The 57,671-nt window shown below is 69.8% G+C and carries 43 protein-coding genes (1 of these 43 running past the window's edge); 30 read left to right on the forward strand and 13 right to left on the reverse strand.

What is annotated here, in order from left to right:
• Nucleotides 1-114: 114 nt before the first annotated feature.
• The 5 genes from CQ034_RS17285 to CQ034_RS17305 form a co-directional block, all read right to left on the reverse strand.
• The gene (locus CQ034_RS17285) at nt 115-735 is read right to left on the reverse strand and encodes an ECF transporter S component (protein ID WP_105712041.1); all 621 of its coding nucleotides are present in this window, start codon (nt 733-735) and stop codon (nt 115-117) included.
• A complete protein-coding gene (locus CQ034_RS17290; protein WP_105712042.1) occupies nt 732-1,607 on the reverse strand; it encodes a siderophore-interacting protein in 876 nt (291 codons plus the stop codon). The genes CQ034_RS17285 and CQ034_RS17290 overlap by 4 nt, the downstream gene beginning before the upstream one ends.
• A gap of 10 nt (nt 1,608-1,617) precedes the next feature.
• Nucleotides 1,618-2,403 (reverse strand): energy-coupling factor transporter transmembrane component T, encoded by a 786-nt coding sequence (locus CQ034_RS17295; RefSeq protein ID WP_105712085.1) that lies wholly within the window; start codon nt 2,401-2,403, stop codon nt 1,618-1,620.
• 77 nt (nt 2,404-2,480) lie between these two features.
• Nucleotides 2,481-4,211, reverse strand: a complete 1,731-nt coding sequence (locus CQ034_RS17300; protein ID WP_105712043.1) for an ABC transporter ATP-binding protein — start codon at nt 4,209-4,211, stop codon at nt 2,481-2,483.
• 110 nt (nt 4,212-4,321) lie between these two features.
• Nucleotides 4,322-4,867, reverse strand: a complete 546-nt coding sequence (locus tag CQ034_RS17305; RefSeq protein ID WP_105712044.1) for an ECF transporter S component — start codon at nt 4,865-4,867, stop codon at nt 4,322-4,324.
• A gap of 188 nt (nt 4,868-5,055) precedes the next feature.
• On the opposite strand from CQ034_RS17305, the gene CQ034_RS17310 reads away from it, so the two are divergent.
• The 9 genes from CQ034_RS17310 to CQ034_RS17350 all read left to right on the forward strand — a co-directional run bounded on the left by CQ034_RS17310 (nt 5,056) and on the right by CQ034_RS17350 (nt 16,303).
• On the forward strand, nt 5,056-8,238 hold the full coding sequence (locus CQ034_RS17310; RefSeq protein ID WP_181156364.1) for a S8 family peptidase: 3,183 nt from the start codon (nt 5,056-5,058) through the stop codon (nt 8,236-8,238).
• A 178-nt stretch (nt 8,239-8,416) separates the two neighbouring features.
• Nucleotides 8,417-10,669, forward strand: coding sequence for a carbon starvation CstA family protein (locus tag CQ034_RS17315; RefSeq protein ID WP_105712046.1), 2,253 nt, complete (start codon nt 8,417-8,419; stop codon nt 10,667-10,669).
• A gap of 1 nt (nt 10,670) precedes the next feature.
• Nucleotides 10,671-10,916: a YbdD/YjiX family protein gene (locus tag CQ034_RS17320; protein ID WP_091032394.1), complete on the forward strand. Its 246-nt coding sequence runs from the start codon at nt 10,671-10,673 to the stop codon at nt 10,914-10,916.
• A gap of 103 nt (nt 10,917-11,019) precedes the next feature.
• On the forward strand, nt 11,020-11,307 hold the full coding sequence (locus CQ034_RS17325; protein ID WP_105712047.1) for a helix-turn-helix domain-containing protein: 288 nt from the start codon (nt 11,020-11,022) through the stop codon (nt 11,305-11,307).
• Nucleotides 11,304-12,539 carry a type II toxin-antitoxin system HipA family toxin gene (locus CQ034_RS17330; protein WP_105712048.1) on the forward strand — a complete coding sequence of 412 codons (1,236 nt, stop codon included), beginning with the start codon at nt 11,304-11,306 and terminating at the stop codon, nt 12,537-12,539. Before CQ034_RS17325 ends, CQ034_RS17330 begins: the two co-directional genes overlap by 4 nt.
• 8 nt (nt 12,540-12,547) lie before the next feature.
• Entirely contained in the window at nt 12,548-13,729 is a 1,182-nt protein-coding gene (locus CQ034_RS17335; RefSeq protein ID WP_105712049.1) for a sensor histidine kinase, read from the forward strand.
• Between the two features lie 5 nt (nt 13,730-13,734).
• On the forward strand, nt 13,735-14,478 hold the full coding sequence (locus CQ034_RS17340; RefSeq protein ID WP_105712086.1) for a LytTR family DNA-binding domain-containing protein: 744 nt from the start codon (nt 13,735-13,737) through the stop codon (nt 14,476-14,478).
• On the forward strand, nt 14,475-14,849 hold the full coding sequence (locus CQ034_RS17345) for a hypothetical protein (RefSeq protein WP_029261300.1): 375 nt from the start codon (nt 14,475-14,477) through the stop codon (nt 14,847-14,849). The genes CQ034_RS17340 and CQ034_RS17345 overlap by 4 nt, the downstream gene beginning before the upstream one ends.
• Nucleotides 14,846-16,303, forward strand: coding sequence for a cation acetate symporter (locus CQ034_RS17350; protein ID WP_105712050.1), 1,458 nt, complete (start codon nt 14,846-14,848; stop codon nt 16,301-16,303). The genes CQ034_RS17345 and CQ034_RS17350 overlap by 4 nt, the downstream gene beginning before the upstream one ends.
• A gap of 12 nt (nt 16,304-16,315) precedes the next feature.
• Here the strand turns inward: CQ034_RS17350 and CQ034_RS17355 are convergent, their stop codons facing one another.
• The 3 genes from CQ034_RS17355 to CQ034_RS17365 are packed head-to-tail and all read right to left on the reverse strand — an operon-like array spanning nt 16,316 to nt 18,718.
• Nucleotides 16,316-17,437 carry a DUF6226 family protein gene (locus CQ034_RS17355; RefSeq protein WP_105712051.1) on the reverse strand — a complete coding sequence of 374 codons (1,122 nt, stop codon included), beginning with the start codon at nt 17,435-17,437 and terminating at the stop codon, nt 16,316-16,318.
• 4 nt (nt 17,438-17,441) lie between these two features.
• Nucleotides 17,442-18,377, reverse strand: a complete 936-nt coding sequence (locus CQ034_RS17360) for a pirin family protein (RefSeq protein ID WP_105712052.1) — start codon at nt 18,375-18,377, stop codon at nt 17,442-17,444.
• Nucleotides 18,374-18,718 carry a GNAT family N-acetyltransferase gene (locus CQ034_RS17365; RefSeq protein WP_105712053.1) on the reverse strand — a complete coding sequence of 115 codons (345 nt, stop codon included), beginning with the start codon at nt 18,716-18,718 and terminating at the stop codon, nt 18,374-18,376. The genes CQ034_RS17360 and CQ034_RS17365 overlap by 4 nt, the downstream gene beginning before the upstream one ends.
• Before the next feature lie 107 nt (nt 18,719-18,825).
• Here CQ034_RS17365 and recQ point away from each other — a divergent pair, with 107 nt between their 5' ends.
• The 3 genes from recQ to CQ034_RS17380 all read left to right on the forward strand — a co-directional run bounded on the left by recQ (nt 18,826) and on the right by CQ034_RS17380 (nt 24,280).
• On the forward strand, nt 18,826-20,874 hold the full coding sequence (gene recQ / locus CQ034_RS17370) for a DNA helicase RecQ (protein ID WP_105712054.1): 2,049 nt from the start codon (nt 18,826-18,828) through the stop codon (nt 20,872-20,874).
• A 99-nt stretch (nt 20,875-20,973) separates the two neighbouring features.
• The gene (locus tag CQ034_RS17375) at nt 20,974-22,068 is read left to right on the forward strand and encodes an ATP-binding protein (protein ID WP_029261306.1); all 1,095 of its coding nucleotides are present in this window, start codon (nt 20,974-20,976) and stop codon (nt 22,066-22,068) included.
• A 145-nt stretch (nt 22,069-22,213) separates the two neighbouring features.
• The gene (locus CQ034_RS17380) at nt 22,214-24,280 is read left to right on the forward strand and encodes an acyl-CoA dehydrogenase (protein ID WP_105712055.1); all 2,067 of its coding nucleotides are present in this window, start codon (nt 22,214-22,216) and stop codon (nt 24,278-24,280) included.
• Between the two features lie 22 nt (nt 24,281-24,302).
• Here the strand turns inward: CQ034_RS17380 and CQ034_RS17385 are convergent, their stop codons facing one another.
• Nucleotides 24,303-24,752 (reverse strand): hypothetical protein, encoded by a 450-nt coding sequence (locus CQ034_RS17385; protein WP_105712087.1) that lies wholly within the window; start codon nt 24,750-24,752, stop codon nt 24,303-24,305.
• A gap of 94 nt (nt 24,753-24,846) precedes the next feature.
• Between CQ034_RS17385 and CQ034_RS17390 the strand changes: the two genes are divergently transcribed.
• The 18 genes from CQ034_RS17390 to CQ034_RS17475 all read left to right on the forward strand — a co-directional run bounded on the left by CQ034_RS17390 (nt 24,847) and on the right by CQ034_RS17475 (nt 54,712).
• Complete coding sequence (locus CQ034_RS17390; RefSeq protein ID WP_105712056.1) at nt 24,847-25,890, forward strand: NAD(P)-dependent alcohol dehydrogenase; 1,044 nt, start codon at nt 24,847-24,849, stop codon at nt 25,888-25,890.
• Between the two features lie 116 nt (nt 25,891-26,006).
• The gene (locus tag CQ034_RS17395) at nt 26,007-28,460 is read left to right on the forward strand and encodes a hypothetical protein (protein ID WP_146114873.1); all 2,454 of its coding nucleotides are present in this window, start codon (nt 26,007-26,009) and stop codon (nt 28,458-28,460) included.
• 44 nt (nt 28,461-28,504) lie between these two features.
• The gene (locus CQ034_RS17400) at nt 28,505-29,074 is read left to right on the forward strand and encodes a DNA-3-methyladenine glycosylase I (protein WP_105712058.1); all 570 of its coding nucleotides are present in this window, start codon (nt 28,505-28,507) and stop codon (nt 29,072-29,074) included.
• 129 nt (nt 29,075-29,203) lie between these two features.
• Complete coding sequence (locus CQ034_RS17405; RefSeq protein WP_105712059.1) at nt 29,204-35,293, forward strand: Ig-like domain-containing protein; 6,090 nt, start codon at nt 29,204-29,206, stop codon at nt 35,291-35,293.
• Nucleotides 35,294-35,343: 50 nt separating this feature from the next.
• A complete protein-coding gene (locus CQ034_RS17410) occupies nt 35,344-36,315 on the forward strand; it encodes a MoxR family ATPase (protein ID WP_029261313.1) in 972 nt (323 codons plus the stop codon).
• The gene (locus CQ034_RS17415; protein ID WP_029261314.1) at nt 36,315-37,577 is read left to right on the forward strand and encodes a DUF58 domain-containing protein; all 1,263 of its coding nucleotides are present in this window, start codon (nt 36,315-36,317) and stop codon (nt 37,575-37,577) included. Before CQ034_RS17410 ends, CQ034_RS17415 begins: the two co-directional genes overlap by 1 nt.
• Nucleotides 37,574-39,970 carry a transglutaminase-like domain-containing protein gene (locus CQ034_RS17420; RefSeq protein ID WP_105712060.1) on the forward strand — a complete coding sequence of 799 codons (2,397 nt, stop codon included), beginning with the start codon at nt 37,574-37,576 and terminating at the stop codon, nt 39,968-39,970. Before CQ034_RS17415 ends, CQ034_RS17420 begins: the two co-directional genes overlap by 4 nt.
• The gene (locus tag CQ034_RS17425; protein ID WP_105712061.1) at nt 39,967-41,316 is read left to right on the forward strand and encodes an RDD family protein; all 1,350 of its coding nucleotides are present in this window, start codon (nt 39,967-39,969) and stop codon (nt 41,314-41,316) included. The genes CQ034_RS17420 and CQ034_RS17425 overlap by 4 nt, the downstream gene beginning before the upstream one ends.
• On the forward strand, nt 41,313-42,125 hold the full coding sequence (locus CQ034_RS17430) for a PP2C family serine/threonine-protein phosphatase (RefSeq protein ID WP_029261272.1): 813 nt from the start codon (nt 41,313-41,315) through the stop codon (nt 42,123-42,125). Before CQ034_RS17425 ends, CQ034_RS17430 begins: the two co-directional genes overlap by 4 nt.
• Nucleotides 42,125-43,483, forward strand: coding sequence for an FHA domain-containing protein (locus tag CQ034_RS17435; protein ID WP_105712062.1), 1,359 nt, complete (start codon nt 42,125-42,127; stop codon nt 43,481-43,483). The genes CQ034_RS17430 and CQ034_RS17435 overlap by 1 nt, the downstream gene beginning before the upstream one ends.
• Nucleotides 43,480-45,171, forward strand: coding sequence for a serine/threonine-protein kinase (locus tag CQ034_RS17440; RefSeq protein WP_105712063.1), 1,692 nt, complete (start codon nt 43,480-43,482; stop codon nt 45,169-45,171). The genes CQ034_RS17435 and CQ034_RS17440 overlap by 4 nt, the downstream gene beginning before the upstream one ends.
• Nucleotides 45,168-45,893 (forward strand): hypothetical protein, encoded by a 726-nt coding sequence (locus CQ034_RS17445; protein ID WP_029263897.1) that lies wholly within the window; start codon nt 45,168-45,170, stop codon nt 45,891-45,893. Before CQ034_RS17440 ends, CQ034_RS17445 begins: the two co-directional genes overlap by 4 nt.
• Nucleotides 45,890-50,365, forward strand: coding sequence for an FtsK/SpoIIIE domain-containing protein (locus CQ034_RS17450; protein WP_105712064.1), 4,476 nt, complete (start codon nt 45,890-45,892; stop codon nt 50,363-50,365). Before CQ034_RS17445 ends, CQ034_RS17450 begins: the two co-directional genes overlap by 4 nt.
• 115 nt (nt 50,366-50,480) lie before the next feature.
• The gene (locus CQ034_RS17455; RefSeq protein WP_017204355.1) at nt 50,481-50,777 is read left to right on the forward strand and encodes a WXG100 family type VII secretion target; all 297 of its coding nucleotides are present in this window, start codon (nt 50,481-50,483) and stop codon (nt 50,775-50,777) included.
• A gap of 84 nt (nt 50,778-50,861) precedes the next feature.
• A complete protein-coding gene (locus CQ034_RS17460; RefSeq protein ID WP_105712065.1) occupies nt 50,862-51,791 on the forward strand; it encodes a hypothetical protein in 930 nt (309 codons plus the stop codon).
• Nucleotides 51,788-53,536: a hypothetical protein gene (locus CQ034_RS17465; protein WP_105712066.1), complete on the forward strand. Its 1,749-nt coding sequence runs from the start codon at nt 51,788-51,790 to the stop codon at nt 53,534-53,536. The genes CQ034_RS17460 and CQ034_RS17465 overlap by 4 nt, the downstream gene beginning before the upstream one ends.
• Nucleotides 53,536-54,018 (forward strand): hypothetical protein, encoded by a 483-nt coding sequence (locus CQ034_RS17470; protein ID WP_105712067.1) that lies wholly within the window; start codon nt 53,536-53,538, stop codon nt 54,016-54,018. Before CQ034_RS17465 ends, CQ034_RS17470 begins: the two co-directional genes overlap by 1 nt.
• Nucleotides 54,011-54,712 (forward strand): hypothetical protein, encoded by a 702-nt coding sequence (locus tag CQ034_RS17475; RefSeq protein WP_105712068.1) that lies wholly within the window; start codon nt 54,011-54,013, stop codon nt 54,710-54,712. Before CQ034_RS17470 ends, CQ034_RS17475 begins: the two co-directional genes overlap by 8 nt.
• A 21-nt stretch (nt 54,713-54,733) precedes the next feature.
• Here CQ034_RS17475 and CQ034_RS17480 read toward each other — a convergent pair whose 3' ends face one another.
• The 4 genes in view from CQ034_RS17480 to CQ034_RS17495 are tightly spaced (at most 54 nt apart) and all read right to left on the reverse strand, a layout consistent with a single transcriptional unit that may run on beyond the window.
• Nucleotides 54,734-55,210 (reverse strand): recombinase family protein, encoded by a 477-nt coding sequence (locus CQ034_RS17480; RefSeq protein ID WP_105712069.1) that lies wholly within the window; start codon nt 55,208-55,210, stop codon nt 54,734-54,736.
• Between the two features lie 54 nt (nt 55,211-55,264).
• Nucleotides 55,265-55,546 (reverse strand): hypothetical protein, encoded by a 282-nt coding sequence (locus CQ034_RS17485; RefSeq protein WP_029262893.1) that lies wholly within the window; start codon nt 55,544-55,546, stop codon nt 55,265-55,267.
• Nucleotides 55,546-56,130: a hypothetical protein gene (locus tag CQ034_RS17490; RefSeq protein ID WP_146114874.1), complete on the reverse strand. Its 585-nt coding sequence runs from the start codon at nt 56,128-56,130 to the stop codon at nt 55,546-55,548. Before CQ034_RS17490 ends, CQ034_RS17485 begins: the two co-directional genes overlap by 1 nt.
• 23 nt (nt 56,131-56,153) lie before the next feature.
• On the reverse strand, nt 56,154-57,671 hold the 3' portion of the coding sequence (locus CQ034_RS17495; protein WP_105712071.1) for a DUF6571 family protein. 771 nt of this gene lie beyond the right edge of the window; 1,518 of the gene's 2,289 nt are visible here — the last part of the coding sequence; its start codon lies off the right edge, out of view — the gene reads right to left on this strand; it ends in the stop codon at nt 56,154-56,156.

A 57,671-nucleotide genomic window follows, 5' to 3' on the forward strand; every position in this document is an offset into this window, starting at 1 on the left:
CGACCCCACCCGCACCCCACGACTCGGCGGCCGCGCCCGCTTCGACATCGCCGCCTGATGGTCCGCCTGCGCGGAGAAGCCCCGGCAGGAGTCGCGGTCGGCGTCACCTCAGGATCATTGCGAACGACGCCCGCCGACGCCGGCCTTCCGGAGCTGATCGGCGATGATGATTCCCAGGGCGGTGGTACCGACGCAGCTCGCAAGGGTGATCGAGAAGAACAGGGCCTGCACCGCGAGCGGGAAGCTGCCCAGATCGAACGATGCCCACGCCAGCAGCGGATACACGAAACTGACCACGACCGCGCCGACATAGTGCATCCACGTGCCCCAGTATCGCCAGATCACGAAGAGGAACGGCAGCTCGGTGAACGCCGCCCACCACAGATTCGTCGCCACGCTGCCGAACCCGTAGCCGGAGAACGGCACGATCACGAGGCCGGCGAGCAGACCCACCAGGAGTCCGACCAGCGGGCGTCGCAGCAGACGCAGCGCGATGACCGACGGCAGCATCCAGAGCCCGGCCAGCGCCACGCTCGCGAACGGCGCCACGGGGAAGAGCAGCGTCGACAACCAGTTCGCCGGTGCCAGCAGCAGGCCGCCCGCCACACCGAGCGCCGCGCAGGTCAGCAGGATCGCGGTGGGAAAGCGGAACCGCCCACCCGGCTTTCGCGCGGTACCGCCCGATCCTCGCCGGGGAACCACCGCGTCCGCGCCCGCCGCATCCACCCCGCTCATGCCAGCGGCTCCGCTGCCGCCTCGCGAGCGGCCTTCGAAGCGGGCGAGGCCGCACCGAGCTTCCAGTACCCGCAGAAGCTGACCGCGTTCTTGTCGACACCGCGCTCGCCCACCAGGTGCTTGCGAGCACCCGAGGCGAGAGCCTGCTCACCGGCCGCATACGCGTGGAACGGGGCATCCGGCAGCGCGGTGCGACCCAGCGTCTCCAGAGCGAGTGTGCCGGGGGCGACATCGTGAGGCCGCACGATCCAGATGACCTCGAGACCGGAGGGATGCGCGAACTCCAGAGCATCCTGCTCGCTCGGCACCTCGATGATCGCGGTGCCGGTGGCGTCCGCCGGCAGCGATGCACTGATCGAGGCGATCGCCGGCAGCGCCGTCTCGTCGCCGACCAGCACCACGCGGTCCGTGCCGCGCTGCGGGTTGAAGGTGAGCCCCTCGTCGATGATCAGCACGTGCTCGTCCGGCAGGCAGGTCTCGGCCCAGCGCGATGCCGGGCCTGCGGTGCCGTCGGCCGCCGAGCCGTGCAGCACGAAGTCCACGTCGATCTCGGCGCCCGCCTCCGCCGTCGCCGCACGATAGGCGCGCACGCTGTAGTTGCGCATCACGGGGCGTTCGCCGTCGGGGATGCGCAGGAACTTCAGATACCCGAACATCTTGTTCGCCTTGGCGGGCACCCGCTCGAGGCCGGCGTCGCCGCCGATCGGCAGGAACAGGCGGAACCACTGGTCGAAGCCCATCGGGCGGAACTTCTCGATCTCGCCGCCACCGAGAGTCACGCGGATCCAGTGCGCCGAGAGGCGCTCCGAGCGCAGGACCGTCAGATGGATGAGCTCGGTCGTCTCGGGCTTGACCATCTTGCTGTATGCCATGGGGCGCCTTTCAGGGAAGCTGCCAGGGGAAGAAGGCGACGAAGATGGCGGCGGACGCCAGCAGTGTCACGGGAGTGAAGACCGTGTCCCGCGTGCGGAACGGCACGAGATGCCGCTCGGTGCGGGTGGGATGAGCGCCGAACGCCCGGGAATCCATCGCCAGGGCGACGCGCTCGGCATGGCGGATGGCCCCGGCGAGCAGCGGCACGATGTAGCCCCAACCGCGCGCGATACGGGCGAACGGTCCGCGCCCGCCGTGGTACCCGCGCACCCGATGCGCCGCGCGGATCACGGCCAGCTCATGTCCGAATCGCGGCACGAACCGGAACGCCGCGAGCGCCGTGTAGCCGACGCGGTAGGGCACCCGGAGCTGCTGCACGCTCGCCCGTACGAGGTCGGGGCCGCTGGTGGTGAGTCCGCCGACGAGGGCGAGCGCCATGATCGAGCCGAGCCGCAGCGCGGTCGCCGCGCCGATCACCAGAGCGCCGCTGTACAGCGTCCAGTCGCCGATCCGCACCACCGGCGTGCTGCCGTCGACGAGCCCGGCATCCACCCACAACGAGAATCCGACCGCGATCAGCAGCATCCCCGCGGGAAGCCCGAGGAGGAGCAGAGCGAGCACACGTCGGGTGAGGCGCGCACCGACCAGCAGCAGCCCGTACGCGAGCACGAGGAATGCGGCGGGAGTCGCGAGATCGCGGACGAACACGAGCAGCACCATGGCCGGAGCGAAGCCCGCGACCTTGGCGAGCGGATTCAGGGCGTACAGGAACTGCCGGGGCGAGGTCGCCGTCATCCGGGCATACGGATCGAAACCGCGACCACCGGCGGCGGTGGCTGCGCTACGGGTGCTACTGCCCGTGACCTCGGCGCTCATCGCATCGCCTCGAGACCCGCGGATGCCAGCACGCGCTGCAACGCGGGCATGCGGAGCCCGGCATCGGCGAACAGCTGCTGGTCGCGGAACAGCGATGCGGTCGGTCCCGCTGCCCGCACCCGCCCGCCGGCGAGGAGCACGACGTGCGTGCTGTGCTCTGCGACGAGCTGCAGGTCGTGCGTGACGATCACGATCGTCGTGCCCTCGGCGCGAAGGTTCTGCAGCAGGTCGAGAAGCTCGGCCGCCCGTGCGCGGTCCTGCCCGAAGGTCGGCTCGTCCAGCGCGAGGACGCGCGGCCGCGTGATCAGAGCCGTCCCCACCGAGAGCCGTCGCTTCTCGCCTCCTGACAGGAGGAACGGGTGCACGTCCGCCTTGTGCTCGAGGCCGAACCGCGCGAGCATCTCCTCGACGCGGGCGGCGATCTCCGCGTCCGGCACGTGCCGCAGCCGCAACCCATGCGCCAGCTCGTCGAAGACCGTGTGCGCGATGAACTGGTGCTCGGGGTTCTGGAACACGAATCCGATGCGCGCGGCGAGGTCGCGGGGCGAGGCGACGCCCGGGTCGATGCCGTCGACCGACACCTGACCCCGCGGGGGTGGCACGACGCCCGCGAGCGCCTGGATCAGCGTCGTCTTACCGGCGCCGTTCGTGCCGACGATGGCGGTGAGGCTCCCCGGCGCGAGATCGAGGTCGATCCCGTGCAGGATCTCGGTCCGTCGACGCCGTACGGTCAGCCCACGGGCGCGGATGATCGGTTCGCCAGGATGCTTCGTCTCGTCGCTGCGTTCCTCGCTCGACGACGGAGGCTGTGGTCCGGTCGACGACCGGTCGTGCTCTCCGGTCGTCGAGCGCGCGGAGCGCGAAGAAACGCCCTCTCGCTCGAGCCCCTCGGCCAGCTGCTCCGGCGTGAGCGGCAGCGGATCGAGGGAATGCCCGTGTTCCCGCAGTCGCAGGGCGGCGAGTGTCGCCGCCGGCAGCCAGACACCCATCGCGACGAGCTCGGCGGCATGCTCACGGATGACCTCGGCGGCCGGCCCATTGAACACGACCCTGCCCTCGCGGTCGAGCACGAGGGTGCGCGTCACGAAGTCCATCGCGGCATCGAGGTTGTGCTCGACGAGGAGGATCGCGCGGTCTCCGGCGGCGACCACATCCGCCAGCGCCGCATAGACGTCGTCGATGCCCTGCGGATCGAGGTTGGCGGTCGGCTCGTCGAGCACGATCAGCGGCGAATCCATCGCGAGGGCGCAGGCGATCGCGAGCCGCTGCCGTCCGCCGCCGGACAGGTGGTCCGGATTCTCGTCCCGCCGATCCCAGAGCCCGACCCGGCGCAGCGCCGCTTCGACGCGACCCCGCACGACGTCGAGTGCGAGCAGGAGATTCTCCGGGCCGAACGCCACCTCGTCGTAGACGGTGCCGGTGACGATCTGCGAATCCGGGTCCTGGAAGACCATCGCGACGTGCGTGCTCAGGGCAGCGGGCTGCGCGGCGGCGGTGTCGATTCCGCCGGCCTCGACGGTGCCGACCATGGTCGCCGGAAGCGCGTGCGGGATCAGGCCGTTGAGGGCGAGCGTGAGGGTCGACTTGCCGGATCCGGAGGGTCCGAGCAGGAGGACGACCTCGCCGGGGCCGATGTCGAACGTCACGTCGCGCGGCGAGGGGTGCGCGGCATCGGCGTGGGTGAGCGAGAGCTCACGCACGCTCAGCAGGGGCGCAGATGGGCGCACGGCGGAGTCCCGGGTCGACGGATCGTACCCGTCTAACTTAGCTGAGCCTTACCTGATCCGCCATCGACCGGCACGGGCGACAGACACTGGGGCGACCGGTGCCGACGAGATCAGCGCCGAGCGACTCCGGCCCGGCGCAGCGCCGAGCCGATCGCGAGCCCCACCGCGGTCCACGCGATCGGGCCGAGCACCGAGATCGCCAGGTACAGGATCTGCGCCCACGGCGCCATGACCGACAGGTGCGCGGCGAAGAACACGACGACCGCGACGATGACCCCGATCACGGCGGCCGAGATGAAGAAGCGCCACGGCCCCCAGGCGCGGTAGCGGGTGAGGGCGGCGACGCCCTCCTGGATGAGGCCGAACAGCAGGGCGGTGCCGATGAACCGCAGCGCCCACGCCGGGTTGAAGGCACTCGCGATCAGCGCCGCGAACACGTGCGTGATCAGGGCGACGAGCGGCAGTCGCAGCACCTCCTGGGCGATGATCCCCGGCAGCACGTGCGAGCCGAGCACGAGTCCGTAGAGGAAGAGGAGGGGGCTCGCCAGCAGCACGGGAGTCACCCATCCGGCGATGCCCGCGAGGATGCCCGTGGCCACTCCGATCGCTGCGCAGACGAGCAGTACTCGAGTCGACAGGAGGGGGGTGCGGGCCACCTCTCCAGCTTACTGTCGACCTATCGGGAGGGAGGCCGTGGATAACCCTGGCCGATCGGCGAAGGCCGGTTGGCCGATCGGCCAGTTCTCTCTCCGGCGGCGAAGAGCGGGACTATGTTGGCCGCGGTGCAGCAACGCGGTTGCACCGTGATCATCGGGAGCACCACATGGGTCGAACACCCCTCCGGATGGCAGCAGCCACCACCCTGGCGACTCTGTTCATCGCATCGACGGCAACTACCGGCTACGCGGCGACCGGGGAGGTGACGCATCCCGTCCCGGTCGCAGGCACGCCCGGCCACTACATCGTGGTCATGAAGTCCGATCCGCTCGCGAGTTATGAGGGCGACGTCAAAGGCCTGAAGGCGACGAAGCCCGCCGAGGGCGAGCAGCTCGAGACGCAATCGCAGGACTCGCAGCGGTACGTCAAGCACCTGCAGACGCAGCAGACCGACCTGGTCGGCGACATCGGAGTCACGCCCGACAACACCTATCAGGTCGCGCTCAACGGTTTCAGTGCCGACCTCTCCGGTGAGCAGGTCGATGCGCTGCGTGCGTCGAAGGATGTCCTCGGCGTGTACCCGGACGAGGTCCGGCACCCCGACGCGCAGACGTCCACAGACTTCCTCGGCCTCGGCGACGACCGCAAGGGGCGAGGCGGAGTGTGGCAGCAGACCGGCGGCGTCGAGAAGGCCGGCGAGGGCGTCGTGGTCGGCGTGATCGACACCGGCATCGCGCCGGAGCATCCGTCCTTCGAGGGCAAGAAGATCAAGAAGCAGAAGAAGCAGCAGAGCCGACACAAGGGCAACCAGCCCTACACCGACGGCACCAACGTGTACTTCGACAAGTCCGACGGCGGGCAGTTCCAGGCCGCGATGGTCGAGGGCCAGGACTGGGACACGAGCGACTACTCCTCGAAGCTCATCGGCGGACAGTACTTCTACGCCGGGGCCGAGGCCGCCGGATTCGACTTCCAGTACGACTACCTCTCGCCGCGTGACGGCGACGGCCACGGCTCGCACACCGCGAGCACCGCGGCGGGTAACTTCAAGGTCGACGCCGCCATCGAGGGCGTCGACTTCGGGACGGTCTCGGGCGTCGCACCCGGTGCGAAGGTCGCGGCCTACAAGGCCTGCTACGTCGGGCCGGACACGACCGTCACCACCGACGACATCTGCGCTCTGAGCGACCTCGTCGCGGCGATCGATCAGGCGGTCGCCGACGGCGTCGACGTGATCAACTACTCCATCGGCGGAGGGGCGGCGAGCACCGTGCTGTCGCCGGAGGACCTCGCGTTCTTCAACGCCGCGGCCGCGGGTGTCTTCGTCGCGACGAGTGCCGGCAACGACGGCCCCGACCCGGTCACGGCCGACCACGCCTCGCCCTGGTACACGACCGTCGCCGCATCGACCATCCCGACCTGGGAGGGCACCGTGCAGTTCGACGGGTTCGAGCAGGCCGGAGCCTCGGTGAGCGTGCCGTTCGGTGAGAGCGTCACCGGCCCGTCGATCGCCGCGGTGGATGCCGCCGCGGCAGGAGCGGTCGACCCGCAGCTCTGCCTGCCGGGCACCCTCGACCCCGCGAAGGTCACAGGGCGCATCGTGGTCTGCGACCGCGGCGGCAACGCACGCGCCGAGAAGTCGCAGGTCGTGAAGGATGCCGGGGGCATCGGCATGGTCCTCGTGAACGTGCCGGGTGGCGCGGACTCGCTCGACAACGACTTCCACGCCGTGCCGACGGTGCACCTGAACGCCGTGCACCGCGCCGCCGTGCTCGCCTACGTGCAGGGCGGCGTCGACCGTCCGATCACCCTCGTCGGCGAGAACACCACGGGCGTGACCACCCCGACGCCGCAGATCGCGGGCTTCTCGAGCCGCGGGCCGATGCTGGCCGACGGCAGTGATGTGCTGAAGCCGGATGTCGCGGCCCCCGGCGTCGCGATCCTCGCGGCGACGAACAACGGACCCGACGAGGAGCCGACCTTCGGCATCCTCTCCGGCACGTCGATGGCCTCGCCGCACGTGGCCGGCCTCGGAGCGCTGTACCTCGGTGAGCACCCGAAGGCGACGCCGGCCGAGATCCGCTCGGCGATGATGACCACCGCCTACGACACCGTGCTCCCCGACGGATCGAAGAACACCGACCCGTTCGAGCAGGGTGCCGGTCAGGTCGACCCGAAGCGGTATCTGAACCCCGGGCTGCTGTACCTCAACGGGGTCAAGGACTGGGCGGCGTTCCTCGACGGGAAGGGCCTGTCGGACTTCCCGGGGATCGAGCCCATCGACGGCAGCGACCTCAACCAGGCGTCGATCTCGATCGGCTCGCTGGCCAGCGCGCAGACCGTCACCCGCACCGTCACCTCGACCGAGAAGGGCACCTTCACCGCGAAGGCCTCCGTTCCGGGCGTGAACGTCAAGGTCACCCCGCAGCAGTTGAAGTTCGACAAGCCGGGTCAGACCAAGACCTTCACCGTCACGTTCGACAACAAGAGCGCGCCGGTCGAGGAGTGGGCGACCGGTTCGCTCACCTGGAAGAGTGCGAAGAACTCGGTGCGTTCGCCGATCGCGGTGTTCCCGGTCACGGCGGATGCTCCGGCCGAGGTCACCGGCACCGGCGTCGACGGCAGCACGTCCGTGGAGATCACCCCCGGTCTCGACGGCGACCTGGCTCTGAACCTCTCGGGCCTCACCGCCTACGAGCTCCTGACCGACCCGGACAACCCGGTCGAGGGGCACTCGGGCGATGAGAACTCGGGTGATGCGAACAAGGACGTCGCCTGGATCGTGGACGTCCCGGAGGGCACGACGCTCTCCCGGTTCGACCTCGACTCGTCGGACGACGACGGCAGCGACCTCGACCTCACCGTGTACCGCGTGGTGAGCCCGGACGACCTGCGGTATTACGAGAACTGGCAGTCGGCGACCGGCTCGGCGGACGAGCAGGTCACGGTGCCGGCACCGACCGCCGGCACCTATCTGGTGGTGGCGAACGTGTATGCGACGACGGGGCCGATGACGTGGGACATGTCCTACGCCAACGTGCAGCCCGCCGGCGACGGTGCGTTCACCGCGACGCCGAATCCGATCGCCGCGGTCCGCGGTGAGAAGACGAGCTACGACCTCAGCTGGACCGGCCTGGCCGCCGGCACCCGCTATCTCGGACTCGTCCAGTACGGCGACTCGGCCGTCCGCACCGTCGTCACGGTGACGACGCCGGACGCCGCGAAGCAGGCGCCGCCGACGGATGCTCCGGAGACTCCGGCACCCGAGACGAAGGCCCCGGAGACTCCCGCACCGACTCCGGCACCGACCCCGGCCCCGGAGACCCCGGCACCGGAGACGGATGCCCCGGAGACGCCGAAGCCGGAGTAGCCCCCACAGCACAGCGCCCCGCGGTCTCCCTTCCGCGGGGCGCTGTGTGCGCGCACGGGCATCCGTTCATCGCGTGATCGGCGCCGCTCGTCGCAGCATCCGCTTCCACCCCGGCCTCCGGTCTCCGCGTCTTCCTAACGTGGGGGAACGCAATGTCGCGTATCCCGAGGAGACTCCCATGACCGCACCGGGCACCGAACCCGTCATCGTCACCGACCCGAAACTCCCCTCCGTCGCCCTCACCGAGGAGCATCACGAGAAGGCGAACCGCTGGACTCTGCCGAAGATCATCCTCTGGGCGGCGATCGCCCTGCTGGGTGCCGTCGCGTGGACCATGCTCGCGATCGTCCGCGGCGAGACCGTCAACGCGATCTGGTTCGTGTTCGCCGCGGTCTGCACGTATCTGATCGGCTACCGCTTCTACTCGAAGGTGATCGAGAAGTACATCACCCGCCCCGACGACCGCCGGGCCACCCCCGCCGAGGTCCACCAGGACGGCAAGGACTACGTCCCCACCGATCGTCGCGTGCTCTACGGCCACCACTTCGCCGCCATCGCCGGCGCCGGACCGCTCGTCGGCCCCGTGCTCGCCGCGCAGATGGGCTACCTGCCCGGCACGATCTGGATCATCGTCGGCGTCGTGCTCGCCGGTGCCGTGCAGGACTACACGGTCCTCTTCTTCTCGATGCGCCGCGGCGGGCGCACGATCGGCCAGATGGCGCGTCAGGAACTCGGCAAGATCGGTGGCACCGCCGCGATCATCGCCTCGCTGCTGATCATGCTGATCATCGTCGCGATCCTCGCGCTCGTCGTCGTCAACGCGCTCGGCGAGAGCCCGTGGGGTGTCTTCTCGGTCGCCATGACAATCCCGATCGCGCTCTTCATGGGCGTCTACCTGCGCTACCTGCGCCCCGGCAAGGTCACCGAGGTCTCGATCATCGGCTTCGCGCTGCTGATGGCCGCGATCATCGGCGGCGGCTGGGTCGCGGGCACCGAGTGGGGTCAGGCGATCTTCCACCTCGACCGCACCACCATCGCGTGGGGCATCATCATCTACGGCTTCATCGCCGCCGTGCTCCCGGTCTGGCTGCTGCTCGCTCCGCGCGACTACCTGTCGACCTTCATGAAGATCGGCGTGATCGTCATGCTCGCCGGCGCCATCGTGCTGGTGCGTCCGGAGATCACGGTTCCCGCGGTCAGCATCTTCGGCGAGAACGGCATGGGTCCGGTGTTCGCCGGTCCCCTCTTCCCCTTCCTGTTCGTCACGATCGCCTGCGGTGCGCTCTCGGGCTTCCATGCGCTGATCGCATCCGGAACCACACCGAAGCTCATCGAGAAGGAGCGCCAGACGCGCTTCATCGGCTACGGCGGCATGCTCATGGAGTCGTTCGTCGCGATCATGGCCCTCGTCGCCGCGATCTCGATCGACCAGGGCATCTACTTCGCGATGAACGCGCCGGCCTCGGCGACGGGCGGCACGGTCGAAGGGGCCGTCGCCTTCGTGAACTCTCTGGGCCTGACGGGGGTGAACCTCACGCCCGAGATGCTCACCGGCACGGCAGCGGCGGTCGGCGAGGAGTCGATCGTCTCGCGCACCGGTGGGGCTCCGACGCTCGCCCTCGGCCTCGCGCACATCATGCAGCAGGCCCTCGGCGGTCAGGCGCTCATGGCGTTCTGGTACCACTTCGCGATCATGTTCGAGGCGCTGTTCATCCTCACCGCGGTGGATGCCGGCACCCGCGTCGCCCGCTTCATGCTGCAGGACTCGATCGGCGCCTGGTTCCCCAAGTTCCGCGACGTCTCGTGGCGCCCCGGCGTCTGGATCTGCACCGCGATTATGGTGGCCGGCTGGGGAGCGATCCTCATCCTCGGTGTGACCGACCCGCTCGGCGGCATCAACACCTTCTTCCCGCTGTTCGGCATCGCGAACCAGCTGCTCGCCGCGATCGCGCTCGCCGTGGTGCTGGCCATCGTCGCCAAGCGCGGCCGCAGCTACTTCAAGTGGCTGTGGATCATCGCGCTGCCCTTGGCGTTCACCGCGGTCGTCACCATCACGGCGTCGCTGTACAAGATCGCGTCCCCGGTACCGGCGATCGGCTACTGGGCGAACCACTTCAAGTACGTGGCCGCTCGCGACTCCGGCGACACCTCCCTCGGTGAGCCGGCGGTTCTCGACGCGGTCATCCGCAACACGGCCGTGCAGGGCACCCTGTCGATCATCTTCGTGACACTCGCGATCGTCGTGATGGTCACCGCCGTGATCGCCACGGTGAAGGCCATCCGCAACGGCGGCGGCGAGAACACCGAGGACGAGCCGGTCGCCTCGCGCCGCTTCGCTCCGGCCGGGTTCCTGCCCAGCACCGCGGAGCGCGAGCTCGAGAAGCAGTGGGAGCCGATCCTCGCCGACGAGCGCAAGGCGTCGTCCCACTGAGATGGCCGACACCATGAGTCGGACGGATGCCGCGACCACCCTCCTGCGCGCTCTACTGGGCGCCGTGGGCCGGGTGGGCCGCGGCATCCGCTGGTACATGACGAACCTGATGGGCGACAGCGCCTATGCGACCTATGTCGCCCATCAGCGCCGCGTGCACCCCGACGAGGAGCCGATGACCGAGCGGCAGTTCTGGCGCGAGCGGATGGACGACCAGGACCGCAACCCCGGTGCCCGCTGCTGCTGAGCGCGGAGCGGCCGATCCGAGGCGAGTTATGACCAGCATGCTCGCCATAACCGCAAGTTATGACTAGGATGTTCGTCATAACAGACTGGCGGAGGTGGCGCGCATGGCCGGATATCGGATCGCTCGGGACATGGAGACGTTCGGCGAGCACATCCGCGGATGGCGCATGGTGCTGGGGCTGACCGCCCAGCAAGTCGCCGAGCGAGCGAACATCTCGCGCGACACGTTGCGCAAGATCGAGAACGGCAATGCGACAGTCACGTTCGAGAATGTCGCCCAGGTGCTGCGGGCACTCGGCATTCTCGAGGCGGTCGTGAACGCCGTCGATCCGTTGAGCACCGACATCGGCAGGCTCCGCGCCTCGAGCCTCGAGAAGACGCGCGCTCGATGAGCGACTACGAGGTCTATGGTGACGACCGTGGCGACCTGCAGCTGGTGGGGCAGGCGCATTTCACCAGCGGCAGGTCGCTTGCCACCACCTTCCTCTATGACGCGGCGTACCTCGCCCGCGGCGGCGCGAACATCGATCCGTCGCTGCAGCTCGTTCCCGGACCGCAGTACCAGTCCGGGATGCTGCGGGCGTTCTCCGACAGCTCGCCGGACCGTTGGGGCCGCAACCTCATCGACAAGGCCGAGCGGATAGCCGCCCGCGAGGCCGGTCGCGCTCCGAGGAGCCTCGACGACGTCAGCTACCTCTTGGGTGTCAGCGACGACACTCGCCAGGGCGCGCTGCGCTTCCGTGCCGTGGGCACCGAGGACTTCCTCGGTGCCGAAGCTCATGTCCCTGCGATCGTCGAACTTCCGAACCTCCTGCGCCGCAGCGATGAACTCGCCGGCGACGAAGACTACACCGAGGCGGTCAAGCAGCTGCTCGACACCGGAACCACAGGCCTGGGTGGCGCGCGGCCGAAGGCATCCGTGCGTCTCGAGGACGGATCCCTCGGGTTCGCGAAGTTCCCGCATTCCAGCGACGAGTGGGATGTCATGGCGTGGGAGGCGACCACTCTCGGTCTGTTGTCGGACTGCGGAATCGCCGTGCCAGAATTCCGTCTCACACGCCTGGGAGAGCGCTGCGTCCTCATCCTGCGCCGCTTCGACCGGGACGCGAAGCAGCAGCGGATCGGGTACATCAGCGCCATGACCGCGATCGGAGCCGCCGACGGCGAGCACCACGACTACGTCGAGATCGCCGACGCCATCCGCGACATCGCGCGCTCCCCTCGCGCCGCGCTCTCTGATCTCTTCGACCGAGCGATCGTCAATGTCGCTCTCGGCAACACGGATGATCACCTGCGCAATCACGGTTTCCTCAGCGATGGCAACGCCTGGACGCTCAGCCCCGCCTTCGACGTCAATCCGAATCCCGATCTCGCCCGGAGCCGATCGACCTCCATCGCCGGAGCCGACACACACGACACGGAGATCGAGGGTCTGCTCGCGCTCGCGGACGACTGCGACCTGACGCAGAGCCGGGCTCGAGAGCACATGGCGAATATCTCCGAGGCGCTCTCATCGTGGCAGGATCGCGCGCGCCGAAATCGCCTCCCCGAGAAGGAGATCTCACGCATGAGTGAATCGATCGCACCGAGGCTGGACCTCGTGGCCACGGCCGGTCGAAAGTAGTTGATCCCATGACCGACGTCGTTCTCGCCGCAGTGCTCGGCGTGCTCGGCGGCGTCGTCCTGACGCTGCTGCTGCTGCTCGCCCGTCGGCTCGCCCGCGGGGCGACCGACCTCGGCAGCGACGCGGAGCAGGCGGCGCTCACCGCTCTGCATCAGGCGAGCCTCGCCGCTCCGCACCTGCGCGCGGGTCTGGCGGCCCCCGACGTCGTCAAGGCCGCGCGCCACCTGCGTGTGCTGCTCGGCAGTGCCGCGGTGGCGATCGTCAGCGCCGACGACACCGTCTCGTTCGACGGCTCGTCCGACGGGCTGGAGTCGGCGGCGGTCCGTATCGCCGCGCAGGTCCGGGCCTCCGGGCGTCGACAGGTGTTCCCCGCGTCGGGCCGCGACGACGACCTCGAGGCCGTCGGGGCACCGATCCGCGTCGACGGCCGTGTGGTCGGCGTCGTCGTCGCCTTCGCGGCACCCGTCGGGGCGGCGCTCGTGCGGGCCGCCGAAGAGGTCGCGGACTGGTGCGCCGCGCAGGTCGAGCTCGGGGTGCTCGACTCGTCGCGGACCCAGCTCGCCGAGGCGGAGCTGCGATCGCTGCGAGCGCAGATCTCCCCGCACTTCATCTACAACGCCCTCACGGCGATCGCCTCGTTCATCCTCACCGACCCCGAGCGTGCCCGCGAGCTGGTGCTCGAGTTCGCAGATTTCACGCGCTACTCGTTCCGGCGACAGGGGGAGTTCACCACGCTCGCCGAGGAACTGGGCAGCATCCACTCCTACCTCGAACTGGAGCGCGCCCGCTTCGGCGACCGGCTGCGCGTGACGCTGCAGATCGCGCCGGAGACCCTCGCGACGGTCATCCCCTTCCTCTCTGTGCAGCCGCTCGTCGAGAACGCGGTGCGGCACGGGCTCGAGCCGGGTGAGGGCGGCGGCGAGATCCGCATCGCCTCACGCGACGACGGCACGCACACCGAGATCACCGTCGAGGACGACGGTGTGGGAATGGACCCCGAGGCCCTGCGCGCCACGCTCACCGCGAGCGACGACGGCGTGCACGTCGGCCTCCGCAACGTTGACACCCGGCTGCGCCAGCTCTACGGTGCGGACGGCGGTCTGGTGGTCGAGACGAACACCGGCGCGGGTACCCTGGTGCGCATGCGGGTCCCGAAATCTCAGCCGCAGCACGATCCGGACACCGAGTGACGACGATGCCGACGAACAGCGCACCCCCGGTCGACGTCCTCGTCGCCGACGACGAGAGCCCCGCGCTGGACGAGCTCGTGCATCTGTTGCGCACCGATCCGCGCATCGGCGAGATCCTCACGGCGTCGTCGGGTGCCGAGGCGCTGCGGCTGATGTCGGAGCGCGCGGTGCGGATCGCGTTCCTCGACATCCACATGCCGGGGCTCAGCGGCACCGAGCTCGCGCGGGCACTGCTGACTCTCGCCGTGCCGCCGGCGGTCGTGTTCGTCACGGCCGACGACGCCAAGGCGGTGGAGGCGTTCGAGCTGCGAGCCGCCGACTACCTGCTCAAGCCGGTGCGGGCCGCGCGGCTGCGTCAGGCGGTCGACCGCGTGGTCGAGGTCGGCGGCGACACCGCGGCATCCGGCGACGACGAGGTGCTGCCGGTCACGGTCGGCTCCGCGGTGCGGTTCGTGCGCCGCAGCGACGTGACCTGGGTGCAGGCGCAGGGCGACTACTCCCGGCTGCACACCGGCGACGGCGCGGGGCATCTGGTGCGCATCCCGATCTCCGAGCTCGAGACGCGGTGGACGGATGTCGGATTCCTGCGCATCCACCGCTCGTCGCTCGTGCGCATCTCCGCCGTGACCGAGGCTCGGCTCTCCGGCGCGGATGCCGCCGTCTCGATCGGTGGACTCTCGCTTCCGGTGAGTCGGAGGATGGTGCCGGCCGTGCGCGAGGCGTTGGTGCGCGGCGAGGGCGCGGGATGACCGAGAAACCGAAGCGGGTCCGCGTCACCGCCGATCTCCCCGACCGGCGCCCGGTGCCCCTGACCCGCGGCATCGCACTGCCCGGTGCCCCCGTGGACGAGGCGGATGCCGTCTACGCGCGGGCCCTGATGCGCAGCCAGCTCCGCCTCGCACTGGGGACCGTCGCCGGATTCGTGGTCGTCGTCGTCGCGCTCACCCTGGCGATCGCGCTCATCCCCGAGATCGGACGCATCCTGGTGTGGGGCCTGCCGCTGTCCTGGCTGCTGCAGGCGTACGCGTTCTACCCGATCATCGTCGTCTTCGCGGTGCTGTACGTGCGCACCGCCGGCCGCAACGAGCGCCGGTACCGGGCGCTGCGGGATCGCGAATGAACGCGGTGCTCGACCTCATCGGGGTCGCGCTCGTCATCGTCACCACGCTGCTGATCGGCGTCTACGGGCTGCGCATCTCGCGCACGACGGGAGACTTCTTCGTCGCCTCGCGCACCGTGCGACCGGTGTGGAACGCGTCGGCGATCAGCGGCGAGTATCTGTCCGCCGGCACGTTCCTCGGGCTGTCGGGCCTGGTGCTGCTCGACGGTGCCCGCGGCTTCTGGTTCCCGATCGGCTATGCCGCCGGCTACCTGCTGGTGCTCGCATTCGTCGCCGCCCCGCTCCGGCGCAGCGGCGCGTACACGATCCCCGACTTCATCGAGGCGCGGCTGGAATCGACTTCTGCACGGCGGGTGACCAGCATCGCGGTGCTCGTCATCGGCTGGCTGTACATCGTGCCGCAGCTGCACGGCGCCGGGCTCACCCTGCTCGTCGTCGCCGGTCTGCCGGAGTGGGTGGGGGCGGTGACCGTCGCGGTGCTCGTGGCGGCCGCAGTCGCGGCGGGCGGCATGCGGGCGATCACCTACGTGCAGGCGTTCCAGTACTGGCTCAAGCTCACCGCTCTCCTCGTGCCCGTGGTGTTCATCGCCTTCGCCCTGAGCGGGGGGCCGCACGACTTCGACCCGGCGCTCGTGTTCCCCGTCGAGGCCGGACCCTCCGGCTTCGATGTGTACGAGACGGCCTCCCTCCTGCTGGCACTGCTGCTGGGCACGATGGGCCTGCCGCACGTGCTGGTGCGGTTCTACACGAGCCCGACCGGGGTGTCCGCTCGTCGCACGACGGTGATCGTGATCGGCATGGTGAGCGCGTTCTATGCGGTGTCGAGCACGATGGGCCTGCTGGCCCGCATCGCCGCTCCCGACCTCGCCGTGCCGGGGGTGGCGGACACGGTGGTGCTGTTGCTGCCCTCGCGGGTCTTCCCCGGAATGCTCGGGGAGCTGCTGACCGCGCTGATCGTCGCCGGAGCGTTCGCCGCGTTCCTGGCGACCTCGGCCGGGCTCGTCGTGTCGCTCGCGGGCGTCATCAGCCAGGACGTGTTCTCCGGCTCGGTGCGGTCTTTCCGGCTGTCGGCCGTGCTCTGCGCCCTGGTGCCGCTCGTGGTCGCGCTGCTCACGGCGCCGGCAGGCCTCGGATCGAGCGTCGGCGTGGTGTTCGTGGTGGCGGCGTCGACGCTGTCGCCGGTGGTGCTGCTCGGCGTGTGGTGGCGCGGGCTCACCGCTCGAGGGGCCGTGGCCGGGATGGTGTCCGGCGGGCTGGCCGCGGGGCTTGCGCTGCTCGTGCACGCGGCGGTCGGGGGAGTAGGGGTCGCCGCGCCCTACCTCGCGCAGCCCGCCGCGTGGACCATCCCACTCGCCACGGCCGTGACTGTCGTGGTCTCGCTCCTCGACCCGCGGGGGCCGTCGCCGCGCACGGACCGCTTCCTCGCGCGGGTGCACACCCCGGAACGCGGCTGAGTCAGGGCTGAGTCAGGACCGGGGAGTGCGCAGCGTCCAGGCCGGCCACCAGCCGTCGGGGAGACGCGCGAGGAGGTCTTCGGCATCGTCCAGCTCCTCGGCCGGGAACGACGGGTCGGGTTCGCCGCCGCCCGACCGTCCGCCCCCGTCAGGGGTGCGCAGCTCGGTATGCAGCCAGCGTCGCTGCCCGACGGGGAAGACCTCCCGCAGTCCTCCGGCGGCGATCGCGAGCAGGGTCTCCTCGAGCTGGTCGGCGACACTCTCGGCGGTCTCGTCGCAGGCATCGCAGGTGCAACTGGGCGCGTATTCCCGGGTCAGGGCTCCGGACTGGATGAAGACGGATTCGGCCGTCCCGGTGAGGGTGATCTGCGCCCCTGTCGTGGGCCGCAGGCGCCAGATGTGTACCCCCGACTCGTCGGACCGTCGGTCGACATCGACGTCGTACCAGGTCCCGAGGTGGTCGACCAGGGCATCGACGACGCCCATCACCGGGGCGAACCGTTCCGGATGGGTCACCCGTGAGTAGGCGTCTTCCGGAGGCGAGCCACCAGCCCAGCGGGATCCGTAGGCGATGACACGGCCGGACTCGTCGACGAACTCCGGGATCGCGAGCGCCGGGCGCGTGAACGGCACCGGGGCGACCACGAAGTCGATGTCGACCTCTTCGCGCCGCAGGGCGTCGAACTCCTCGGCGTCGCGGTCGGCCTGCGGCCAGGACGCGAGCATCTCCCGGAACGGCTCGCGCTGCTCCGGGTGCTCGATGATCCCCCTCAGCAGGCCGGCGACCGGGACCGAGATCGTCGAGGTGCCCACCTCGGGTTCGCTCGTGAAGCGCCACCTCGCCGCCGGATGCGCCACAGCGATCGCGTTCCCCAGGAACCGTGCCGCCGCCTCCGCCGTCTCGGGAGCATCGAGGAGTTCGGGGTGCGCGGCAACGAAGTCCCACAGTGCGCCGAGGTCGGCGGCGAGGACGACGGGGTCGGTGCCGGCGTCCCGCGCGAAGGCCTCGAAGAGCTCGAAGCCTTCGACGAATCGCGGGGGCGCGACCGGCTCGGGGCTCGGCCAGATCAGCATGGCGGACATGGCGTCCGGCATCGGCGCGAGCGCGCCGGGAAAGGTGTTCGACGTCGACATCGGGCTAGAGCTTCCGGCTGCGCGGCATGAGCCGTACGTCGGGGAGCGGCGGGGCCGGGATGCGCACGTCGTGACCCTCGACCGCGCCGAAGCGGGGCGATGCCGCTCCCGTCGCGGACTCCGCCTCCCACTCCTCGCGCGCGGCGACGATCTCGTCATGCGAGCGGCCGGCGAAGTTCCACCACATCACGATGTCGTCCTCGAAGGGCTCGCCGCCGAGCACGAACAGCAGGCCGCCATCGCGGCTGGCCACCTCGACCTCGTCGCGGGAGTCGCCCAGGTAGAGCAGCCCGTTCCGGTCGAGCGGATGCTCCGCCACCACGGCATCGCCCTCGACGAGCATGAGGGCGTGCTCCCAGTCGGAGCCCAGCGGCAGTCGCACACGGGAACCCGGGGCGAGCACGATCTCCGCACCGACGATCGGAGTGTGCACCGTGGCGGGCGAGCGCACGCCCGCGTACTCGCCGAGCACGACCGTGGCCTCGGCATCCGCTCCATCGTCAGCCGGGAGTGCGACGGAGGGCAGCTCGGTGTGGCGCTCGAACCCGGCCGCGCCGTGGCGGGCGGAATCCGGCAGCACGACCCAGAACTGCAGGGCGTCGAGGGGCACCGGTCCCTCGCCGATCGAGTACTCGGAGTGGGAGATCCCGTTGCCCGCGGTCATCAGGTTCAACTGACCGCGGCGCAGGTCGGCGTCGCTGCCGAGCGAGTCGCGGTGGCGGATCTCGCCGACCAGGGGCCACGTCACCGTCTGCAGCCCGATGTGCGGATGCGGCTCGACCCGCATCTTCGTATCGGCGGGCCCGAACCGGTCGAGGAAGCACCAGGCGCCGATCGTCGGCAGGTTGCGGTGCGGCAGTGCCCTCAGCAGGTTCATGCCGCGCACCCCGCCGAGCGGCACCTCGCGCGGCTCGAGGATGAGGCGGCGCTGCCCGATCATTCCGCTCGGCCCGTCGGGTCCTCACCCGCGGATCCGGCGGGCCCGGAGGGAGACTTCGGCCAGCGGACCTCAGCGCCCGGCACCTCATGCGTCTCGAGGTACTTCGCGATGTAGGGGCAGAGGGGAACGATCGCCTCGCCGCGCTCGGCGGCATCCGCCAGCGCGGCCGCGGCGAGCTTCCCCGCCAGCCCGTGGCCCTGGAACGCGGGGTCGACCTCGGTGTGGAGGAAGCGGATGGATCCGGGGCGCAGATCGAATGCCGCGAAGCCCGCGAGCACGTCGTCGGAGCGGATCTCGTAGCGCGATGCGTCATCGTCGCGGGTCACGGTGATTTCGGTCATCGGATGCTCCTTCGAACGGGGTGCCTCCAACCTACGCCCGCGTGCGGGGGAGGGGCGGCTGTGGATGAGGCGCCGCCCGCGTCGGCGGGGGTCGTTACGCTGGAGGGATGCCGCAGACTCCCCGTGACCCGTACGCGGATCTGCCGTACGCCGACGAGCCCTACGACGACGGCTGGGAGTCGTCCGCTCCTCCGGAGCCCATGGACTGGGAGCCGCAGGGCGCGGGCTACGAGCCGCCGCTCGACTGGGGGCAGGGTCCGGTCACTCCGGTGGCTCCGGCATCGTCCGCCGGTCGTGCGCCCGCCGTGCGCCACGCCACCCCGAGCCGCTATCCGACTGCGCGCGAGGCGCTGCACACGGTCTTCGGCTACGACGCGTTCCGCGGAGACCAGGCCGACATCGTCGAGCAGGTCATCTCGGGCGGCGACGCCGTCGTCCTGATGCCGACCGGTGGTGGAAAGAGCATCACCTACCAGGTGCCCGCGCTCGTGCGCGAGGGCACGGGGCTCGTCATCAGCCCGCTCATCGCGCTCATGCACGACCAGGTCGATGCGCTGCGCGCCAACGGTGTCAACGCGGCCTACCTCAACTCGACGCAGGCGATCGACGAGCGTCGCGAGGTCGAACGGGCCTACGTCGCCGGCGAGCTCGACCTCATCTACGTTGCCCCCGAGCGCCTGTCGAACGCGCAGACCACGGCGCTCCTCCAGCGCGGAACGCTCAGCGTGATCGCGATCGACGAGGCCCACTGTGTGTCGCAGTGGGGCCACGACTTCCGCCCCGACTACCTCACCCTCGGCGACCTGGGCGAGCGGTTCCCCGGGGTGCCGCGCATGGCGCTCACGGCCACCGCGACCGCCGCGACGCACAAGGAGATCACCGAGCGGCTGCGCCTCGACACCGCGAAGCACTTCGTCGCGAGCTTCGACCGCCCGAACATCCAGTACCGGATCGTGCCCAAGGTCGACCCGCGCAAGCAGCTGGTCGCGTTCATCAAGGCGCAGACCCCGGCGAGCGACGACGGCGCGCAGCCCGCGGGCATCGTCTACGCGCTCAGCCGCAAGTCGGTCGAGCAGACGGCGACCTATCTCGCCGCACAGGGCCTCGACGCGCTGCCGTATCACGCGGGTCTTCCCGCCGAGGTGCGGGCGGCCAACCAGGCGCGCTTCCTCCGCGAAGACGGCGTGGTCATGGTCGCGACCATCGCGTTCGGCATGGGCATCGACAAGCCCGACGTGCGCTTCGTCGCGCACATCGACCTGCCGAAATCGGTCGAGGGGTACTACCAGGAGACCGGTCGTGCCGGACGCGACGGCGAGCCCGCGGTGGCGTGGATGGCATACGGCCTCGGTGACGTCGTGCAGCAGCGCCGGCTCATCGACCAGAGCCCCGGCGACCGCACCTTCAAGATGCGGATGGGGCAGCACCTCGACGCCATGCTCGCGCTGTGCGAGACGGTCGAGTGCCGCCGGCAGAATCTGCTCGGGTACTTCGGCCAGGAGTCGCAGCCCTGCGGCAACTGTGACACCTGCCTCGACGACACCGAGACGTTCGACGGCCTCGTGCCGGCACAGAAGCTGCTCTCGACGATCGTTCGGCTCAAGCGCGAGCGCAACCAGTCGTTCGGCGCCGGGCACCTCATCGACATCCTCCGCGGCGCCTCGACCGAGCGCATCCGGCAGCAGGGGCACGAAAAGCTCGCGACGTACAGCATCGGCAACGACCTCTCCGACCAGGACTGGCGCAGCGTCGTGCGGCAGCTGCTGGCCCGCGGCATCCTGGTCGCCCAGGGCGACTACGGCACCCTCGCGCCCGGTGAGCAGGCGGCGGGAGTGCTACGGGGCGAGACCGCCGTGCCGCTGCGCAAGGACACGATCGGGCGTCCGGCCTCGTCGTCGCGGGCGCGCAAGGCGAGTGCCGCCGATGCGCTGGATGCCGGTGATCGCGGCCTGTTCGAGGCGCTGCGCGCCTGGCGGGCCGAGACCGCTCGCGAGCAGGGTGTGCCCGCGTACATCGTGTTCGGCGACGCGACCCTGCGCGCGCTCGCCGAGCACCGGCCGGCATCTCTCAAGGATCTCGACGGCATCACGGGCATCGGCGCCAAGAAGCGCGAGGCCTACGGCGAGGGCGTGCTGGCGGTCATCGCCGCCGCCTGACCGCCGCGGCCCAATCGCATAGACCCATAGCGTGCGGTCGGGAGATCGGCAAGAACACCTAAGTACACTGGGTACACAAGAGTTCACAGAGGGGCAGCGATGATCGGCGTGAATCCCTTCCGCCCGACAGCCGGAGCCGAGCCTCCGCAGTTGATCGGTCGTGCCGGGATCCTCGATGAGTTCCGCTACGGGCTCCGCATCCGCTCCGGGGCGCCGGGGCTGCTGACCATCTTCACCGGCGCGCGAGGCATCGGCAAGACCGTCATGCTCGGTGAAGCCGAGGACGCGGCGCTCACTCACGGCTGGATGGTTGTCTCGGAGACCGCGACCCGTGGCTTCCTGGGTCGCATCGGCGAGGCGATGCGCGCCGCCGCAGAAGAACAGGGGCAGGGTCCGGCCGGAAGGCGGATCACCGGTATCGGCGCCGCAGGCTTCTCCATCACGACGCAGCTCCCTCCCGAACAGCAAGCAGGATGGCGACAGGTCGGCGAGAAACTTCTCCGACAGCTCGACGAGAACGGAACCGGGCTGGTCATCACCCTGGATGAGATCCACGGGGCAGACCGGGATGAACTCGCTCAGCTCGCAGCCTCGGTCCAGCATTACATCCGCGATGGTCTCCCGATCGCGCTCCTCTTCGCGGGCCTCCCCGCGGCGGTGTCCGATCTCCTCAACGAGGGGGTCGCGACCTTCCTGCGGCGGGCGGACCGGATCGATCTGCACGCTGCAGCCATCGACGAAGTCGAGAACTCATTCGCAGACATCTTCGCCGTCTGGGACACGCCACTCGATCCTGTGCTGATCAGGGCCGCGGCAGAGTCGACGGGCGGCTATCCGTTTCTGATCCAGCTGATCGGTTATCACCTGTGGCAGGTGGCCGAATCGACGGATCGACCGCTCGGCGCCGAAGACGTCGACCTGGCGCTGTCTGCCGCACACCGCAGAAATGCCCGTGTGGTCATCGAGGCTGCACTGTCCGCTGTCTCCCCGAAGGACCTCGACTTCCTCAGAGCGATGGCCGAAGACGATATCCCTGCGACCGCGGCAGACATTGGCCGTCGCCTCGGTGATAAGAAGAACACGGTCGGCAACTACCGCGCGCGGCTCATCGCTGCGGGCCTGATCCAACCAGCGGGCCACGGTCGCGTCGACTTCGCGATCCCCGGACTGCGGGAACATCTCCGCACTCGTTGAGCCTTTGTCGCGGTCGCCCTGTCGCGAGGCGACAACGGAACGCCGGGATATGCCCGCACGCGGTTGGAGGATGCTCACAGCGGAGTTCGCCCGGGTTTGTCGCAGACCTACCATGGGGACACCCCTACTTCCCTGGAGGAATGCCATGGTCGACGCTGCCGTCCGTCCTTCGACGACACCCGATGAATCGCCCGCGACCGCGCTCGCCCCGCAGGTCGATGTCGCCCGAGTCAACGAGGCCCTGATGGGCACCTGGGGCGACGTGCGCCGTCAGGCGCGCGAGATGATCAAGGACTCGGCGTTCTGGCGCAAGGACGAGCTCGGCAAGGACGAGCACCGCGAGCGTGTGCTCAGCCAGCTGCACCTGCTGGTCGAGAACAAGGCCGTGCACCGTGCGTTCCCCAAGTCGCTCGGCGGCGAGGAGAACAACGGCGCCAACATCGCCGGCTTCGAGGAGCTCGTGGTCGCCGACCCCAGCCTGCAGATCAAGTCGGGCGTGCAGTGGGGGCTCTTCGGTTCGGCCGTGCTGCAGCTCGGCACCGCGGAGCACCACGAGAAGTGGCTCCCCGGCATCATGGACCTCTCGATCCCCGGCGCCTTCGCGATGACCGAGATCGGCCACGGCTCGGATGTCGCCGCGGTCGGGACGACCGCGACCTACGACGCGGCGACCGAGGAGTTCGTCATCAACACCCCGTTCCGGGCGGCCACCAAGGAGTACCTCGGCAACGCCGCGCTGCACGGTGTCGCGGCGACCGTGTTCGCGCAGCTGATCACCAACGGCGTGAACCACGGCGTGCACTGCTTGTACGTGCCGCTGCGCGGTGAGGACGGCGTCGACCTCCCCGGCATCGGTCGCGAGGACGACGGTCTCAAGGGTGGCCTCAACGGCATCGACAACGGGCGACTCTCGTTCGACCACGTGCGCATCCCGCGCACGAACCTGCTCAACCGGTACGGCGACGTCGCGGTCGACGGCACGTACTCCAGCGCGATCGACAGCCCCGGACGTCGCTTCTTCACGATGCTCGGCACGCTCGTGCAGGGACGTGTGTCGCTCGACGGTGCGGCATCCTGGGCCTCCGCACTCGGCCTGCACATCGCGATCACCTACGCCACCCAGCGTCGCCAGTTCGACGGCGCGGACGGGCAGGAGGTCGTGCTCATGGACTACGGCAAGCACCAGCGCCGTCTGCTCCCGCGCCTGGCGACCACGTACGCGCAGATCTTCGCGCACGACGAGTTCCTGCAGAAGTTCGACGGCGTGTTCTCGGGGCGCACCGACACCCCGGCCGACCGCGAAGACCTCGAGACGCTGGCCGCAGCGCTCAAGCCGCTGTCGACCTGGCACGCTCTCGACACGCTGCAGGAGGCCCGCGAGGCCACCGGCGGGGCCGGCTTCATGTTCGAGAACCGTCTGGTGGGCCTGCGCGCCGACCTCGACATCTACGTCACATTCGAGGGCGACAACAACGTCCTGCTGCAGCTGGTGGGCAAGCGTCTGCTGACCGACTACGCCAAGCAGTTCCAGGGCAAGGATGCCGCGGCTCTCGCCAAGTTCGCCGTCGGGATGACCGCGGGCAAGCTGTTCCACGGCGCCGGGCTCCGTCAGCTCGGCCAGGCGGTCTCCGACTTCGGTCAGGTCAGCCGGTCGGTCGAGCGGGGCCTCCGCGAGGAGCAGCAGCACGATCTCCTCGCCGGACGCGTGCAGCAGATGGTGGCCGACATCGCCTCCCGCCTTCGCCCTGGGGCGAAGGACAAGGCCCTCGGCGCCCGCCTGTTCAACGAGAATCAGGCCGAGCTGATCGAAGCCGCTCGTGCGCACGGAGAGCTGCTGCAGTGGGAGGCGTTCACCGACGCCGTGCACCAGATCGACGACGCCGACACCAAGAAGGTGCTCACGTGGCTGCGCGACCTGTTCGGTCTGCAGCTCATCGAGAAGCACCTCGCCTGGCACCTGATCAACGGACGCCTGTCGACCCAGCGCGCCGCCGCCGTGTCGAGCTACATCGACCGGCTGTGCGCGCGGCTGCGCCCCCATGCCCTCGACCTGGTGAACGCGTTCGGCTACGAGCCCGAGCACGTGCGGGCGCCGATCGCGAGCGGCATCGAGAAGCAGCGCCAGGACGAGGCCCGGGCGTACTACGCCGACCTCGCCGCCACGGGCAAGGCGCCCATCCAGGAGAAGGCGCTCAAGAAGAAGCAGCGCTGATCGCTCGGCGGCGGGGCGCCGGTCAGGATGACCACTTCGTGAGGTCGATGCCGCGTTCGACGGCCAGCGCCTGAAGGTGCTCGGCGGAATCCGTCTCGACGCAGACGCACGCCTGCAGCCCCGCGGCGTCGTCGTCGCGCAGCAGGTAGTAGCTGGTCGCGTCGGTCAGCAGTTTGCCGTCGGCGTCGCGGAACAGCCAACGCACCTTCACCAGCACGAGCCGATCGGACAATTCGTTCGCGTCGAGGAGCTCGTGCCCGACGGAGGCGAGGCCGAGCTCCCGGTACAGGGGATAGGACTGCTTCAGCCCCGCGACCATCTCCTCCCGGGTGTCCAAGACGCCGGAGACCCGATCGTCGGCGATCATGCCGGGGGTCGACCACAGCTCGACGGCGGCTTCGGCGTCGAACTCCGTCAGGGATGCCGCATAGCGCGCGAGGTACTGTTCGATCCGGTCGGTGTGGATGCTCATGATGTCGAGGGTACGGACCGTTCGCATCGACCGTCAGGGGCCTTGACGGCAGCGGGTGCGTAGGGTGGATCGAACCCCAGAAGAAGGAGTCCCCGTGACCCGCGTCAACGCCTACGCCGCACCCCGCGAAGCCGCCCCGCTGGAGAAGACCGTCATCGAACGACGTGACCTCGGCCCGCTCGACGTGCTCATCGACATCGCGTTCGCCGGCATCTGCCACTCCGACATCCACACCGTGCGCGGCGACTGGGGTCCGCAGAGGTACCCGCTCGCTCCGGGGCACGAGATCACCGGGACGGTCGCTGCCGTGGGAGAGGCCGTCACCCGGCACGCGGTCGGCGACCGCGTCGGCGTCGGATGCCTGGTGAACTCGTGCGGCGAGTGCCGCAACTGCCTGCGCGGCGAGGAGCAGTACTGCACCGAGGGTGCGGTGCAGACCTACGGCAGCTCGGACCGCGACGGCACCGTCACGCAGGGAGGCTACGCCGAGCAGGTCGTGGTGACCGAGAAGTTCGTCCTGCGCATCCCGGATGCCCTGCCGCTGGATGTCGCCGCGCCCCTGCTGTGCGCCGGCATCACGACCTACTCGCCGCTGCGGCACTGGAACGTCGGTCCCGGCACCCGCGTCGCGGTCGTCGGCCTCGGTGGGCTGGGCCACATGGGCGTGCAGATCGCGCACGCACTCGGCGCCGAGGTGACCGTGCTCTCGCAGACCCTGAACAAGAAGGACGACGGCCTGCGGCTCGGCGCCGACCACTATCGCGCCACGAGTGACCGGGACACCTTCCGCGAGCTGCGCTCCTCGTTCGACGTGATCCTCAACACCGTGAGCGCCGTGATCGATGTGCGCTCGTACCTGAGCCTGCTCGACGTCGGGGGTGCGCTCGTGTGCGTCGGCGCGCCTGCCGAACCGCTGTCGGTCGGAGTCATGTCGCTGATCGGCGGCCGACGCTCGCTCGCCGGCAGCAACATCGGCGGCATCCGCGAGACGCAGGAGATGCTCGACTTCTGCGCCGAGCACGGTCTCGCCGCCGAGATCGAGGTGATCCCGGCCTCCGAGATCAACGCCGCCTACGAGCGCGTTCTCGCGTCCGACGTGCGGTACCGGTTCGTGATCGACGCGGCCACCTTCGCCTGAATGTCGGCATTATACGCCTTAATCTCGGTATAGGGGTCAGATCCGATCTCCGTTGCGTAACGTTATACGTGGCCACCGTCTCGAGGTGTGTCAACGAATCGGAGATCGGAGTTCGCATGTGCCCTGGTTTTGGTCGGCGAGAGTTCATCGGCTTCGCGGTGGTGTCGGCGGCATCTGCCGCCGTGCAGTTGAGGCTCCCGGCAACTGATCCGACAGCTCGTCGGGCTCTCGGCGGGGGCCCGCTGCAGACAGCGGTCGACGGGGCTGCGCCGGCACCCACCGTCGCAAAGCCCACCGACGATGCCACCCAGAAGCTGAACGCGGTCCGCGCGAAGTTCAAGGTGCCGACGACAGAGCTTTCGGATGTGGCCGGGACGATCTCCGCCGACGGGAAGACCCCGATCGGAGCGGTCGCGGTCATGGAGCTCGCGGCGGCTTACGCCAAGGACGCGAACACCTCGTGGAGCAAGGCGCTGCAGTTCAGCGTCGACGCGAATGCTCACAATGCGGCCGACACCGACCCGGACGCAGGCTCGGACAGTGGCAAGGCGGCCGTCCTGAATCGCGCACTCTTCGCGAACGCGTCGAACTGCCTGAAGCTGTGCGCGACGGGGATTCTGGGGAATGCGCAGTACACCAGCCCTAACACGATCAGCGGCGTAGCGGGCGGAGGGTACAGCTTCCCCGTGTACCCGTCGGATATGACATACATCGTCAACGGCACGACCAATACACCTGGCTCCGGTCAGGCCGAGGCGCTGCGAGTCCTGAGCAGCGCGCTGTCGAACCGCGCGGTCGTGTGCGACTACAGCAACTTCTGCATCGGGGCGACCAACTCGCTGGCGTCGACGTCCGGGGGGAAGACGCCGCCATCGCAGCAGTGGGCGCAGACGCTCTTCGACGCGCGCTCGACCACCGGATACCAGAACTACCTTCGCGAGGTGAACGCCGACAACTCCCTCCGAGACGCCGAGAAGTACTGGCATGCCAAAGAGTCCGAGACACTGAACCTCCTCAACGAGGGACTCTCGCTTCGTGTGGGAGCAGTGCAGGCGAGCGCGTACCTGGCCACACCCTTCGACGACATGCTCGCCGGCAAATCGCCGGAGCCTGTCGCCGCCTACGATCAGACCATCCAGCACTACATTCTCGCGAAGGCCCAGGCGACCGTCGCCGGGTCTTCGTCCTCGAGCCTGAAGAGCGTCCTCGCATCCTTCGATGCCCTCCTCACCCTGTTCACCGAGAAGCCCGAGGACGTTCCCGGACTCGAGCAGAGCGTGGCCATCAGGAACGTCTTCATGCGGCTGACCTCCTTCGAGTACCTCGGCAAGTCGAGCGGGATCTTCACAGACGATCAGATCAATGAGGCCCTCGGCGCCGGAGGCAAGCTGATCACCGACAACACGACCGTCAAGGCGAAGTTGAGCACTGCGTTGCTCGCGTTCAACAGCAGCGGGATCCTCGGCAGCATCTCGGCGGTGATCGGAGTCACGCGACTCGTGCTCGAGTCCCTGCTGCTCCACGATGCCATCGGCAAAGGCGAGGTCTCTCCGGCTCAGGCCATCGGCTTCACCGCGCGCATCGTCGCTGTGTACTCGTCGTTCGGAGCGCTCAGGAACCTGACGATGTCGTTCCTGACGGCGGCTCCGACAGCGGCGCGCACGGCGGCTCGGATCCTCAGTTGGAACACTGTCTCTCCCGAGATGTATGAGATGACGAGGGGAGCGATGTGGAGCGCGGCGAGGCCCGCTGCAGACATCCCGACCGAGGCGCAGGCGGCGTCGACGAGCTTCGCCGACGCGATGTCCGGTACCTCCGGCAAATTCGTCGATACCGCCGAGGAGACGGTGACGGTGTTCTTCACACAGGCCTCGGCGGAGGCCGGCGCCAAGGTACCTTCCGCTCAACGTGCTGTGGCCTCGCAGGCTCTCACTAGCGCAGTCGAGACCGCGAGCACGCGCATCGTGGAGCAGGCGTCCATCGAGCAGGGAGCCATCCTTGCGAAACCGTCCGCCTCCCTGGCGTCGAAGGTCTTCACCGCGTCGCTCGCGGGGGCGGGCCTCATCGCGGATCTGCTGTTCGTCAGCTCGGACATCGCTGCGATCGTCGCCGGCGGCGGCATGGTCGGGGCTTCCACCTGGCTGTGGCTCGTCTCGGACGGCATCGCCGTCGTGGCGTCAGGAATCGGAGTGGGGATCGCCATGTCCTTGTTCACGGCATCCTCGCTCAACTTCGTCGCGCTCGGACTCACGCTCGCGGCGGCGATCATCGGGCTCATCGCCGGCGCGATCAGTCTCCCGAACGTCGCGAAGCAGACCAGGGATGAGATGACAGCGACGTTCCAGCGCCTCGAGAACGACGGCTATCTGCGGGAGTGGGGCCGCAAGATCGCCTTCATGGCGGTGTACTTCGACGCCCTCAGCCAGGAGGAGCCCGTGCGCTTCGTAGATCCGTCGAAATCGCTCTTCGATGTGCAGGGGAAGGCGTTCGAGATCTTCGCGACGTCCACAGGGGCGACGGACTGGGACAAGTTCAAAGAGTGCCGGAGCAGCCTCGTGGGGGTGGCATAGCCCTCGGCGCATGTCATGTCCGCCGCCGCGGATAGCCTGGGCGGATGACCTCTCTTCTCACGGGCCCGGACGCCCGCGACCGCTGCGCCTGGGTGGGCGACGACGTCGAGTACCGCCGCTACCACGACGAGGAATGGGGTGTGCCCCTGCACGGCGACCGTGCCCTGTTCGAGAAGATGGCGCTCGAGGGCTTCCAGGCCGGACTCTCGTGGATCACGATCCTGCGCAAGCGCCCGCGGTTCCGCGAGGTGTTCGCCGGTTTCGAGCCCGAGGCGGTGTCGGCGTTCGACGAGGCCGATGTCGAGCGGCTCATGGCGGATGCCGGCATCATCCGCAACCGCGCCAAGATCCTGGCCACCATCGGCAACGCCCGCCTGGTGCGCACGATGGCGGAGGGCGAGCTCGACGAGCTGATGTGGTCGTTCGCACCGCCGGCATCCGGCACGCGCCCGGCGTCGTTCGCCGAGGTTCCGGCGGTCACGCCGGAGTCGACGGCGATGAGTAAAGAGCTGCGTCGACGCGGGTTCCGCTTCGTCGGGCCGACCACCATGTATGCCCTCATGCAGTCGGCCGGGATGGTCGACGATCACATGGCAGGATGCTGGCGCGCGTAACGGAGGGTGATGGGGATATCTGCCCATCGAGTGATATTCCGCGACGCGGTTAGGATGTACGAGTGCTCAGCGGCCAGTCGGGCCTGCGCATGAGTAATCGGAGAGTGTGACCCTGGGGGGGAACCGGGCATGAAGGCCTTGTCATGGATGCGCGCGCGACCCAAGACGCTGGCGTCCGCCGCCGGCGTCACCGTCGGCGTCATCGCCATCACGACCATGGCCTTCACCTATGAGGGCTTCCCGACCACCAAGGTCGACCTGAACGACGGCGGCGTCTGGATCACCAAGACCTCGAGCCTGCTCGTCGGCCACTTCAACCACGAGTCCACGATCCTCGACGGCGGTCTGCGCACCACCAGCGAGAACTACGACATCCTCCAGGCCGCCGCCAACGTGCTCGTCGTCGACCAGAGCGCGTCCACCGTGACCGCGATCGATCCGGCCCGGGTCTCGCTCGGCGACTCCACGATCATCCCCTCGTCGGCCAAGGTCGCCATGGGGGCGAACACCGCGGCCATCCTCGATGAGAAGTCCGGTGACCTGTGGGTCGTGCCGGTCAAGGGCATAGCCTCCTTCGAGATCGAGGCGGCGGAGCCCATCGCCGAGCTCGGCGAGAACTCCGACGTCACGGTCGCCGACGACGGCACCGTCTTCGCCCTCTCCGGAGAACGTGGCGAGGTCGTCACGGTCCCGGTCGACAACGAAGGTGCGCCGGGCGAGACATCGGCCGCGTCGGTCGGCGAACTTGACCTGTCGGTGCGCCCCACCATCACCGCCGTCGGACGCACCCCTGTCGTGTTCGACGAGGCGGCCGGAGTCGTCACGACGCCCGGAGGCCTCCGCACCGAGGTCGCGGGCGCGGCGGATGCCGTGCTGCAGCAGGCGTCGGCCGAGACCGACGCCGTCGCCATCGCCACCCCGACCGCGCTCGTACGCGTGCCGCTCGACGGCGGCGAGCCGGAGCAGACCTCTGTGGGCAGTGAGGGCACGGCTGCGGCACCGGTCTGGCTCCGCGGCTGCACCTATGGGGCCTGGGCGGGGTCGGCGACCTTCATCCGCGAGTGCCCCGGCGACAGCAACGACGTGAACGCCCCGATCGACGGCGCCGAGGAATCCGCCAGCCTGACGTTCCGCGTCAACCGCGACGTGATCATCCTCAACGACGCCGTCGGCGGCGCCGCCTGGATGGCCAACGAGAGCCTGCAGCGCGTCGACAACTGGAACGACCTGACGCCGCCCGAGGGCGAGACGGAGAACCAGGAGGACTCGACCGAGGAGACGGTCGAGACCACGCTCCCGGAGCGCAGCGAGGAGAACACGCCTCCCATCGCCGAAGACGACTCGTACGGGGTGCGCCCCGGCGCCACGACGCTGCTGCCCGTGCTCGACAACGACAACGACCCCGACGGTGACGTGCTCGTCGCGGCGCTCGCCGAGGCGCAGCCGTCCATCGGCACCGTGCAGCCCATCAACAACGGCGGCTCGCTGCAGATCACCGTCGGCGAGAAGGCCTCCGGCACCGCCAGCTTCACCTACGAGGTCGACGACGGTCGCAAGGGCAAGGACACCGCGGTCGTGACCCTCGCGGTGCACGACTGGAGTGAGAACGCCGGCCCCACCTCGAAGCGGAAGACCTCGCTCGCGGTCGAGACCGGCGGCACGATCTCGTACAACATCCTCCCGGACTGGATCGACCCCGACGGCGACGACATCTACCTGAAGGAGGTGCTCGCCGCCCCCGGCGACGAGGTCGACTTCAGCAAGGACGGTCAGATCACCTACAAGGCGACCGCGAGCCTGCAGGGGCGTAAAGACGTGCAGGTCACCGTCGCCGACGCCTTCGGCAAGCTCGGCACCGCGACCATCGCGCTCGACGTGCGCCCGCAGGGCTCGACGAACCCCAAGACCAACGCCGACCACGTGATCACGCGGGCCGGCGAGCAGGTCACCGTCGCCCCGACCGCGAACGACACGAGCACCTCCCGCGAGCAGCTGCGTCTGAGCCGGGTGCTCGACACGGCCGGGGCGACGATCGTCCCGAACACGGCGAACAAGACCTTCTCGTTCATGGCCGAGAAGCCCGGCGTCTACTACGTGCAGTACCAGGTCACCACAGGCCCGAAGAACGGCGAGGGTATCGTCCGCGTCGACGTGATGCCCGAGTCGGAGACCGACCTCCCGCCCGTGGCCGTCCGCGACGTCGCACTTCTCCCCACCGGCGGCGACGTGCTGCTGGGTGTGCTCAACAACGACACCGACCCCGCCGGCGGCATCCTCGTCGTGCAGTCCGTGTCGCTGGAGCCGAGCAGCGGCATCTCGGTCTCGGTCCTCAACCACGAGACGCTGCGGATCACGGATCAGGGCGCCCTCGAAGAGCAGGTGCGCGTCAAGTACCGCATCTCCAACGGCTCCAAGTCGGCCGAGGGCGAGGTCGTCGTCATCCCGATCCCGGCTCCGGACGAGCTCCTGCAGCCGATCGCCAACCCCGACACGGCCACCGTGCGCGTCGGCGATGTCGTGACGATCCCGGTGCTCGACAACGACACCCACCCCAGCGACGACGTCATGCACGTCGAGCCCGAGCTCATCGAGCCGTTCGTCGACCCCGAAGACGGCGAGGCCTTCGTCTCGCAGGACACCGTGCGTTTCAAGGCGGGCCCCGAGGCGAAGACCGTGTACCTCACGTACGAGGTTTCCGACTCGCGCCAGCAGAAGGCCGCCGGCTACGTCACCATCCAGATCCTCCCCATCGACGAGGAGAACAACGCAGCTCCCCGTCCTCAGGATCTCGTCGCCCGCGCCCTCGCCGGGACCGAGGTGAACATCGCGGTGCCCCTCGACGGCATCGACACCGACGGCGACTCCGTGGAACTCGTGGGCATCGAGTCGAGCCCCGCCAAGGGACGCATCACGAACGGCCCGAACTACTTCACGTACGAGGCGTCCGACGGGGCGTCCGGTGTCGACGTGTTCAAGTACCGCGTGCGCGATCGGCTCGGAGCAGAGGGCATCGCGACCATCCGCGTCGGCATCGCCCCCACCGAGCAGATCAATCAGCCTCCGTACGCGGTGAAGGACGCGGTGGTCGTGCGACCGGGCCGCGAGATCGCCGTGCCGGTGCTCGCGAACGACTCGGACCCCGAGGGTGACAAGGTGTCGCTCCTCAAGGACGGCCTCGAGCTTCCCGACGGGCTGGAGGCGCGCGTCTCCGGTGACCGGGTGCTCGTGCAGGCGCCGAACGGCCCGACCGAGACCTCGCTGCAGTACACCGCGGTCGACGCGCGTGGTGCCGAAGCCACGGCGACCCTGCAGATCACGGTCGACGAGGATGTTCCGCTGCAGGCGCCGGTCGCCCGCGACGACCGGCTGCAGCCGGTGGACCTGAAGGACGGCGGCCTGAGCGCCGACCTCGACATCCTCGCCAACGACGAGGACCCCGACGGCACCACCGACAGCCTCACTGTCGAGGTCGGTGAAGGGGGAACGCAGCTCGAGAACGGCAAGGTGCGCGTCACCGTCACCGACGAGCTGCAGCTGATCCGCTACACGCTCGTCGACCGCGATGACCAGCGGGCTTCGGCATTCATCTTCGTGCCCTCGCGCGCCGACCTGCGCCCGACGCTCACCTCGACGAAGCCGCTCGAGGTCGTCAGCGGCGAGACCGAAGAGGTTCCGCTGTCGAAGTACGTCACCGTCGCCGGCGGTGGTGACGTGGTGATCACCGAGAAGGCGAAGATCAGCGCGAACCACGCCGACGGCTCCGACCTGCTCAAGGACGCGAATACCCTCGTCTACACCTCGGCCAAGGGCTTCTTCGGACCGGATTCCCTCACCTTCGAGGTGACCGATGGCGATGGGCCGGACGACCCCGAGGGACGCAAGGCCACGCTCAGCATCCCGATCAACGTGCTGCCGCCCGAGAACCAGCAGCCCACCTTCATCCAGGGGCAGGTCAACGTCGCCCCCGGCGAGCCGGCGACCTCGCTCGACCTGGTCGCCCTCACCGACGACCCCGACCCCGAAGACGAGGGCAAGCACGACTACGCCCTCGTCGGCGGCGAAGAGAAGGGCATCTCCGCCCGCATCGACGGTGACGACAAGCTCGTCGTCGAGGCCGCATCGAATGCCAAGAAGGGCACCACGGTCACGCTCAAGATCCGCGTCTCCGACGGCACGACCGAACCGGTCGAGGGCTCGGTCGCGGTCTTGGTCACGGCGTCGACGAGGCCGATGCCGGCGGCGAACACCGATACGGTCGCCGAGGCGGATGCGGGCAAGACGATCACCGTGCCCGCCCTCGCGAACGACTACAACCCGTTCCCCGAGACACCGCTGAAGATCGTGACCGCGGTCGCGGAGTCGGGTTCCGGCGAGGTCACCTTCACCGACAGCGAGGTCACCGTCACCCCGAACGAGTCGTTCGTGGGAACGCTCGTCGTCCGCTACCGCATCCAGGATGCGACCGAGGATGCCGACCGCGAGGTCAACGGCCAGATCGTGGTCACCGTGCAGGATGTGCCGGATGCGCCAGGAGTCCCGGTGATCGCGAGCGTGCAGGACCGCACGGTCGTGGTGTCGTTCTCGGCACCATCGAACAACGGCGCCGAGATCACGAAGTACACCGTGAAGTCGGTCGGCGGCAGCGCGTACACCAAGGAGTGCCAGTCCACCACCTGCACGCTCGACGGTCTCACCAACAACGTCGAGTACACGTTCCAGGTGACCGCGACCAACCGCGTCGGCGAGTCCGATCCGTCCGCCCTGTCGGCGCCCGCACGCCCCGACGCACGTCCGGACACCCCCAACCCGCCGACCCTGAAGTTCGGCGACAAGTCGCTCCAGGTGTCGTGGGTCACCCCCACCACGCCGGGCTCGCCCGTCGATCGGTACACGCTCGAGATCTCGCCCGCGCCGCCTTCCGGCGTGACGCAGAAGGAGGTCACGGGCAACTCGATCACGTGGGAGGGGCTGGAGAACGGCTCGGACTACCAGGTGAAGGTGCAGGCACACAACAAGGCGCCCGACCCCTCCAGCTGGAGCGGCTGGTCGGCGTCCGAGATTCCGGCCGGACCTCCGCTGGCTCCGGCTGCCCCGACGACGGTCGAGCTCTCGCCCGTCGGCAACCAGGCGCAGATGCAGGTGAACTGGACCCCGCCGGACAAGAACGGCGACGCGATCCGCGGCTACAAGCTCGAAGTGCTGCGCGGCGGCCAGGTCGTGCGCACCATCACCCCCGGCCCCGAGGCGAGGAGCCAGGCGGTCGTCGTCGACACCTCGGAGACGGCGTACACCTACCGCATCCAGGCCTACAACAAGGCCGGCTGGGGCGATATGAGCGCCCCGTCCGCACCGCGCCGCGGCGTTATCGCACCGGGCGCGCCGACGAGTCTGAAGGTCACCAAGGAAGCCGATCGGGCACTGGTCATCGACTACCGTCCGGGGTCGAGCGGTGGCGCGTCTCCTGGCGAGATCACCTACCAGTACCGGCTGAACGGCGGCGACTGGAACACGATGCCGGGCAACAAGACCATCGGCGGACTCACGAACGGTCGCGACTACACCGTCGAGGTGCGGGGCGTCACGCGCCTCGCCACAACGGACTTCGACGGGTCGACCTATGCCGGTGCCGTCTCGAACTCGGCGAGGGGCAACCCCCACGGGAAGCCATCCGCACCAGCGGTGAGCGCGGAGTCCCTCGCGAGCCAGGTACGCCTGAACTGGAACGCGAACGGCTCGGCCAACGGCCGCGCCATCGACACGGTGCAGATCAGCATCGACGGAGGCGGATGGCAGGGCGTCGCGGCGTCGGGCCACGTCGATGTGGGCACCTACAGCGAGTACCACTCCATCAAGGCGCGGGCGAGGGACATCACGGGCGCCTGGTCGGATGAAAGCGGGACCGCCGGCAACACGGCGCAGGCGCAACCGCAGCCGCGCTGGTGGGCCTCGCAGGGGGTCGACTCCCGAAACTGCAGTCCCGACACGTGCTACTACCTGAACCTGAACACGGCGAACGTGCCCGCGGGCACGTACATGATCCGCTGCCTCGACAACGGCCAGCCGTACCGCTCGTCGTCCGGACAGGTCTCGACCTACAACCGCTACAACGTGCCTGCCAACGGCACGATCCAGCTCTCGTGCTGGCACGGCGGCATGGGCAGGACGCTGCAGGCCGACATCCAGGGCATCGGCGCATCCGAAGGCACCAGCTGGCCATAGGCCATCGCTCCCGCCACACGAATTCCCCTACGACAAGGAACCCCACACTCATGACAATGACCCCCGAGCAGGCCGCCTGGTTCCAGGGCACCTTCCAGCGACTGGTCGAGAACGTCGACAAGGCGGTGCAGGGCAAGAAGGAGATCGTCGGTCTCGTGATGGCGTCGATGCTCGCCGAGGGCCACGTGCTCCTCGAGGACGCCCCCGGCACCGGCAAGACGAGCCTCGCCAAGGCGCTCGCGGCGACCGTGCAGGGCACCAGCGCGCGCATCCAGTTCACGCCCGACCTGCTGCCGTCCGACGTCACGGGTGTGACGATCTACGACCAGCAGTCGCACCGGTTCGAGTTCCACAAGGGCCCGATCTTCGCGTCGATCGTGCTGGCCGACGAGATCAACCGCGCCTCGCCGAAGACGCAGTCGGCGCTGCTCGAGGTCATGGAGGAGTCGCGGGTCACGGTCGACGGCGTCACGCACGAGGCCGGTCGCCCGTTCCTCGTCATCGCCACACAGAACCCGATCGAGCAGGCGGGAACCTACAAGCTCCCCGAGGCCCAGCTCGACCGCTTCCTGATCAAGACGTCGATCGGGTACCCCGACCTCGCGGTTACGGAGAGCATCCTCGCCGGAGCATCCGACCGCAACCCGTCGGCCGGCCTGTCGGCGATCATCACCACGAGCGCCGTCGCCGACATGGCCGACCTCGCTGCGACCGTGCACGTCGAGCCGGCCGTGCTGCGCTATGTGGCGGAGCTTGCCGAGGCGACCCGTGAGGACGGCGCGATCCGCCTGGGCGTCTCGGTGCGTGGTGCCATCGCGATGATCCGCATCGCCAAGGTGTGGGCCGCTGCGCAGGGCCGCCACTTCGTGCTGCCCGACGACATCAAAGCCCTCGCGCGGCCCGTGTGGCAGCACCGTCTGCTGCTCGACGCCGAGGCGGAGTTCGCCGGTACGAGCAGCGACACCGTCATCGCTCGCGTCCTCGACGGCGTCGCGGCACCTCAGGCCCGAGCAGCGGCCTGATGACCGCGGAGGCTCTTCAGTCGGCGCCGCCGCAGACGGAACGCGACGCCGGATGGCGTGACATCGCGGCCGTCATCGGCGCGCGCGTGCTGACGCGCCTCCGGAAGATCACCGCGGCGATCCGCCCGCTGGCCTGGGTGCTGATGGCCATCGCCGTCGGCTTCTGGGTGATCGGGCAGATCGCCGGCTGGTCGGAGTTCACGATCGCCGCCGCAGTCATCGCGATCGCCGTGGGCGTGTGCGCGCTGTTCCTCATCGGCCGCACCGCCTACGACGTCTCGCTCGACCTCGCCCGCACCCGTGTGGTCGTGGGGGAGCGCGCGGTCGGCGCTCTCACCCTGGCCAACCGCGGCAGCCGGGCCATTCTGCCCTCGCGCGTGGTGCTCCCCGTCGGCTCCGGCCGCGGCGAGTTCGGCATCCAGCGGCTCGCACCGGGGGAGGAGGCGGAGGAGCTCTTCGCCATCCCCACCCAGCGCCGCGGCGTGGTCAAGGTCGGTCCGGTGAGCGTCGTCCGCGGCGATCCGCTCGGTCTCTTCGAGCGTGCGCACCGCCGTGACGATCCGGTCGACCTGTTCGTGCACCCGCGCACCGTGCTGTTCGACGGCCAGTCGCTCGGCTACCTGCGCGACCTCGAGGGGCTTCCGGCCGCGGACCTCTCCCGCGACGACGTCTCCTTCCACGCGCTCCTGGAGTACCAGCCCGGAGACGACCTGCGTCACGTGCACTGGAAGTCCACCGCCCGGACGGGCACGATGATGGTCCGTCAGTACGAGGAGACGCGTCGCTCGCACTTCGTGATCGGTCTGTCCCGCTCCCTCAACGAATACGCCACGGCAGACGACTTCGAGCTCGGCATCTCCGCAGCGGGCTCGATCGGCCTCCGTGCCCTCCGCGACTCGCAGCGCGTCGACGTGCGCGTGCAGGGCCGGGAGCTGCCCGCCGGCACCGGCAAGCAGCTGCTCGACTCCCTCGCCGCCGTCGAGAACAGCAAGGCGAAGGAGGGTGGCATCGCCGACCTCGCCGGCATCGTCTCGGCCACGATGCCGCTCGCCAGCGTGGTGGTGCTCGTGTGCGGCTCCCGCGTGCCCTCCGACGACCTCCGCCTCGCCTGCTCGCGGCTGCCCTTCGGCGCCAAGGTGCTCGCCGTCGTGACCGACACGACCGCGACCGCACCGACGCTGCGGCGCATCGGCGATGCCGACGTCGTCACGGTCGGCGCGCTCGAACAGATTCCCCTCGCTCTGCAGAAGGTGCTCGCATGACCGCGCCCGCCACCGCGTCCGCCCCGCTGGCCCCGCGGCGTTGGATCCTCGACCTCGGGGCGACGGCGCTCCTCGTCGCGACGTCGCTGGTCGGATTCTGGCCGACCTTCGCCGGGCCCTCCTTCCTCCCCGCCGTCATCGGCGGCATCCTGCTCGGCCTCGCGATCGCGGTCGTCGCGACGTGGCGTCGCTGGGGCATCCTGATCATCGCGGGGCTCACCGTCGCCGCGTACTTCGTGTTCGGCGCGGCGTTCGCGCTGCCGCAGACCGCGATCCTCGGATTCATCCCCACGCTCGAGACGCTGCAGAAGCTCGCGCTGGGCACGGTCACGGCGTGGAAGCAGATGCTCACCACGGTCGCCCCGGTGGCAGCGGCCGACGGGCACCTGATCGTCCCGTTCCTGCTGGCGCTCGTGGTGACCACGCTGACCGCCTCGCTCGCACTGCGCCTGTCGCAGGTCGCGTGGGCGCTGCTGCCGGCCGGTGTGCTGCTCATGCTCGTGATCGCGCTGGGCACGCCGGAGCCGGCCTTCCCCCTCGTGCAGGGGCTCGTGTTCGCCGTGGTGAGCATGTCGTGGCTGGCACTGCGTCAGCTCTGGGCGCCGCAGAACATGGCCGTGTCGGTGAGCGAGGTCGATCCGTCCCGGGCGGCGCACATGCGCACTCGGCGCCTGCTGGCCGGAGTGGCCGTGCTGGCAGTCGCGGGCGGGGCGGGCGTCGCCACGGCCGCGGTCGCGACCCCCGCACAGCCGCGTCACGTGTTCCGCGACGTCATCATCCCGCCTTTCGACATCCGCGACTACCCGAGCCCGCTGCAGGCCTTCCGCAAGAACGTGCGCGATGAGGCCGAGGAGACGCTCTTCACCGTGCAGGGTCTGCCCAAGGGCGCCCGCATCCGCACGGCTGTGATGGACCAGTTCGACGGCATGGTCTACAACGTCACCGACGGCGGTCCGACGTCGTCGAGCGCGTTCGCTCCGCTGCGGTCGAACATGGCGCCGGAGGCCGAGGGCGTCCCCGTCACGCTGAAGTTCGAGATCGACGAGTACCGGGGCGTGTGGATGCCGACGGCCGGCGAACTGTCCGAGATCCGGTTCGACGGCGACCGCGCGGAGGACCTGCGCCGCGGCACCTTCGTCAACACGGTGACCGGCACGGCCGTGGCCACGCCGAAGCTGACTGCGGGCGACGAGTACGCGGTCGACGCCGTGATGCCGAGCGAGCCCGACGACGAGCAGCTGGCCGAGGTGGCGTTCGGCAAGGTGTCGATGCCGAAGCCCAGCAACGTGCCGGAAGAGCTGACCTCGCTGGCCGCCGAGACCGTGGCGGGTGCGGAGACGCCGATCGAGCAGGTGCGGGCGCTGGAGACCTTTCTCTCCGAGGGCGGCTTCTTCAGCCACGGCCTCGAGGGCGAGGTGCTGTCGCGTGCCGGGCACACCGCCGAGCGCATCTCGACGCTCGTCGGCGCCGACCAGATGATCGGCGACGATGAGCAGTACGCCGTGGCGATGGCGCTGCTCGCCGGACAGCTCGACATCCCCGCCCGCGTCGTCATGGGGTACTACCCCGACGACGAGCAGGCGGGAGAAGCGGTCTTCACCGCCACCGGCGACAATGTGCACGCGTGGGTCGAGGTCAACTTCGAGGGCGTCGGATGGATGACGTTCAACCCGACCCCGCCCGAGGACCAGGTCCCGAACGACCAGAACACCAAGCCCCGCGTCGACCCGAAGCCGCAGGTGCTGCAGCCGCCGCCCCCGCCGCAGGAGCCGGTCGACCTGCCGCCGACGCTGCCCGACGACCGCGAGTCGGAGGACGAGAGCCTGAACCTCGCCGGCATCATCGGCGCGATCCTGCTGATCGGCGGGATCTCGCTCGCGGTGATCGCCGTGCTCGCCTCGCCGTTCATCGTGATCGGCGCGTGGAAGGCCGCGAAGCGCCGTTCCCGTCGCGCCGCCGCCCGCACCTCCGACCGCATCAGCGGTGGCTGGGACGAGTTGACCGACCGCGCCGTCGACTACGGAGCGCGTCTGGCCCCCGGCGGCACCCGCATCGAAGAGGCCGCCGTCGTGGCGTCCGCGCTGACGGTCCCGCAGGTGACCGCGCTGGCCGAGCGCGCCGACTCGGAGGTGTTCGGTCCTGCCGAGCCCAGCCCGCAGGACGTGGAGTCGTTCTGGCACGAGGTCGATGAGATCGTCGGCGGACTCGGCAAGGAGGCCGGCTTCTGGAAGCGCGTCAAGGCGCGACTGAGCGTGCGGTCCCTGGTCGGCGGCACGGCGGTCTCGAACGGACTGCAGAACCTGAAGGAAGCGGCGGCCGCGCGCGTTCGTCGCGAACCTGGCACCATCAAGAACAGCACGACGACTTCGTCCTCCGAGAGGGAGACCCCATGACGCAGCCAGCGCTCGATCAGATCGCGCCGATCTCCCGTCGCGCGGTCGCCTACGTCATCGACGCCCTGATCGCCGGCGGACTCGGCCTCGTTCTCGGCGGTGGCCTGCTGCTCGCCTCGATGCTCTCGGGTGGACTCGAGGCCTCGATCACCGTGCTCCTCATCGGCGGCCCCATCGTGAGCCTGGTGCTGCTCGCCTGGTTCATCGTGTACACCGTCATGCAGGCGGGCAAGGGCTCGATCGGGATGCGGGCGAAGGGTCTGCGGCTGGTCTCCGCCGCCGACGGAGAGCCCCTCGGGTTCGGACGCACGCTGCTCCGCAACATCATCTTCGGCCTCGCCGGAGCCATCGTCGTCGGATACTTCAGCCCGCTGTTCGACGGCTCGGGCCGCTTCCAGGGGTGGCACGACAAGGTCGCGTCGTCGCTGATGCTCGACGCCCGGGTGCCCGCGCCGGAACCCGTCGTCGAGGAGGCACCGGTGCCCGAGGCGCCACCGCTCCTGCCGGCACCGTCGTTCGAGCGCCTTCCTCCGGCACCGATGCCGGGATTCGCTCCGGCGGCGCATCCCGCAGCCGCACCGGCACCCGCACAGGCCGCGGAGCCGGCCCCGCCCGCTGCCCCGGCGCCGGTTGCCCGGAGCTTCACGACCCCGGTGCAGGACTCCGGCATGATCGCCTACGTCCCCGGTGTCACTCAGCCGCCATCACCCGTGAAGACTCCCGCGCCGGCAGCCCCGGTCGCTCCGGCAGCTCCTGCCGTCGCGAGCGCTGCTCCCGCACCGGTCGCGGCTCCGCCCGCACCGCCGGCGCCCGTCGCCGCGCCTCCGATTCCTCCCGCACCCGCACCCGCGGCTCCGCCCGTGCCACCCGCGCCGGTGACGCCGGCAGCACCGCCGGCACCGCCGACCCCTCCGGCCGCACCCGCCGCCGCCCCGGCTGCCGCGGCGCCGGCCACCGCACCAGCCACAGCCGCCCCCGCGACGGCCGACGACGATCTCGAAGAGACCCGCATCAGCATCCCGGGGCACCGGCTGGTGTTCACGTGGGACGACGGGACGCGCATCCCCGTCTCGCGTCGCACGGTGTTCGGGCGCAACCCCGCCCCCGAGGAGGGCGTCGTGGTCGTGCCCGTGCGCGACGAGACCCTCTCGCTGTCGAAGACGCATTTCGAGGCCGCAGCCGAGACCTCGGGCGGCTGGATCCTCGACCGTCACTCCACCAACGGGCTGACCCTCGTGCGCGAGGGCCAGCGCATCTCCTGCCCCGCAGGCCAGCGCGTGCCGATCAAGCTCGGCGACGTGATCGAGATCGGCGACCGCGTCGTCATGGTCGGAGGATACGCATGACCCGTCCGCTCATCGTCGCCACTGGCGCCGCGACCCATTCGGGCCTGCGCCGCCCGCTCAACGAGGACTCGTACATGGCGAGCCCGCCACTGTTCCTCGTCGCCGACGGCATGGGCGGGCACGAGGCGGGCGAGCGCGCGAGCGCGACCGTCATCGACGAGTTCGCGCGCTACATCGGCCGGGTCGACCTCGAGCTGGAGGATCTGCTCGAGGCGCTGGCCCGGGCCCGGTCGGCCGTCGAGGCCCTGTCCACCGACGGCAGCGGCCGGGCGGGCACCACTCTGAGCGGCGTCGTCGTCGCCTCGGTCGAGGGGATGGGCTACTGGCTCACCGTGAACATCGGCGACTCGCGTACCTACCGCCTCGCCGACGGCGAGCTCGAGCAGATCAGCGTCGACCACTCGGTGGTGCAGGAGCTCATCGAATCGGGCGAGCTCACCGCGGCGGAGGCTGCCACGGATCGTCGCCGCAACATCATCACGCGGGCGATCGGCGCCAGCAGCACCGGCGACGCCGACTACTGGCTCTTCCCGGCGGAGCTCGGCGATCGGATGCTCATCTGCTCCGACGGTCTGACCACCGAGGTCTCCGACGAGCGGATCACGCAGATCCTGGCCGCCGAGCCCGATCCGCAGCGGGCGGCCGACATTCTGGTCGACGAGGCCGTGCAGGCGGGCGGTCGCGACAACATCACCGTGGTCATCGTCGATGCCGTATCGGTGGCGGCGCGCCGGGGGGCGCTGCTCCAAGCCGACGACGTCGATGCCGACACGCGTCCACGAGAAGCCGCAGCAGGAGGGGTTCGCTGATGCAGACGATCTACCGACCGGGACAGTGGTACCTGATCGTGATTCCGGGCGCCCTGGTGGCGCTGCCACCCGACGCGACGGGTGAGACGGTCGCCGCGCTGTGGGATCGGCTGCCGCGCGAGCGGAGCCTCGCCACGGTCATCGACGTGCTCACGACGCAGGCGGGCGGTTCGTTCGCCGACATGCCGCCGTTCGTCGCGGCCGTGCTGGAGGGCACCGACGCCAGGGTCGCCGTGCGCGGCTCGCTCGCCGTGCGGGTCACCGGCGCGGACGCCGAGGCGCAGACGTTCTCCGGCGCCGACGTCACCACCTGGAGCGAGCGCTTTGTTCCGGGGGTCTCGAAGGTGGAGATCACGGTCGACGAGGGCGGCTCCGGATCCGCGCTCCCCGTGCAGAGCGGCATCGTGCTCGCGGCCGCCGTGAGCGCCGACATCGAGCCGGCCGACGCCGAGGCGATCGCGGTCGCCGCGGGCCCGGCGCCCGTGCTCGATCCGGCATCCGCACCGGTGGCCGCGCCCTCCGTCGTCGCTGCGCCCCCGCCTCCGGTGGCCGGCACCTCGGTCCCGCTGCCGCCGCCACCCGGGGTCGGGGCCGTGCCCGTGGTGTCGGTGCCCGCACCCGACGCGGCATCCGATCTGCCCGCCGTGCCCCCGAGCGACGTCGCCGACGAGACACCGGATGCCGACGCCGATGCCGGCGCCGATGCCGAAGCCGCGGCAGACGTGGCCGACGCCGACATGATCGAGTCGACGCTGGTGCCGGGGGAGGCGACCTTCGCTCCGCCGGTCGACGAGTTCGACCACCTGTGGGGCGCGACCGTGCACACCCCGATCGAGGCCGCCGCGGTCCGCCCGAGCGAGGAGCCGGAGACGCCCGCCGTCGACGCCGGTGCCGCGACCGGCGATCACGACGGTGCGACGATCTCCGCCGAAGAACTCCGCAGTCTGCGACAGAGCGCGCCCGCGGCACCCGAGGCTCCCACCGAGGTCATCCCGGTGGCCGCTGCGGCCCCGGCGTCCTCGGGGCGCATCCGGGTGTCGTCGGGGCAGGTGGTGACCCTCGACCGGACGGTCATCATCGGACGCCGACCGCGCTCCACCCGCGCGAGCGGGGCGAACCTGCCGCATCTGATCGCGGTGGACAGCCCGCAGCAGGACATCTCGCGCAGCCACCTCGAGATCCGGCCGGAGGGCGACACGGTCGTGGTCATCGACCTGCACACCACGAACGGCTCGACGCTGCTGCGTCCCGGCGCCGACCCCATGCGACTGCACCCCGGTGAGCAGACTCTCGTCCTGTCCGGGGATGTGGTGGACCTCGGCGACGGGGTGACCGTCGCGTTCGAGGACCTGCCGTGAACCGACGCCCCTCGCCGCCGCCCTCGCTGCCCGGCTTCACCTATGTGGAGCCGCTGGGCACGGGTGGGTTCGCCGACGTGTTCCTGTACGAGCAGGAGATGCCGCGACGTCGCGTCGCGGTGAAGGTGCTGCTCGCCGACCGCATCTCCAGCGGTGCGGCGCAGGAGTTCGCCGACGAGGCGAACGTCATGGCGATGCTGTCGACGCATCCGGCGATCGTCACGATCTACCAGGCGGGCGTCGCCGGCGACGGTCGTCCGTACCTGGTGATGGAGTACTGCCCGCGGCCGAACCTCCAGATCCGCTCCCGCAAGGAGCCGTTCTCGGTGGCGGAGGCCCTGCGCGTCGGCATCCAGGTGGCCGGAGCGGTGGAGACCGCCCACCGTGCCGGGGTGCTGCACCGCGACATCAAGCCGGCGAACATCCTCGTCACCGAGTACAACCGTCCGGCGCTGACCGACTTCGGGATCGCGTCGACGACCGGTGCGACGGGCGAGTCCTCCGGGATGTCGATCCCGTGGTCGCCGCCGGAGTCGTTCGCCGAGCCGCCGCAGAGCGGTCCGCGCACCGACGTCTGGGCGCTCGGTGCCACGCTGTACACGCTGCTGGCCGGACGCTCGCCGTTCGAGCGGCCGGGCGAGCGCAACTCCAGCGCCGACCTGATCGAGCGCATCGAACGCGCCGCCCTGCCGAACCTGGCCCGCCCCGATTCGCCCGACAGCCTGCAGCGCCTCCTCGACCGTTCGATGGCGAAGAACCCCGACGACCGCTTCCCGAGCGCCGTCGCCTTCGCCCGCGCGCTGCAGAAGGTGCAGATCGAGCTCTCGCACTCGGTGACGCCGATCGACATCGTCGACGATCACCCGCCGGCGGAGGACCTGGAGGACGACGGCGACGGCCTCACCCGCGTGCGGGAGATCGTCAGCATCGACCCGGGGATGCAGAGCGCGACCCGGCCGTCGGCGATGACGCAGCCGAAGGGGCCGTCGGTCGTCGTGCCCGACGCTCCGCGCTTCGAGATGCCGCCGCGTCCCGAACCGGCCGTCGAGCAGACGCAGCGTCGCCGGGATGTGGAGGCGTCCGTCCCGGGCGCGACTCCGTCTCCCGCCGCCCCGGTGGTGCCCGATCGCGATGACCGCACCATCGTGCGGCCGCCGCAGGTCGTGCAGCCGCAGGCGCCGGTCGCGGCGCCCCGGATCGAGCCGGCGGCGCCCGCCGCATCGGCCGCCGCGCCCGCCCCGGTCGCCGAGGCGGCCGACCACCCGCAGCGCAGCCGCAGGGGACTGTGGATCACTCTGGCTGCCGTGGCGGTCGTCGTCGTGGTCGTCGGCGGGATCTTCGGCCTGAACGCCCTGGTCGCGAACCTCGGCACCGAGCCGCAGCCCGAGGCCACCGCGCAGGAGGTCGACCCGCAGGACCCGGTCTCCGATGCGGTGCCCAAGGTCACCGAGCTCACCGGCACACGGCAGGGCGACCAGGTGACCTTCACGTGGACGAACCCCGATCCGGTCGAGGACGACAGCTTCATCTGGTCCGAGACGGGTGGTGCGGCAGACGGCGCCGTCCGGCAGGCGCCCGACGAGACGGTCACGTTCACCCCCGCGTCGTCGGGCGAGGTGTGCATCGAGGTGATGCTGCGTCGCGGCGACGGGCGTGCTTCCGAACCCGTCACGGGGTGCGTCGGATGACCGCGCCCGCGGCAGTCACCGTCGAGTTCGCGGGGGAGTACTTCCCGATCGAACCGGGGAGCCGCTTCATCGTCGGGCGCGAGGGAGACCTCGAACTCGACGACAACCTCTTCCTGCACCGCCACTTCCTCGAGATCAGCGACGGCGAGGGGCTCTGGTGGCTCGCGAACGTCGGCACGCGCCTCACCGCGACCGTGACCGATTCGGCGGGCGGTGTGCAGGCGTGGCTCGCCCCCGGTGCGCGGCTGCCCCTGGTGTTCGAGACCACGACGATCGTGTTCAGCGCCGGTCCCACCACGTACGAGCTGGTGCTGCACGCCGCCGAGCCGACGTTCCGCGCCACCAAGCGCGAGCACGACGACGGGGGCGCCTCGACCATCGGCGACGTTCCCCTCACGCAGAGTCAGAAGCTGCTGATCCTCGCGCTGGCCGAACCGCAGCTTCGTCGCGACGGCACCGGCATGAGCGAGATCCCTTCATCGGCGGCCGCCGCCGAGCGTCTGGGCTGGACGGTCACGCGCTTCAACCGCAAACTCGACAACGTGTGCGACAAGTTCGACCGCATCGGCGTGCCGGGTATGCGGGGAGGTCAGCGCAGCTTCGCGACCAACCGCCGCGCGCGACTGGTCGAGCACGTCATCGCCTCACGGCTGGTGAGCAAAGACGACCTCCCGCTGCTGGATGCCCCGCAGCCGAGTGAGGCAGAGGGAGAGAACGAGTGAAGGTACGGCTGACCCTGCTCCGTCAGGGCGCGGCATCCAGCGACATCGAGGTCACCGCTGAGAACACGGCGACGATCGGCGAGATCGCCGCGATGATCGTCCGGGCGGACCCGCTCGGATCCTTCGCCACCGCCGATCCGACCGCGGTGACGCTGGAGGCGTACAGCTCGGTGGTCGCCGGCTCGGGTGACCTGCTCGCGCCGGAGTCGACCTTCGCGCACGTCGGTCTCGCGCACGGAGCGACCGTCCGGGTGGTGCCCGCCACGTATCAGCAGCGCCCGGTGATCGGTCGCATGGAGGTCGGCACGGGGCCGGGAGCGCGATCGATCGCGCTCACCCGCGGCACGATCGTGCTCGGCCGAGACGACACCTGTGATGTCGTGATCGACGATCCGCTGGTGTCCAAGCGCCATGCGCGGCTTGAGATCGGCGATCGCGTCGAGATGATCGACCTGAACTCCGCGAACGGCATCCTGATCGACGGGGCCTCTGTCGTGCGTCTGGTCGCCGCAGAGGGGGAGCTCGCCGTCGTGATCGGCGACACCCCGATCACGGTCAAGGTCGAGCCCGATGCCGCAGCGCCCTCGCCGGCCGTCGCCTCGATCCGCCAGGTCGAGTTCGTGCGATCGCCGCGCGTCGAGGAGCGCTACCTCGGCGAGGAGCTCGACGGCACGGATCTGCCCGTCCCCGCCCGCAAGCAGCCGTTCCCGATGCTCGCGCTCGTCGCCCCGGTGCTCATGGGCGGCGCGATGTTCGCCTTCACCCAGAGCCCCATGTCGCTGATGTTCGTGGCCCTGTCGCCGCTGCTCATGATCGGCACCTGGGTCACGACCAGGAACCAGAACAAGCAGGAGCTCGAAGAGGACAAGAAGCGGTTCGAGGAACAGCTGGAGCGTCTGGACGCCCGCCTGCAGAGCGAGCGCGAACGCGAGATCGACGTGCGACGGCGCGAGGTTCCGCTGCTGCGCGAGGTCAGCGACGCCGCGCTCGCGGCCGGACCCACCATCTGGACGCGTCGAGCCGAGCACTGGTCGTTCCTGCACGTGCGACTCGGTATCGGCGACACCGGCTCCCGCAGCTCCGTGAAGGATTCCAACGGCCGGGATCGTGCGATCCCCGAGTACGTGGAGAAGCTCGACGCGGTGATCGATTCCACCAGGATCGTGCCGCAGGTGCCGATCCTGGAAGACCTCAAAGACGTCGGCGCGCTCGGCATCGCCGGCCTCGGCGGTCGTTCCACGGGATACGCCCGAGCGCTCCTCGCCCAGATCACCGGCCTGCACGCGCCCGGTGACGTCGGCGTCGTGGGCCTGTGGGGCCCGCGCTGGGGTGCGCAGCTCGCCGACGCGAAGTGGCTGCCGCACGCCTGGTCGGCGCAGGCCGCGCTCGGTGTGCAGCCGATCGGCGACGGTCCGTCGTCGGCGGGGCAGATCGTCGCCCGTCTCGAAGAGCTGATCGACACGCGCTCCAGCCGTGGCGGTGAAGCCGTCGAGCTCGGTGCACTCCAGGCCGAGAAGGCCGCGACGAACAGCGGCTCGAAGGTCGGCGAGGATTCCTCGCGCAACCGGAACGACTCGGTGCCGAAGCCGGCGATCGTGGTGCTGATCGCGCCGGATGCGCCGATCGACCGCGGCCGCCTCATCCAGCTCTCCGAGCGCGCCGCCATGCGCGGGATCTTCCCGGTGTGGCTCACCGAGGATGCGGCCGCACTCCCGGCATCCTGCCGCACGTTCGTGGAGCTCGGTCAGACCGACAGTGCGCACTTCGTGCGACTCGGTGAGACGGTGGACAACCTCTCCGTCGACGAGCTCACGCGCGAGCAGTTCGCCGTCTTCGCCCGCGCCCTGGCCCGCCTGACCGACGCCGGCGAGGTGGCCCTCGACCGCAGCGACGTGCCGCGGACCATCTCGATGCTGCACCTCCTCGGGCGCGACATGGCCACCCAGCCCGAGAGCGTCGTCGACCGCTGGACCCAGAACGACTCGCTCCATTCCCGGCGCAAGTCGGGTTCGGCGCGGCGCTACCAGCCGAAGCTGCGCGCCCTGGTCGGCGCCGGCGCAGAGGGTGCGTTGCAGCTCGATCTGCGCCAGCAGGGACCGCACGCCCTGGTGGGTGGGACGACGGGCTCCGGCAAGAGCGAGTTCCTGCAGGCATGGGTGCTCGGCATGGCGACCGAGTACAGCCCGGAGCGCCTGACGTTCCTGTTCGTCGACTATAAGGGCGGCTCGGCGTTCGCCGACTGCACGAGCCTGCCGCACTGCGTCGGCATCGTGACCGACCTGAACGAGCACCTCGTGCGCCGCGTGCTGGTGAGCCTCCGGGCTGAGCTGCACTACCGCGAGCACCTGTTCAACCGCAAGAAGGCCAAGGACATCCTCGAGCTCGAGCGCGCCGGCGACCCTCAGGCCCCGCCCGCGCTGGTGCTGGTGATCGACGAGTTCGCCGCTCTCGCCAAGGAGGTCCCGGAGTTCGTCGACGGCGTGATCGACATCGCGCAGCGCGGTCGTTCGCTGGGCATCCACCTGATCATGGCCACGCAGCGTCCGGCCGGTGTCATCAAGGACAACCTGCGCGCGAACACGAACCTCCGTGTCGCCCTGCGCATGGCGGATGAGACCGACAGCAACGACGTGATCGGCACGAAGGACGCCTCGCTGTTCGACCCGGGCACACCGGGTCGAGGCATCGCGAAGACCGGCCCCGGCCGCATGACCCTGTTCCAGTCGGCGTACGCCGGTGGCTGGAGCCTCGGCGAGAGCGACGGCGTCGATGTGGCGATCGCCGCATTCGGCACCACCGACCAGGGGCCGTGGGAGCTGCCCATCGACGAGAACGCGGTCGTGGTCGATGAGGACCTCGGTCCGAACGATCAGCAGCGGCTCGTCAGCACCATGGTGCTCGCCGCTCAGGCGGCCCAGGTCGAGAAGCCGCGTCGGCCGTGGCTCGACGAGCTGGCGCCCACGTTCGACCAGCTCAAGCTGCCGCAGCGCACCGACGCTGCCCTGCTGCTCGGCGTCGTCGACCAGCCGGAGCGCCAGGAGCAGGTGCCGTTCCATTTCCTGCCCGACACCGAGGGCCACATGGTGATCTACGGCACCAGCGGCGCCGGTAAGAGCGCCGCGCTGCGCACCCTCGCGGTGTCGGCCGGCATCACGCCGCGCGGCGGCCCCGTGCACGTGTACGGGCTCGACTTCGGCTCCGGCGCGCTGCGGATGCTGGAGCCGCTGCCGCACGTGGGCTCGGTCATCTCGGGCGACGACGCCGAGCGTGTGGCCCGGCTGTTCGCGACGCTGCGCAGCGAGCTCGATCGTCGTGGTGACGCCTACTCCGCGGTGGGCGCGGCGACCCTGACCGAGTACCGCGCGCTGTCCGGCAAGTCCGACGAGCCGCGCATCGTGGTGCTCATCGACGGCTTCGCGGCGTTCCGCAACGACTACGAGGCCGTGATCGGTCGCTCCGACACCTACAACGCCCTGCAGGAGGTGCTCTCCGACGGACGAGCGGTCGGCATCCATGTGGTGCTGTCGGCCGACCGGTTCCAGAGTATCCCGAGCGCGCTGAACGCGATGATCCAGCGCCGCGTGGTGCTGCGCATGTCCGACACCGACGCGTACAACATCCTCAACGTCCCCAAGGACGTGCTGAACCCGGAGTCGGTGCCCGGACGCGCGATCGTCGGCGAGAACGAGGCGCAGATCGCGATCGTCGGGGGCACGCGCAGCATGAAGGAGCAGTCCCTCGCGATCGAGCGGATGGCGGCATCCATGTCGCGCCGTGGTGTGCCGGATGCTCCGCCGGTGCGGGCGCTCCCGCTGAGCTACCGCATCGACGAGGTCCCCGCTCTCCTCGGCGACCAGCTCGTGGTCGGGCTCTCGGACGCCGATCTCGGCCCGTTCGGGATCGAGCCGACCGGCACGTTCGTGATCGCCGGCCCTCCCGCGAGCGGGAAGAGCAATGCGCTCGCGGCGATCATCCAGCAGATGCTGCGGGCACGGCCGGGCACGCCCACGCTGTACCTCGGGTCGTCGCGCTCGCCGGTGAAGAACGCGGTGGCGTGGACGGCTTCGGCGGCCGACGGCATCAGCGGCACGGCGGCCGTCGCCGAGATCGTCGAGAAGGCCGAAGCCGGTCTCAAGCCGGTCGTGGCCGTCGAGGGCGTGGCGGAGTTCGCGTCTTCGCTGCTGGAGATGCCGCTGTCCGACCTGGTCAAGCGGGCCGGTCGCGGCGAGCTGCTGCTGCTGTTCACGGGCGACACGAGCGAGTGGACGAGCAACTTCGGTCTGCTCGGCGAGATCAAGCAGTCGCGCCGCGGCGTGGTGCTCCAGCCCGAGACGATCGACGGCGAGCTCGTGCTCAAGGCGCCGCTGCCGCGGATCGGTCGGGGCGAGTTCCCGGTGGGTCGCGCGGTGCTCGCGCAGCGCGGAAAGGTGGTGCGTGTGCAGTTCCCGCTCGTCATCCCCGAGACCGTCTGAGCGCACATCCGAGACCCGATGGGGACTTCTCCCCATTTGCAGACCAGAACCGCTTCGTTAGTCTCGAAGCACAAGAACTCTCCGGCACCCGCCGGGGCGACCGGAAGGTAACACCATGACGAACCTCAAAGTCAGCTACGCCGACATGAAGGATGCTGCTGGCCGTCTCCGCACGGGCCAGCAGGACATCGAAACGCAGCTGAAGAACCTCCGCGCATACGTCTCGCAGCTCGTCTCGGGCGGCTTCGTGACCACGTCCGCCTCTGGTGCGTTCGACGCGTCCTACGCGCAGTTCAACCAGGGCGCGACCGCGACCATCGCCGGTATCGAGGGCATGGCTCGCTTCCTCGACGTCGCAGCCCAGTCGCTGCAGTCGACCGACGAGCAGCTGGCCGCGCAGATCCGCCAGTAATCGCCGCACACCACACGAGGGGATGCCGACCTCGGCATCCCCTCGTGTGCGCCTGCACGACCTTCATCCACTCCGGGGGGAACGATGAGCGACCTCACGCTCGAGAGCAGTCTGCTGGACGCGTCGCGTTCATCGATCAGCGCCGCCATCCAGACGTTCGCGAACGCCGACCGGTTCGGCGACGACGTCGCCGGGCTCACGGGCCACAGCGGGCTCTCCGGCAAGGTGCAGGACTTCGCCGGCAACTGGGATCGCAAGCGCGGCCAGCTGCAGAAGAGCCTGGAAGGCATCCGCGACACCCTGCAGGCGATCGCCGACACCTTCGGTGACCTCGACCGCAACATGGCGAAGAGCGTCACCGACGGGATGAAGCACGTCGAGCGGCCACAGGGCGGCCCGGCTGAGACGCCTCCCACCGTCGGCGGCGGTCCGGATGGGGCCACTGAGCCGACTCCCGGACCTGCTCCCGGCCCCTCGCCGGCTCCTGCGCCGGCCCCCGGCCCTGCGCCCGAACCGATTCCTGCGCCGTTGCCGTCTCTTCCCGACCCCGGTATCGGTGGCGGTCCTGCGCCGGTGCTGCCGTCGCTTCCGGATCCGATTCCCGGGCCGTTGCCGTCGCTTCCCGAGCCCGGCATTGGTGGCGGTCCTGCGCCGGTGCTGCCGTCGCTTCCGGATCCGATTCCCGGGCCGTTGCCGTCGCTGCCGGGTGGGGTCGCCGGCCCCGACTTCCCCGACCTGATCGCGGATCCCCCGCGGGTGGATGTGCCCTCCCTTCCCGGCGCGCCGATCGCGCCCGCCCCGGGCATCGGTCTCCCGACGATCGAGGCGCTGCCCATGCCGTTCCCGGTCGCCGATCTCCCGGCCGCTCCCGAGTTCGTGACCCTCCCCGCCGAAGCCGTGCTGCCTCCCGAGAACCTCATCGCGTTCTCCGCGCCGGCCGAGCGCATCGACACGGTCCTCTCGGATCTCGGCTCCCTCATCGACATGCGCAGCGAAGGCGAGGCTCTCCGATGAACGGTCTCTGGAACCAGAACGACTGGTCGCAGTTGCTCGAGGGCGACCCCGGCACGCTCGAGACCCGCTCCGGTGCCCTGTCCCGTCAGGCCACCGCGATCAACGACGCCGCCCAGGCGCTGCAGGACATCGTCTCGGGTCAGCTGAGCAAGTCGACGACGGCGCTGCGGTCGACCGCCGCCGAGCTGCAGACCTCGATGTCGCAGGCGTATCTGCGCTACGACGAGACCGCCACAGCGCTGCGCACGTACGCCGTGACGCTGGCGCCCATCAAAGAGCAGGCGGCCAGGGACATCCCGGCTCTCGAAGCCGCGCAGGGCCGGTTGGGCACGGCAGAGCACGCGGCCGGCGATGCGCAGCGGCGGCAGTGGTTCGAGGGGCTGAGCAACTCGCCGCAGGATGTCCGTCAGGACACCGCCGACGACCTCTCCCGCGCCGAGCGCCAGGCGACCGCCGCCCAGTCCGACATCAACGCGATCGTCGCTCGTCTCCGCGCCGGAGCACAGAGCAAGGAGGATGCGGCACAGGCCGCCATCCGCGCGATCGAGAGCGTCATCAGCCAGGGCAAGGACTCGGTCCTCGACAACATCGCCCAGTTCTTCGAGGGCGTGGGAGATCTGCTCGCCGGCATCGGGCGTTGGGTCACGGATGTCATCAAGGGGGTCCTCGACACCCTCTCCGACATCTGGAACGCGCTGCTGCCGAAGATCATGGCGGTGCTGCTGCTCGCACTGATCCCGATCGTCCTCGGGCTGGCGGGACTCCTCCTCGGCGGACCGCTGCTCGGCGCCGTGCTCGCCCTCCTCGGCGGTGCTGTCGCGCTGACGATCGGCGGGGTGCTGATCACCCGCATCCTCACCGACGTGCTCGCACCCGGCCCCGAGGTCACCCCCTTCGAGATCAATGAGCGGGACAACCCGATGCCGTCGCGCGCGGACTACGCGAGCGACGCCGAATACCAGGCGGCCCTCGAGGCATGGAAGGACCAGACCTCGACGATCGGCGATCCCTCCCTCGAGAACGCCTTCGCAGAGGCCGGCCTGGTGGACTGGCTCGGTGGCACCTCGCCCGCCGATGAGCAGGGCGTCATCCGCGTCGAGCAGGTCGTCGGGGCAGACGGAGTCACCCGCTGGCGCGTGGTGCTTCCCTCCACACAGGACTGGGTCATGAGCCTCGACGGGATCAACGACGCAGGGGCGACCAACGACCTCGACAGCAACCTCGCGCTCATGCTCACGCCCGAGCTGCAGACGCAGTACGAGCGTGCCGTGATGCAGGCGATGCAGGATGCCGGCATCGATCCGGGCCCGAACGGCGACCCCGTGATGCTCGTCGGGTTCAGCCAGGGCGGCATCATGGCGGGGCATCTCGCGGCGAACCGGTCGAGTGCCTACAACTTCGAGGCCGTGATGGCCTGCGGTTCTCCCATCGATGCCATGCGCATCCCGCCGACGACGCAGGTCATCTCGATGCAGCATCAGGGTGATCCGGTGCCCATGCTCGACACGCTCACCAACGGCGCGGTGAATCCTCGGCAGGAGGAGAACTGGCGCACATTCACGCCTGTCGCCCCCGGTCACCAGCCGGCCGCGATCGACGCCGGCGCGCACAACGCGGCTCTCTACAACATCAGCTGGCAGGAGCAGCTCGCGAATCTGCCTGCCGACGAGCGTGCGAGACTGGAGCAGTTCTACGCGCACGACGGTGCGACGGTCGTGACCGAAGAATATGCATGGAGTGAGTGATGTCCCGACGTCTGACACTGACCGCCGCAGGAATCGGCGTCGCCGGGTTGCTGTTGACCGGGTGCTTCCCGACCGGTGCGCCCGCGCCGGAGAAGACTCCGCCCGCATCCACCCAGGAGGCTGAAATGACCGATCCCGCACCCGTCGTCGAATCGGTGAAGTCCGCGCTCCCCGAGGCGCTGCAGGTCGAGGTCGAACCCATCAGGGACGGCCTCACCGGCGGATGGCTGATCCACGCCGAGGTACCACTGGGCTACGTCGTCACGGGCGATGCGCTGCAGTCGGTACTGGTCGCCGCCTGGAACGCCTCGGAGCCGAAGCCGGCGTTCGTCGCGTTCAACCCGTGGTCGACGTTCGAGGGCAAAGAGGGTGCGATCGAGGCCCAGCGGGCGGCCGACGAGCTCGGCATCGACTGGAGCCCGAGCTTCTCCGTGGGCGTGAACGTGCCGGACTACGAGATCGAGAAGCTCGCCGGTGAGTGAGGTCGCCGTCGAGGCGGCGACGCCCGAGCTGCGCTTCCGACTTCTCGGCGCCTGGCACCCGGTGCTGCTGAACGACCTCGACAGCGGTCCGCTGGTCTCCGACTTCGTCGACGAGGTCTTCGGCCGTCGCGACGAGGATTCGACGCTGCGGGCGCTGACCCGCCGTGACCTCACCGAGGCGGTCGCGAGTGCTCGCGCGCTGCACGCCAAGGCGATGTTCCTGATGACCGAGCTGCGCCCCGGCACGCCGCTGCCGGTGACCCTCACGGTCTTCGAGCAGCCCGATCTGCGGATGTCCCCGGCGATCGGGGTCTCGCCGCAGGCGGTCGTCGCGACGCTCGAGAAGGTCTTCACCGAGCTGCAGCGTCCCCACCTCGACACCGCCCACCGGCTGCAGATCCCCGGCTCCGCGATCCTCCGACTGCACAGCATCGAGGAGCAGAAGCTGGCCGACGAGGAAGACCTGCGTGAGGCTCCGGAGGAGTTGGCGGCTGAGGCGGGGGCGGCCTCGATCCGTCGGCTGTCCGCCGACTACTGGTACACGGTCCCCGGCTCGAAGCAGGTGCTGCTCGTGAACCTCTCGACGCCGGTCGGCGACATCCCGCACGTGCTGCTCGGGTTCTTCGACAGCATCGTCGAGGCGTCGTACTTCGAACTGCCGGCTGCACCGTCGGGGGCGTCCGCCGAAGCCTGAGCCGCCCTGGTCCCAGCGCGGTCAGCGCGTGGCGGCCGCGGCGTCGGCGAGGTGCCGCGCGTTGTGGCTGAGCACCTTGACGATGATGCCGTGGCGGCGGAGTTCCGCGACCGTCCTGGCGCCCTCGTCGCTGTCGCGCCCGAGAGCGGCGATCGACACGACGACCAGCACATCACCGGGACGCAGGGTGCCGATGAGGCGGGAGAGGCGGTCGCTCCAGCTCTCCAGGACGTCGGGGGCGGGGTGACGGAAGCCCTCGATGGGCACGCCGAACCGTGTGAGATCGGCGCGCTGCTCCACGACCGACGGCATGTCGTCGCGGGAGACCACGAGTCCGACCAGGCGTGAGCCGTCGGGGCGGGCGAGCCAGAAGTTCCGGTTCTCCTGCAGTTCCGTGAAGCACTTCGGGCACACCGCCGCGTCATGCGGAAGGTGCAGCGGGCTCGTCAGGGCAGCATCAACGGATGCCGCCTCCGTGGGTTCGATCGTCTCGCTCATCGCGCACCTCCGCGTTCCATTCTGCCCTGTCGCGGGTGCGGATGCAGACCGTTGTCAGGGGGTGCCGTTGTTCGCCGAGTCCGTGATCTCGGCTTCCTGCGTCTCGAATGCGGTGGCGGAGTCGCGGGCGACCACGCCGGCACCGGCGGTCATGCTCTGCAGCTGCAGGAGCGAGGCCTTGGCCCACATGGCCCAGGTGTCGGCGGCGGCCGAGACCGTGGAGCTGCCGCAGCCGGCGAGGGAGAGGTCGACGTCGAGGCTCATGCCCCATGCCGTGCTCTGGAGCGTGCTGCCGGTGGCGCCGACGGCGTCGGAGTCGAACTGGAGATCGGTCATCACGGCACCTTCACATCGTCGGGAGAATAGGTCTCGGTCGGGTCGGGCTGCGGGTCGAAGAGGGCGACGCTCGCGCCTGCGATGTCGCAGTCCTTCGTGGTGACGGAGTCGGTCTCGACGAGGTGGGTGTCGTCGTCGCGGATCACGCGATAGACCACCTCGCGGCCCGAGGTGGGCTCCGGCGCGGAGGTGCGGTCGGCGTCCAGGTACCAGTCCTGCGCCTGGCAGACGGTCACGAGCGCCTCGCCACCCTCCTCGTCGACCGAGAGCGGGATCATCGGAACCGGGCCGGGATAGGTGAAGAACCGGTCGGCCTTCGCCTCGTCGCGCTGCCACTGGGCCGCAGCGTCGATCGCCGCTGCGGTCGTGGTGTCCTGCAGCTCGTCGGAAGTGTAGTCGCGGGTGAACGCGGCGATGCTGAGGGCGGTGTCCGATGCGCGGACGGCCTGCACCCACGGGCTCGACTCGAGCTCACCCGAGGGCTCGCCCGACTGCCAGCTGACCGACGGCGGCTCGATGGCCGCGGGGGTGCACCCCGTCAGCGCGAGACCGATCGTCGCGATCCCGACCACTGTCAGACCCATGAGTCGACGCCTGTACTGCATTCTCAATGCCCCTCTGCCCACGACGAGCTGGCCTCGACGCCTCGCTGATAGTCCGCCAGCATCTCCTCGGCCAGATCTGTCGCCTCCGCCGGGGAGAGCCCCTCCGTCATGCCGAGATCGGCGAGCATCTGCTCGATGGTGTTGATCATCGCGATCTCGCGGCCGGAGGCGCTGTTCTGCTGCTCCTCCAACAGTACTTCGTGCGAATTGCCCCACGCCGCCTCGGCATTGCCGAAGCCCCAGTCGGAGACGCCGCCGATGACGGCATCCTGAACGACATCGATCGCGACGCTGCCGCCCTCGACGAGGACGTCGCCGACGGCCGGGATCGGGATCAGCCCGACGACCGTGCTCACGCCGTCGATGGCCTCCTGGACGGCCGCATCGTGGCGTCCGGCCTCTCCGAGCGCGGCGCCCTCCCCCGATCCGTCGAGCCAACCCTGCAGCTCGACGACGCGCTCGAGGGCGTCCGCGGCGAAGGCGCTGCCGGGAGGAGCGAAGTCGGCGAGCGCGATGAGCGCATCCTGGTACTGACGCACCGACTGGGAGATGACATCCGCGCCGGCCGACGGCGAATCCCCATCGCTCCAGGTCGCGGTGCCGAGAAGCTGGGACAGCTGCGCCTGCGTGACGTTGGGGATCGAACGCGGGTCGGTCGTCCCGATGAGTGCGTCCTGGATCGACAGCGCACTCGCGGTGCGGGGGTCGCTCTCGCTGAGGTTCTCCGAGAAGTACGGCATCGCGACGGAGATGCCCTCTGCGATGCGCACCTGTCCGATGCTCGTGAGGTTCTCCGGCAGGAAGCTCTCGTTAGTGGTGAGCTCCCGCACGATCTGGGTGGTGAGCTCGGCCACGCGGTCCCAGGTCTCCGGGTTGTACGTGTGCGTCGCGTCGGCAGGGCCGCCCGCGGCCTGCTGCGCACCGGCCCAGAGCGCGCCCGGACCCTCGAAGCCGTCGCCGCTGCCGTCGGCACTCCAGTCGCGGTCGCCGTACCAGTACTCGACACGTCCGGGGCCCAGGTCGCCGTCGCCGTACGGGTCTTCTCCGGTCGCCGTGAGCCAGTCCAGTGCCGCGTCGGGGTAGGTGCCGAGCGTTGAGAAGACGCGGCCGGCGAGGTCGTCGACGCGGTTGCCGTTGAGCCCGGTCGTCTCGCCCTCGAGCTGCGCGAGGAAGCGACCGCCCGCGTTCGGCGAGGTGTCGTACCAGCCGCCGTTCTGCATGCTCATCGGGTCGCGTTCGATGCGGTCGATCTCGTCGGCCATGGCCACCGTGAGGTTCACACCCAGCGGGTTGTTCTTCTCGTCGGAGAAGAGGAAGCCGATCGCCGCGACCGCGCCGCCCACGGTCGAGGAGGCGCCCTCGAGCATGCTGTCGGCGAAGTCTCTCGAGGTCGACGGCATCCAGATCTGGGAGCCGGTCGACAGGCCCCCGCGGATCATGGTCGCGAGCGCGAGTGCCGCTGCGGGGTCGAAGCCCTCGGTGATGGCCGCGTCACCCAGGTTGTCGATCATCGAGACGGT

The organism is Microbacterium sp. MYb45 (genome assembly GCF_002979655.1).
GTDB lineage: Bacteria > Actinomycetota > Actinomycetes > Actinomycetales > Microbacteriaceae > Microbacterium.

What these genes read in the sequence shown, in the direction of transcription:
- CQ034_RS17290 (WP_105712042.1), bottom strand. Translation starts at nt 1,607, where the DNA reads ATGGCATACAGCAAGATGGTCAAGCCCGAGACGACCGAGCTCATCCAT.
- CQ034_RS17350 (WP_105712050.1), top strand. Translation starts at nt 14,846, where the DNA reads ATGAACGCGGTGCTCGACCTCATCGGGGTCGCGCTCGTCATCGTCACC.
- CQ034_RS17395 (WP_146114873.1), top strand. Translation starts at nt 26,007, where the DNA reads ATGTGCCCTGGTTTTGGTCGGCGAGAGTTCATCGGCTTCGCGGTGGTG.
- CQ034_RS17415 (WP_029261314.1), top strand. Translation starts at nt 36,315, where the DNA reads ATGACCGCGGAGGCTCTTCAGTCGGCGCCGCCGCAGACGGAACGCGAC.
- CQ034_RS17470 (WP_105712067.1), top strand. Translation starts at nt 53,536, where the DNA reads ATGTCCCGACGTCTGACACTGACCGCCGCAGGAATCGGCGTCGCCGGG.
- CQ034_RS17445 (WP_029263897.1), top strand. Translation starts at nt 45,168, where the DNA reads ATGACCGCGCCCGCGGCAGTCACCGTCGAGTTCGCGGGGGAGTACTTC.
- CQ034_RS17430 (WP_029261272.1), top strand. Translation starts at nt 41,313, where the DNA reads ATGACCCGTCCGCTCATCGTCGCCACTGGCGCCGCGACCCATTCGGGC.
- CQ034_RS17375 (WP_029261306.1), top strand. Translation starts at nt 20,974, where the DNA reads ATGATCGGCGTGAATCCCTTCCGCCCGACAGCCGGAGCCGAGCCTCCG.
- CQ034_RS17315 (WP_105712046.1), top strand. Translation starts at nt 8,417, where the DNA reads ATGACCGCACCGGGCACCGAACCCGTCATCGTCACCGACCCGAAACTC.
- CQ034_RS17460 (WP_105712065.1), top strand. Translation starts at nt 50,862, where the DNA reads ATGAGCGACCTCACGCTCGAGAGCAGTCTGCTGGACGCGTCGCGTTCA.
- CQ034_RS17285 (WP_105712041.1), bottom strand. Translation starts at nt 735, where the DNA reads ATGAGCGGGGTGGATGCGGCGGGCGCGGACGCGGTGGTTCCCCGGCGA.
- CQ034_RS17325 (WP_105712047.1), top strand. Translation starts at nt 11,020, where the DNA reads ATGGCCGGATATCGGATCGCTCGGGACATGGAGACGTTCGGCGAGCAC.
- CQ034_RS17310 (WP_181156364.1), top strand. Translation starts at nt 5,056, where the DNA reads ATGGCAGCAGCCACCACCCTGGCGACTCTGTTCATCGCATCGACGGCA.
- CQ034_RS17385 (WP_105712087.1), bottom strand. Translation starts at nt 24,752, where the DNA reads ATGAGCATCCACACCGACCGGATCGAACAGTACCTCGCGCGCTATGCG.
- CQ034_RS17425 (WP_105712061.1), top strand. Translation starts at nt 39,967, where the DNA reads ATGACGCAGCCAGCGCTCGATCAGATCGCGCCGATCTCCCGTCGCGCG.
- CQ034_RS17345 (WP_029261300.1), top strand. Translation starts at nt 14,475, where the DNA reads ATGACCGAGAAACCGAAGCGGGTCCGCGTCACCGCCGATCTCCCCGAC.
- CQ034_RS17380 (WP_105712055.1), top strand. Translation starts at nt 22,214, where the DNA reads ATGGTCGACGCTGCCGTCCGTCCTTCGACGACACCCGATGAATCGCCC.
- CQ034_RS17320 (WP_091032394.1), top strand. Translation starts at nt 10,671, where the DNA reads ATGGCCGACACCATGAGTCGGACGGATGCCGCGACCACCCTCCTGCGC.
- CQ034_RS17435 (WP_105712062.1), top strand. Translation starts at nt 42,125, where the DNA reads ATGCAGACGATCTACCGACCGGGACAGTGGTACCTGATCGTGATTCCG.
- CQ034_RS17330 (WP_105712048.1), top strand. Translation starts at nt 11,304, where the DNA reads ATGAGCGACTACGAGGTCTATGGTGACGACCGTGGCGACCTGCAGCTG.
- CQ034_RS17360 (WP_105712052.1), bottom strand. Translation starts at nt 18,377, where the DNA reads ATGATCGGGCAGCGCCGCCTCATCCTCGAGCCGCGCGAGGTGCCGCTC.
- CQ034_RS17400 (WP_105712058.1), top strand. Translation starts at nt 28,505, where the DNA reads ATGACCTCTCTTCTCACGGGCCCGGACGCCCGCGACCGCTGCGCCTGG.
- CQ034_RS17295 (WP_105712085.1), bottom strand. Translation starts at nt 2,403, where the DNA reads ATGACGGCGACCTCGCCCCGGCAGTTCCTGTACGCCCTGAATCCGCTC.
- CQ034_RS17485 (WP_029262893.1), bottom strand. Translation starts at nt 55,546, where the DNA reads ATGACCGATCTCCAGTTCGACTCCGACGCCGTCGGCGCCACCGGCAGC.
- CQ034_RS17455 (WP_017204355.1), top strand. Translation starts at nt 50,481, where the DNA reads ATGACGAACCTCAAAGTCAGCTACGCCGACATGAAGGATGCTGCTGGC.
- CQ034_RS17365 (WP_105712053.1), bottom strand. Translation starts at nt 18,718, where the DNA reads ATGACCGAAATCACCGTGACCCGCGACGATGACGCATCGCGCTACGAG.
- CQ034_RS17355 (WP_105712051.1), bottom strand. Translation starts at nt 17,437, where the DNA reads ATGTCGACGTCGAACACCTTTCCCGGCGCGCTCGCGCCGATGCCGGAC.
- CQ034_RS17410 (WP_029261313.1), top strand. Translation starts at nt 35,344, where the DNA reads ATGACAATGACCCCCGAGCAGGCCGCCTGGTTCCAGGGCACCTTCCAG.
- CQ034_RS17465 (WP_105712066.1), top strand. Translation starts at nt 51,788, where the DNA reads ATGAACGGTCTCTGGAACCAGAACGACTGGTCGCAGTTGCTCGAGGGC.
- CQ034_RS17405 (WP_105712059.1), top strand. Translation starts at nt 29,204, where the DNA reads ATGAAGGCCTTGTCATGGATGCGCGCGCGACCCAAGACGCTGGCGTCC.
- recQ (WP_105712054.1), top strand. Translation starts at nt 18,826, where the DNA reads ATGCCGCAGACTCCCCGTGACCCGTACGCGGATCTGCCGTACGCCGAC.
- CQ034_RS17420 (WP_105712060.1), top strand. Translation starts at nt 37,574, where the DNA reads ATGACCGCGCCCGCCACCGCGTCCGCCCCGCTGGCCCCGCGGCGTTGG.
- CQ034_RS17480 (WP_105712069.1), bottom strand. Translation starts at nt 55,210, where the DNA reads ATGAGCGAGACGATCGAACCCACGGAGGCGGCATCCGTTGATGCTGCC.
- CQ034_RS17335 (WP_105712049.1), top strand. Translation starts at nt 12,548, where the DNA reads ATGACCGACGTCGTTCTCGCCGCAGTGCTCGGCGTGCTCGGCGGCGTC.
- CQ034_RS17490 (WP_146114874.1), bottom strand. Translation starts at nt 56,130, where the DNA reads ATGGGTCTGACAGTGGTCGGGATCGCGACGATCGGTCTCGCGCTGACG.
- CQ034_RS17340 (WP_105712086.1), top strand. Translation starts at nt 13,735, where the DNA reads ATGCCGACGAACAGCGCACCCCCGGTCGACGTCCTCGTCGCCGACGAC.